Below are 53194 nucleotides of genomic sequence, written 5' to 3'. Positions count from 1 at the left end.
CAGATCCGTTTCCGCATCCGGCCCCCTGTTGGAGTGGGGTTCGGCCGCTTCGCTTTCGCTTTTCGGCCTTTCCGACTTTATCAGATCTTCGTTCGTTCCGGGCGGCTCCGGGAGGAGCTGCGGTCGGCTCGAATTTCGTTCCGATTCCCCGTCGGCGGGGTGATCACTACGTTAGCGGAATTCCTCGGTGACGCCTAATCAGACGCCCGGAATGAATTTCGACATGCGGAATTCAATCCCGTTGAGGAGTCGTGCAGTAGTGAGGTGCCGCGAAGCGGCGGGATGGCTGTACGGGACCTGTCGGCTCCGTGACAACTCGGAGAACACTACACGAGGGGGTGAGGTGGTTCAAACCCGTGCGGAGGAGAGGGGTGGGCCGGTACGTTGTGGGGCATGACCGCGCATGTGCTCGTACAGCAGTGGTGGCCCGCCTGACGGCGGCCGCCCAGCAGCGCATGCGATGACCACGGCCGCCGCCTCGGCGGCCGTTCGCGTATCTCCCTTCCGTAACCGGCCGGTTGCAGGCGGCGGTCCCGTTGAGAAGAGGGATGGATGAGCGAGATGGTCGAGCGGACGGGGATGACCGGCGGGACCGCGGCGCGGGTGTTCAGCGGGGTGAAGCCGACGGGGCACCTGACGTTGGGGAACTACCTCGGGGCGGTGCGGCGGTGGGTCTCCGAGGACCAATACCGGGCGGACGCGCTGTTCTGTGTGGTGGATCTGCATGCGCTGACGGTGGATCACGATCCGGCGCGGGTGCGTCGACTCAGTCGGCAGGCGGCGACGTTGTTGCTGGCGGCGGGGCTGGATCCGGAGCGGTGCACGGTGTTCGTGCAGAGCCACGTGGATGAGCACGCGCGGCTGGCGTATCTGATGGAGTGCACCGCGAGCGTCGGCGAGATGCGGCGGATGGTGCAGTTCAAGGAGAAGGCCGCGCGGGAGGAGACGGCCGGGGTGCGGCTGTCGCTGCTGACGTATCCGGCGCTGATGGCGGCGGACATCCTGGCGTACGGGACGGACGAGGTGCCCGTTGGCGAGGACCAGTCGCAGCACGTGGAGCTGACGCGGGATCTGGCGGCGCGGTTCAACCGGCGGTACGGACCGGTGTTCGTGGTGCCGCGGGCGACGCAGCCGCCGGTGGCGGCGCGGGTGATGGACCTTCAGGATCCCCGGTCGAAGATGGGCAAGGGGACCGTGGTGCGGGACGGCGGGGCCGGGGTGATTCATCTGCTGGACGAGCCGGACGTGGTGCGGCGGAAGGTGATGCGGGCCGTGACGGACGCCGGGGCGGACGTGGTGTACGACCGGGAGGCGCGGCCGGGGGTGGCGAATCTGCTGGATGTGCTGGCGGCGTGCCGGGGGGAGGCTGATCCGGCGCAGTTGGCGGCGGAGTACGCCTCGTACGGGGCGTTGAAGCGGGACGTCGCGGAGGCGGTGGTGGAGCTGTTGCGGCCGGTGCGGGAGCGACATGCGGAGTTGGCGGCCGATCCCGGGTACGTCGACAAGGTGTTGCGGGTGGGGGCCGGGCGGGCGCGGGACATGGCACGGCCGCGGGTGGATGCGGCGTATGAGGCGGTGGGGTTGCTGCCCGCGGGGGCGTAGCGGCCCGTAAGGGGGAGGGGAACGGATCCCGTAGGGGACGGGAGCGCCCCCTGCGGGGCCACAACGATGAGGGGTGGGGGTGGTATTCCCGCGGGGGCAGGCCCGGTCTGGCGGGGGGCCGGGCCTGGTCGGGCCGGTTGGCTGGGCGCCGTCGGTGGCCGGTTCGTGGTCGGCGCCCGGTGCGTAGCCGGCGGCGGCTGGTTCGCAGTTCGTGGACAGTCCGCAGCCGGCAGCCTTCCGCGGCGGCCGGGGGCCAGGGGCCGGAGGCCAGGTGGCAGCCGGAGGCCAGGGGCCGGAGGCCAGGTGGCAGCCGGAGGCCAGGTGGCAGCCGGGGGCCAGTCGGCTGCCAGCCGCCAACTGGCCTCCGGGGCTGGGGTCCATGCTGAGGGCCCGGTCGCCTGGGCTTCAGGTCGCCGTCCGGGCTCGGCCCCTCCCCCTTGCTCGGGGTCAGCCACCGTTGCCCGTGGCCAGTTCGCGGCTGCGGTCGCGGGCGGCTTCCAGGGCGGCGATCAGGGCGGCGCGGACGCCGTGGTTCTCCAGTTCGCGGATGGCGTTGATGGTGGTGCCCGCGGGGGAGGTGACGTTCTCGCGGAGTTTGACGGGGTGTTCGCCGCTGTCGCGGAGCATCACCGCGGCGCCGATGGCGGCCTGGACGATCAGGTCGTGGGCCTTGTCTCGGGGCAGGCCGAGCAGGATGCCGGCGTCGGTCATCGCCTCGACGAGGAAGTAGAAGTAGGCCGGGCCGGAGCCGGAGAGGGCGGTGGCGGCGTCCTGTTGGGACTCCGGGACGCGCAGGGTCTTGCCGACCGTCGCGAAGATCTCCTCGGCGAGGGTGAGGTGGGCGGCGGTGGCGTGGGTGCCGGCGGAGATGACCGACATCGCCTCGTCGACGAGGGCCGGGGTGTTCGTCATGACCCGGACGACCGGGGTGTCCGGGGCCAGCCGCTCCTCGAAGTAGGAGGTCGGGATGCCGGCGGCGCCGCTGATGACCAGGCGGTCGGCGGGCACGTGCGGGGCCAGCTCGGCGAGCAGGGTGCCCATGTCCTGGGGCTTGACGGTCAGGATCAGGGTGTCGGCGGCCTTGGCGGCCTCGGCGTTGCTGACCGCCTCGACGCCGTAGCGGGTCCGCAGTTGGTCCGCGCGCTCCTGGCGGCGGGCGGTGACCAGCAGGTCGGAGGGCGCCCAACCGCCGCGGATCATGCCGCTGAGCAGGGCTTCGCCGATTTTTCCGGTGCCGAGTACGGCGACCTTCTGGGTCATGCGTTCACCTCGCCGGTGGTGCGTGATCGGTACGGGGTCATCCTCGCACCGGTGGGTGGCGGTGCGCCGGGGGCGTCCACGGAGCGGGCAGGCGGGCAGACAGGTGGGCGGGCAGGCAGGCAGAGCGAGCAGCCCGGGCAGCCCCAAGCCCAGAACCAAGGCCCGCCCCCAGCCCGCCCCCGAGCCCGCACGGGCGAGCCAGTAGGGCGGAAATGACCGTAAGGTCGGGGAACTTGCGTTCGCCCGTCCGTCGTCGGCCCGAGGAGTGCCGTGAACCGCCGCCCCCACCGCAGATGCGGTGCCATAGCCGCGCTGTCTGTCGCCCTGCTGCTGTCCTCCTGCGCGCCCGGGGGCACGGCCGTCAAAGGGGCGGCGGGCGGCGGCGGGCTGGGCGACCCGCTCTTCCCTGCGCTGGGCAACGGCGGCTACCACGTCCGCCACTACGGGCTCGACCTCGACTACGACGTGGCCAGGCGGCACTTGGACGGCACCGCCACGATCACCGCGAAGGCGGGCAAGGACCTGCGGTCCTTCCAACTCGACCTGGCGGGGATGACGGTGACGGGCGTCCGGGTCGACGGCGCGGACGCCGGATTCAGTCGCAAGGGGCACAAGCTGGTGGTCCGGCCGACCAGCGGGATCGACAAGGGCGCGGAGTTCCGGACCACCGTCCGCTACCGCGGGACGCCGCAGGAGATGCGGGACGAGGACGGGGCGTCCGAGGGCTGGGTGAAGACCGCCGACGGCGCGTTCGTCGCCGGGGAGCCGGCCGGGTCGATGACGTGGTTCCCCGGCAACAACCACCCCAGCGACAAGGCCGCCTACGACTTCAAGATCACTGTCCCGCAGCGCTATACCGCGGTCGCCAACGGGGAGTTGCGCTCGAAGCGGACGGTCGACGGGCGGACCACCTACGAGTGGCACAACCCGGAGCTGATGGCCAGTTACCTCGCCACCGCGACGATCGGCACCTTCGACGTCCAGGAGTCCCGCACCCCGCAGGGGCTGCCGCTCTACGTCGCGGTGGACCCCAAGGAGGCCAAGGCCAGTCGGAAGGCGCTGGCCCGGTTGCCGGAGATCCTGGCGTGGGCGACGAAGCTCTTCGGCCCGTACCCGTTCTCGTCGGCCGGCGCGATCGTGGACCACACCCCGGACCGGATCGACTGGGTGGCGCTGGAGACCCAGACCAAGCCCGTCTACGCCGGCGCGCCGGACGCCGAGACCGTGGTGCACGAGACCGCCCACCAGTGGTTCGGCGACTCGGTGACGCCGAAGACCTGGCAGGACACCTGGCTCAACGAGGGGTTCGCGACCTACGCCGAGTGGCTGTGGGAGGAGCGCGAGGGCGGCCGGACCCCGCAGGAGCAGTTCGACGCGCTCTACGACTCCGATGAGGACCACGAGCGGTGGGAGTTCCCGCCGGGCAAGCCGGACGGCCCGGCGGAGGTGACCGGGACGCCGGTCTACGAGCGCGGCGCGATGGTCCTCCAGCAGCTGCGGAACGCCGTCGGCGACGAGGCGTTCTTCTCGATCCTCAAGGAGTGGCCGGCGAAGTACCGGCACGCCAGCGCCGACAGCGCCGACTTCATCGCGTTCTGCCAGGACCGCACCGACGAGGACCTGACCGAGCTGTTCGACGACTGGCTCTTCGGGGACGGGCAGCCGGAGTGGGAGTACGACGCGGCGGCGTGAGGCCGAAGCGGCGGCCGGCGTGAGGTCAAAGCAGCGGACGCCGCCCGCCCGCACGCTCACTCCTCGTCGAGGTCCAAGTGCCCAAGTTTGTCTGGGTTGATGACGGCGTCCACCTCCGTGATCAGCCCGTCGTGGACCGTGAAGGCGAAGACCCCGGACGGGTACGCCCCCGACGTGTCCGCGAAGACCACGCCCAGCGCGCCGTTGACCTCCCGGACCGCCAGCCGCATGCTGCCCGGCGCGAACTTGCGGGTGACCATGCCCCAGACGTAGCGGGCGACCTTCTCCCGGCCCAGCACCGGCCGGCGCGCGGCGCTCACCTTGCCGCCGCCGTCCGAGCGCCACACCACCTCGGGGTCGAGGACGGTCAGCAGCGCCTCGAAGTCGCCGCCCATGACGGCCGACAGGAACGCCTCGACGGTGCGCCGGTGTTCGGCCCGGTCGACGGTGCGGCGCGGCGCCTCGGCCCGCACCCGGCGGCGGGCCCGCGAGGCCAACTGCCGCACCGCCTCCGGGGTCCGCCCGACCGCCTCGGCGATCTCCGGGAACGGCACCGCGAAGACGTCGTGCAGGACGAAGGCGGTGCGCTCGGCCGGGGTGAGCCGCTCCAGGACGGTCATCAGGGCCATGCCCACCGACTCGTCGAGGGTCACCCGGTCCTCCGGGCCGTCCGGGACGCCGGTCGGTGCGCCGCCGGCGGCCCCGTCGAGCACCGGCTCCGGCAGCCACGGCCCCACGTACAGCTCGCGCCGGGCCCGGGCCGAGCCCAGCAGGTCGTAGCAGATCCGGCTCACCACGGTGGTGAGGAAGGCGCGCGGGCTCTCCACCGGCGGGTCCTCGGGGAGCGCCTGCCAGCGCAGCCACGCCTCCTGCACGGCGTCATCGGCGTCGCTGACCGTGCCCATGATCCGGTACGCCACGCCCCACAGCCGCCCCCGCTGCTCCTCGAACTGCGCCAGCCGCTCGGCCCGGACCGGCCCGCCCGCCGTCCCGTATTCCCGCTCCGCCATGGCCTGTTCCCGCCTCCCCGCTCACGGGCCGCGGTCGTGCACCGGCGGCCCCGCAACGAGGACGACGCTAGGCGGCGGAGTGTGACGGGCGCGCCCCGGGCCCGAACTCCTCGTACCGCTACCGCCCCTACCGCCGCTTCTTCCCCTTCGGCTTGCGGGCCGCCGGGTTCCCCGCGCGGCTCTCCCGGCGGCGGGCGTAGCGCTCCCGCGCCGCCTCGTACTCGGCGCGGCGGAGCTTCTCACCGGGCGCCTCGACGAGGCTGCGGCAGAAGTAGGCCAGCAGCGAGCCGAGGAAACCGATCAGCATCAGGCTCTGCAGGGACCGCTCGGCGGAGCTGTCGGCGGCCGGGCCCGGGCGGCGCACGAAGCCGTCCCAGGTGCGGCGGAACGCCAGCGCGCTACAGATCGCGAAGCCGACCACCACCAGCCCGTTGACGAACGTGCCGACGTCGGCGGTGGACAGGCCCTGGAAGCCGAACCGCAGCACCAGCGCGCCGACCGCGGCCAACACCAGCGAACCCACCGCGACCCCGGCCCGGCGCAGGCCGTATCCGCCGTCGTGCTCGACCCAGGTGGTGCCGAAGAACCGGATCTCCTCCGGTTCCGGGCCGCCCGGGGGCTCGGTCCGCTGCGCATCGCTCATGCCGTCGATTATCCCCGGGGGCCCGCCGACCCGGCCGTGCGGCCGGCGGCGCCCCCGGCCGCCGCGCCCCACCACCGGCTCACGCGCCGCGGCCGTCCCGCCCGCCCGCGCTCAGCTCATGCAGCCCGGCGCGACCATCCCGTTACTGCCGGTGTGCACATAGGCATCGGAGACGTACTGGTTGGGCCCGATGCTGTCCCAGAGGTTGGAGGTGCCGCACGGGCCGGTGACCCACTCGCCGCGCCGCTGGCAGCGGATGGTGATCTGGGAGCCGGCCGGCAGTTGGCGGACGACGGGGGTGTTGGTGCCGGGCCCCTGGCGGACGTTGACGCGGTAGCCGGCCGCGAGCGGGTAGCCGCCGCCCCCGGCGAACGCCATGGAGAGCGGCACCGGCGTCACCGCCGCGTCCGCCCCGCCGTCCTGCTGGAAATCCTGAGTGGTCATGCGCGTTGCCCCCCGTTGCTGGATGGCCGCCCGGCGGTGCCGGACGGTACGTTTCCGGCCGCCTGTTCGACGCCGTTGTCGCGCACGCTAGCAAGCCGACGCCGCCTGGGACGCGCCATCGACTAGGCTCCGCGCGTCGCACTTGCGACCGATTCGGCAGGGGAAGTCCAGGGGAAAGACACGGGGGTGGGACGATGCCGCCGCTGCGCGACTCCGGGCCCGGTTCGGAAGCGGAGCGTCCGGAATACGCCGGGCACTACCGCCTGGAGTCACGGCTGGGCTCCGGTGGCATGGGCGTGGTGCACCTGGCCCGGTCCTCCTCCGGGCTGCTGCTCGCGGTCAAGGTCATCCACGCCGATTTCGCCCAGGACCCGGAGTTCAGGGGCCGGTTCCGGCAGGAGGTGATGGCCGCCCGGCGGGTCAGCGGCGCCTTCACCGCCCCCGTCGTGGACGCCGACCCGGACGCCGAGCGCCCCTGGATGGCGACCCTCCACATCGCCGGCCCGACCCTCTCCGCACACGTCAAGCGGAACGGCCCGCTGGCCCCCACCGAGGTACGGCAGTTGGGCGCCGGCCTGGCCGAGGCGCTGCGCGACATCCACCGCGCGGGCGTGGTCCACCGCGACCTCAAGCCCGGCAACGTCCTGCTCTCCGCCGACGGGCCGAAAGTCATCGACTTCGGCATCTCCCGCCCGTCCGACAGCGAAATGCGCACCGAGACCGGGAAGTTGATCGGCACTCCGCCGTTCATGGCCCCCGAGCAGTTCCAGCGGCCGCGCGAGGTCGGCCCGGCGGCGGACGTCTTCGCCCTGGGGTCGGTGCTGGTGCACGCCGCCACCGGGCGCGGCCCGTTCGACTCGGACAGCCCCTACCTCGTCGCGTACCAGGTGGTGCACGACGAGGCGGACCTCTCCGGGGTGCCGGACGAGCTCGTCGGGCTCATCGAGGGCTGCCTGGCCAAGGACCCGGCCCGCCGCCCGACGCCGGACCGGCTGATGCAACTGCTGCGCACGGACGCGCCGATGACGGTGCCGGCCGACCTGACGCCCGGCGAGGACGCGATACCGGACACGGTCCCCGGCGACACCCGGGTCCCGGCCCAACGGCAGCCGCTGGACGCCGAGTCGACACCGTCCGCCGCCGCACCCGCCCCGTTCCGCGCCGAGCCCGCCCCCTCGCGCGCCGAGGCCACCCACGTCCGCGCCCGCACCCCGGACCCGGCCGAAAAGCCCATATCCGGCAAGCGCCGCCCCCACGCTCGCCGCCGCCTCCTCTGGGCGGCCGCCACCACCCTCGCCGTCCTCGCCGGCGCCGGCACCTGGGCCCTCACCGCCAACTCCGGCGAGGATTCCGCCCTCCAGACCCACGCCCCGTCCGCCCCGCGCGCCGCCTTCCACCCCTGGCGCACCACGATCGTCGAGCGCCCCGACGGTTCCGCCGCCGAGATGCCGTACTGCACGGCCGGCGCCGGCGCCGTCTTCTGCGGCCAGTCCGGCCTGCCCGCGGCCCGCCTCACCCCCGGCTCCGGCGAGGTGACCTGGCGTCACAAGGCGCCCCCCGCAGGCCCGGTGGCCAACGCCCCCACCGCCCCGGTCCTCTCCGGCGGCCACCTCTACGTCTTCGCCGACGGCGGCAAGCGCCTGCTGGCCCTCGACCCGTCCGCCACCGGCAACGGCGCGGTCCGCTGGAGCCTGGACGTCTCCGGCTACGCGGGCGGCGCGGCCGTCGTCGCCGACCGCATCCTCCTCACCTCCGGCGACGGCACGATCACCGCCCTCGACTCCGCCACCCACGCCCAACGCTGGCGCAAGCGCTTCCCCCACCACCGCTTCCCGCACTTCACCTCGTACGGCGACCCGCACACCGCCTACGCCGCCGAGACCCTCCCCACCGCCACCCCCACCACCCAACTCACCGCCATCGACCCGACCGATGGCACCCTCCGCTGGTCCCGCCCACTCCCCGGCCTCCTCACCCTGGCCGGCCCCGGCACCTCCGGCGCGCTCTACCTCACCGTCGGCGACCCGGTCTACGACGGCGTCACCTCCGCCGTCCTCCGCTACGACCCCACCACCCACCGGACCCGCCAACTCCCCCTGAACGCCCGGCTGCACAACGTCTCCGCCACCGTCCAGGGCGACACCGCCTACCTCCTGGCCGAGGGCGGCGCCCTGCGGGCCGTCGGCGCCCGCACCTGGGACACCGAAACCTCCGTCAGCCGCGGCTCCGCCCCCGTCGTCGCCGGCGAGCGCCTCTACTTCGCCGCCGCCGACGGCCGCCTGCTCGCCGTCGACACCACCACCGGCGCCCTCCTGGGCCAGACCCCGCCCCGCCTCACCGCCGCCCGCCACAACGGCTACCTCCAGGCCGTCCCCGCCCCCACCCTCGACACCGCCCACGACCGCATCTACGCCACCTCCCCGGACGGCACGGTCTTCGGCGTCGCGACGAAGGCCCCGGGACGGTGGTGAGGACGCGGCGCCGGGCGGTCAAACGACCCGCCCGCTCTTCCGATTGAGCTCCGCCACGTGCTCGCTCAGCGCGGCGGACACCGACACCGGTTCGACGTCCGCCGGATCCACGTCCCACTCCACCCCGCCGCCCAACGGCCGGAGTTGGAAACAGGCCCCCTCGCGGTCCATCACCCGCCCCACCCGCCCCCGTAACCGGTCCCGCACGATCTCGCCCTTCAGCGGGACGTACGCGTTCACGGCCGCGTCCGCCCGTTGCCGCCCCCGATGACGGCCGCCAGCCGCCGCGCGGTCTGCGGGTTGCAGCGCCCCAACTCGATGAGCGGACGCGGCGGTTGGCCGCTGTACGACAACGGGTCGACGGACAGCGACGGCAGCACGATCCCGCTCCGTTCGAGCGCGTCGGCCAACGCGTCCCGCGCCGCCTCGGCCTCGGCGATCTTGTCGCTCGTCATAAGGGCTGCTCCTTCTGCCGTTTCGATGCCTGACACTCCGGAACGCAACTACCGTGTGTATTCCGGCCATTACAAGAATGGACCTGGAATCGGGCACGAATGCCGCTCGTCGGGGCTACTTCCGTGCCCGGGCCGTTACTTCCACACCTTCCACGCAGGAGGTCGCCATGCCGCCGAGAAGGGTCGTTACCGGGCGGAGCCCGGACCCCCGCCGCCGCTTCGCGGAGGAACTGCGCTTACTGCGGGACCAGAAGGGCGACAGCCTTCGACGGCTCGCCGAGGTGCTCGGTTGGGACGCCTCCCTCTTCGGCAAGATGGAGAGCGGGAAGACCCTCGGCAGCCCGGAGGTCGTGGAGGCACTGGCCCAGCACTACGGAGTGGGCGATCTCCTGCTGACCCTCTGGGAGTTGGCCGTAGGCGACCCGAAGCAGTTCAAGGAGCAGTACCGGCGGTACATGGCCTTGGAGGCGGAGGCGGTGAGCCTGTGGCACTACGCGGTGAGTGCGCCTCCGGGCCTGCTACAGACCGCCGGCTACGCACGCGAGGCGCTCGCGGCCGGTGGCCTCTCCGGCCAGGCGTTGGACCAGCAGATCGAGGCCCGCATCGGACGGCAGATGCTGCTGGAGACTGACGACCCGCCACCGTTCCGAGCCATCCTTTCCGAAGCGGTACTTCGCAACTCTCTGCCCGATGCGCGCGCCTGGCGTGAACAGTTGGAGCACCTGGCAGCATCGGCGGACCGACCGAACATCACGATCCACGTACTCCCGTTTGGCAAAGGACCGCATGGCTTGATGAGCACCGCCACGATGTTCCTTCGTCTGCTCGACGGCCGTACCGTGGCCTACACAGAGAACGACATCCGCGGTGAACTCATCGAGGAGCACAGCAGGATCGAGCGCATGCAGCGCGCCTATGATGCGGTGCGCGATCTCGCCTTGCCCCCGGCCGAGTCGCGGAATTTCATCGCCAGGATGTTGGAGGGTGTGTCGTGCGAGCCATCGACCTGAGTCACGCGACGTGGCGCAAGTCCAGCTACAGCAACACAGACGGCGGCGAGTGCGTCGAGGTCTCTCAAAATCACCCCGCCCTCGTCCCCGTCCGCGACAGCAAGGCCCCCCACGGTCCCGCCCTCGTCTTCGAGGCGGGCGCCTGGGACTCGTTCCTCACGGCCGTCAAGGGCGGCAGTTGGGGCTGATCCCAGCAAGGATTGGAGGCAACGCCATGCGTTCAATCGATCTGAGCACCGTCACTTGGCGCAAGAGCTCGTACAGCAACCAGGACGGGGGAGAGTGCCTTGAGGTCTCCGACGACCTCCTGGCCGCCACCACCTGGCGCAAGTCGAGCTACAGCAACTCCGAGGGTGGCGCCTGCATCGAGATCTCCGACACCCACCCCGCCCTCGTCCCCGTCCGGGACAGCAAGCGCCCCCACGGCCCCGCCCTCGTCTTCGAGGCGGGCGCCTGGGACTCGTTCCTCACCGCCGTGAAGGGCGGGCAACTGTCCGGGAGTTGAGCGCCGGCAAGAAGCAGCACACTGGCCCCCGTCGTGCACAAGCACGACGGGGGCCAGTTCACGCGTAAAGGCGAGGCGTCAGCCGAGTCGGCTCACGTCCCGCACCGCGCCCTTGTCCGCGCTCGTCGCCATCGCCGCGTAGGCGCGCAGGGCCGCCGAGACCTTGCGCTCGCGCTGCTTCGGGGCGTAGACGCCACCCAGCGCGGCCCGACGGGCGGCCAACTCACCCTCGTCCACCAAGAGTTCGATCGAGCGGGCCGGGATGTCAATACGGATGCGGTCGCCGTCCTGGACGAGGGCGATGGTGCCGCCGGAGGCCGCCTCGGGAGAGGCGTGGCCGATGGAGAGGCCCGAAGTGCCGCCGGAGAAGCGGCCGTCGGTGACCAGGGCGCACGCCTTGCCCAGGCCGCGGCCCTTCAGGAACGAGGTCGGGTAGAGCATCTCCTGCATGCCGGGGCCGCCCTTGGGGCCCTCGTAGCGGATGACCACGACGTCACCCTCCTTGACCTGCTTGGTCAGGATCTTGTCGACGGCCTCCTCCTGCGACTCGCAGACCACGGCCGGACCTTCGAACGTCCAGATGGACTCGTCGACGCCGGCGGTCTTCACCACGCAGCCGTCCTCGGCGAGGTTCCCGCGGAGCACGGCCAGGCCGCCGTCCTTGGAGTAGGCGTGCGAGGCGTCGCGGATGCAGCCACCCGCGGCATCCGTGTCGAGCGTCTCCCAGCGCTCGGACTGGGAAAACGCGGTCGCCGACCGCTGGCAGCCGGGGGCGGCGTGCCACAGCTCGACCGCCTCCGCCGTCGCCGCGCCGCCGCGCACGTCCCAGGCGTCCAGCCACTCCTTGATGGAGGGGGCGTGGACGGTGTGCACGTCCTCGTTGAGCAGCCCGCCGCGGTACAGCTCGCCGAGGATCGCGGGGATGCCGCCGGCGCGGTGCACGTCCTCCATGTAGTACGTGCCGCCGGGGGCGACGTTCGGGGCGACCTTGGCCAGGCACGGGACGCGGCGCGAGACGGCGTCGATGTCGGTCAAGTCGTAGCCGACGCCGGCCTCTTGGGCGGCGGCCAGCAGGTGCAGGATCGTGTTGGTGGAGCCGCCCATCGCGATGTCCAGCGCCATCGCGTTCTCGAACGCGGCGTGGGTGGCGATGTTGCGCGGCAGCACGGACGCGTCGTCCTGCTCGTAGTAGCGCTTGGCCAGCTCGACGACGGTGGCGCCGGCCCGCTCGTAGAGGTCCTTGCGGGCGGTGTGGGTGGCGAGCACCGAGCCGTTGCCGGGCAGCGAGAGCCCGATCGCCTCCGTCAGGCAGTTCATCGAGTTGGCGGTGAACATGCCCGAACAGGAGCCGCAGGTGGGGCAGGCGTTCTCCTCGATGCGGAGGATGTCCTCGTCGGAGACGCTCTCGTTGGAGGCGTCCACCATGGCGTCGATCAGGTCCAGCTTGCGGACGGTGCCGTTGACGAGGGTGGCGCGGCCGGCCTCCATGGGGCCGCCGGAGACGAAGACCGTGGGGATGTTGAGGCGGAGCGCCGCCATCAGCATGCCGGGGGTGATCTTGTCGCAGTTGGAGATGCAGATCAGCGCGTCGGCGCAGTGCGCCTCGACCATGTACTCCACCGAGTCCGCGATCAGGTCGCGGGAGGGCAGCGAGTACAGCATGCCGCCGTGGCCCATGGCGATGCCGTCGTCGACGGCGATGGTGTTGAACTCCCGCGGCACCGCGCCCGCGGCCTTGATCGCCTCGGAGACGATCCGGCCGACCGGGGCGAGGTGGGTGTGCCCGGGCACGAACTCGGTGAAGGAGTTGGCGACCGCGACGATCGGCTTGCCGATGTCCTCGCTCGCTACGCCGGAGGCCCGCATAAGGGCGCGGGCGCCCGCCATGTTGCGGCCATGGGTAACGGTGCGGGACCTCAGCTCGGGCACGATGGTCACTCCCTCGGAAACGGGCGTACAGCCGGGATGCGGACGTACAGCGTCAGCGCCGTACGGCGGGCCATACAGCAACTGATCCCGAGATTACGCTGCCGATCCAAGATCTGGACACTGCCTCCGGAATATGAGACGCCCGACCGGAGTGCGGACAGCCCCACCGGGGGCCGGCGCCCGCCTACTTACCGGGAACCCCGGTCGGGGACCCCAGGTGAAGCCGGGTGAAGGCCAGCGCCTCGGCAAGGTCGGCCTCGCGTTCGGCGGCGGACATCGCCCGCCGGGTGTTGACCTCGACGACCACATGACCGTCGAACCCGCTGCCGGCCAGCCCCTCCAGCAGCTCCGCACAGGGCTGGCTGCCGCGCCCGGGCACCAGGTGCTCGTCCTTGGCGGAGCCGTTGCCGTCGGCGAGGTGGACGTGCGCCAGCCGGTCGCCCATCCGCCCCACCATCGCCAGGGCGTCGTGCCGCGCGGTGGCGGTGTGCGAGAGGTCGACGGTGAAGTGCCGGTAGTCGTCGTTGGTGGGGTCCCAGTCCGGCGCGTAGGCGAGCATCTCGCGGTCGCGGTACCGCCACGGGTACATGTTCTCCACCGCGAACCGGACGTCCGTCTCGCCCTCCATCCGCCAGATCCCGCGGACGAACTCCCGCGCGTAGCTGCGCTGCCAACGGAACGGCGGGTGCACCACCACCGTCGAGGCCCCCAGCTTCTCCGCCGCCGTACGGGCCCGCTGGAGCTTGACCCACGGATCGGTGGACCAGACCCGCTGGGTGATCAACAGACAGGGCGCGTGCACCGCCAGCACCGGCACGCCGTGGTAGTCCGAGAGCCGGCGCAGCGCCTCTATGTCCTGGCTGACCGGATCCGTCCAGACCATGACCTCGACGCCGTCGTAGCCAAGGCGCGCGGCGATCTCGAAGGCCGTCGCCGTCGACTCCGGATAGACCGAAGCCGTGGACAGCGCGACCTTCGCACCGGGAATCCGCACCACTGGCTCTGTCACGAGGGACAGCGTAAGGGCCACCCCCAACCACACGGCAGGACACCGGCCACGTCACGCCCCCTCCCCGCAACCCCTGTGACGAGGGGGAACCCGTACAACGCCTGGGACGCGACCACTCCCCCGCCACCGGATGTGATCTCCACCGCATTACCCACACCACAAGGAGCGCCCCACCAACCGGCCCCCACCGACCGGCACCCGGCGACGCTCCCCAAGGGGCGCACCCACCAGGCCGACGGAAACCGAGACGGCGGATCAGCCGCGAACGGCGCCGGGTCGGAGGGGATGTCCCGGGGTGCGCCCGCAGGATCTGGAGCAAAGCCCCGGGCATTCCTCAACTCACAAACCAGAGGCGCCCGCACCGAGGACGTACCCCGGGACAGCCCCTCCGGCCCCCACCCACCGGGCGTAGGCGAAGCGACGCCGGCCACAACGAACGGATCAGCCGACAACGCGGGGCGCCACCAAACAACACCCCGCCGCCACGGCGAGCAACCCCGACACCACCGGGCCCAGCGGAATCCCCAACTCACCCCAACCACAACGTGGGAAGCCCGCCACAAGGCAGCCTCACGGCAGAACCCTCACGGCAAGTGATCCAACCGCCGCAAAATCACCCCCTCCCGCAACGCCCAAGGACAGATCTCCAACGTCTCCACCCCGAACAGATCCATCGCCGCCTCCGCCACCAACGCCCCCGCCAGCAACTGCCGCGCCCGCCCCTCGGACACCCCCGGCAGCTCGGCCCGCTCCCGGGTGCTCATCTTGGCCAGCCGCGGCACCCACTCCTCCAACGTCTTGCGGGGCAGCTCCCGCTGGACGTACAGCCCCTCCGAGGACCGCGCCGCCCCCGCGATCCGCGCGAGCGCCTTGAACGTCTTGGACGTCCCGACGACCTGGTCCGGCGTCCCGTGGCGGGCGAAGTCGCTCACCACCTTGGCGATCCCGGCCCGCACCCGACGCCGCAGCGCCCGCACGTCCTCCGCCCCCGGCGGGTCCTCCCGCAGGTCCGACCCGGTCAGCCGCCCGGCCCCGTACGGCAGCGAGACCGCCACGTCCGGGTCCTCGTCCAGACCGTAGGCGACCTCCAGCGAGCCGCCGCCGATGTCCAACACCAGCAGCCGGCCGGCCGACCAGCCCAGCCAGCGGCGGGCGGCCAGGAAGGTCAGCCGCGCCTCGTCCTCGCCGGAGAGGACCTGGAGCATGACCCCGGTCTCGTCGGCGAGGCGGCGCAGCACCGCCTCGCCGTTGGTGGCCTCGCGGATCGCCGAGGTGGCGAACGGGAGCACGTCCTCGACGCCCTTGTCCTCGGCGACCTGCATCGCCTCCTGGATGGTGAGCACCAGGCGGTGCACGCCGTCGTCGCTTATGGCACCGTCCTCGTCGAGGAGTTCGGCCAGGCGCAGTTCCGCCTTGTGCGAGTAGGCGGGCAGCGGGCGCGCGCCGGGGTGTGCGTCCACCACCAGCAGGTGGACCGTGTTCGAACCCACATCGAGGACACCGAGTCTCATACGTGGAAACCTACTGCCGCGGCGGGAGACACTCGGCGCCGGCCGTACGCTGGACCCGTGGCAAAGACGAAACAGGCGAAGCACCAAAAAGCCGAAAAGGCCCTGAAGAAGGAAGAAAAGCGGCGCGCCAAGGACGCCGCCAAGGCCGCCGCGGCTGCCGACGCCGCCGCGGCCGCGCAGTCCGGCGACGGGGCCACGGCCGACGAGGTCGGCCTCGACTTCGCCCGCGCCTGGGTCACCTTCCCCGACCCCGGCGACGACGAGCAGCTCTTCCGCTGCGACCTGACCTGGCTGACCTCCCGCTGGACCTGCATCTTCGGCAGCGGCTGCCAGGGCATCCAGGCCGGCCGGGCGGACGACGGCTGCTGCACGCTCGGCGCGCACTTCTCCGACGAGGAGGACGAGGAACGGGTCGCCCAGCACGTGGCGCGGCTCACGCCCGACGTGTGGCAGTTCCACGACGTGGGCACCGACACCGGTTGGACCGAGGTGGACGAGGACGGCGAGCGGCAGACCCGCCGCTGGCAGGGCTCCTGCATCTTCCAGAACCGCCCCGGCTTCAAGGGCGGCGCCGGCTGCTCGCTGCACATCCTCGCGCTCCGCGAGGGCCGCGAGCCGCTGGAGACCAAGCCGGACGTCTGCTGGCAGCTCCCGGTCCGCCGCACCTACGACTGGATCGACCGGCCCGACGACAGCCAGATCCTCCAGGTCACCATCGGCGAGTACGACCGCCGCGGCTGGGGCCCGGGCGGCCACGACCTGCACTGGTGGTGCACCTCGGCGACCTCCGCGCACGGCGCCGGCGACCCGGTCTACGTCACGTACCGGCCGGAGCTGACCGAGCTGATGGGCGAGGCCGGTTACGCCAAGCTGGCCGAGCTGTGCGAGCAGCGGCTGGCGTCCGAGCTGCCGATGGCCCCGCACCCGGCCGACCCCAAGCCGCGGGCCGCCGGCGCGCAGTAACCACCGCGCCACGCCAACCGGGCCGCGGCACCGCCACCGGTGCCGCGGCCCAACTCCCGCCCACCGACGGCGAGTAGCCGCCCGCGGCCGCCCCTCGCCTCAGGTCGCCGGCCGCGTCGTCTGCCACGGCCCCGCCGGCGGAGTCGCCCGGTTACCCGCCCCGGCGCCCGTCCCCGTGCCCCCAGTGGTGCGCGCCGACGGACTCCCGGGCGCGGCCGACGGCGACGGCCGCGCGGCCCCACCCCCCGTGGACCGCGGCGTCGGATGAAACGACGGCGCAGGCGAAGGCGACGCCGACGAAGGCGAAGACGACACCGGCGACGGTGACGGCGACGGCCGCGTAGGCGCCGAACTGGGCGCCCCCGGCCCCGCCCCGGGCGCCGGCTCCGTCGCCCCGTGCCCCTCCAGCGTGATGATGGTGCCGCCGGGCTCGATGACGATCGCGGACCGCCAACTCCCCTCCGGCTCCCGGTCGTGGTCCACGTAGACCGTGATCCGCGCCTTCTGCCCCGGTTTCAACTCCCCGGCGGTATGGCTCATTTGCAACCATGGCGCGCCCGACGACGCCCGCCAGTGCACCGGGGTGCCGCCGGAGGCGCTGATCGTGATGACCGTGGTGCCGGCGTCCGGCTGCGCGGCGACCGTCAGCCGCCCCGGCCCGCGCTCCTCCCGTCCACTGGGCGGCGTCGGGCCGGCGCCCGCGCCCAGCACCGCGACGGAGACGTCGGACGCCCCCTCGCCGGCCCGGCGGTCGGGCCGCGGCGACGTCGACCGGGCGTTGCCCGCGTTCTCGTACGGGCGGCCGTCCAGCCGGTCGCCGGTCATCGCGCCCTCGACCTCGTTGGCCGCCACCGTCGTCGGCAGCGCTTCCGTCTCGCCGGTCTCCGGGGCGTTGCGGTAGGCCGCCCACAGCGCGAGCACCGGCGCGGCCAGTACGGTCGCCACGACGGTGGTGGTCAGCGCCCGGTGGCGCAGCCGCCGGCGGCGGGCGGTGCGGTCGGTGGGGGCGATGGGGAATCCCCGGCGGTCGTAGCGTGGAGAACCGTTTGCTCCACCGCTTCGGCCGCCCGGAGTCGGGCCGGCCCCGGGCACGCCCTCCGCCCGCCCCGAACGGGCCGCCCGGGCCGCCGCCAGCGCCGCACACACCGCCGAACGGTCCGCGGTGACCAGCGGCAACGCGCCCTGGGCGACCGGCGCGGTGCCCGGCCAGGGCCCGGCGGCGGTGGCCCGCTCGGCGGTCCGCCGGCACTCCGCGCAGTCGTCGACGTGCCGCACCAGCTCCCGGCGCAGCGTCGCGCCCAGCAGCATCTGACTGTCGCCGGCGAGCCGCGCGACGTCCGGGCACCGCCCGAACTCGACCACCGCCAGCGCCGCTCTGGTCCGCTCCACCTCGCAGGACGCGGCGGCCAGCAGCGTGCGGGTGGTGGTCGGGTCGGCGCCGGTCACCGCGGCGATGTCGTCCGGCGCCAGCCGGTGGCGCACCGACAGCTCCAACACCTCCCGCTGCTCGGGGGTGGTGCCGGCCGCCTCCGGCCAGGCCAGCGCGGCCAGTTCGCGCTGCCGCGCCGGGGTCCGCCCGGGATCGGCGGGGTCGGTGGCGCCCGGGCCGGCCTGTTCGGCGAGCCGTCGCAGGCACGCCCAACGGGCCAGGGCGTAGAGCCAGGGTCGGAAGAGGGTGGCGTCGTCGGGGCGCCGGCCGTGCTGGCGCTCGGCGAGCGCGAGCGTCTCGCCGAGTACGGCGGCCGCCGCGTCGTGCTCGCACAGCACGGACAGGCAGTAGGTGAACAGCCCGTCCAGATGGGGCTCGTAGCGGTCCTGGTGCTCGGGGCGGCGGGGCCGCCCGTCTGTCTGCGGCCGGTGCCGGCGCGGCTCGGCGGTGCGCGACCGGAGTGCGCCGGTGGTGTGCGTCGGGTGCTCGGGCCTGCTGCTCATCACCCCGGCGACGGTAGGCGGATGATGCAGCCACGCCCGCGCGGCAGGGTCACTTTTAACCCTTACGGGTGACCATCTCCCTCAAAAGAGGACACAGATCTGCTATTCGGCCGCGGCGCGCGCTCGGCGCACGCCACCCGGTCGGCGCACCTGCCGTCGGCACCCCCGCTGTCACACCCCGCCGCTACGGTTGGCGTCATGGCAACTCGTAAAGCGTCGGCCAAGGAGCGCCCCTCGTACCGCTGCACGGAGTGCGGCTGGACCACCGCCAAGTGGCTCGGCCGCTGTCCGGAGTGCCAAGCGTGGGGCACGGTCGAGGAGTTCGGCGGCACCCCTGCGGTGCGCACCACCGCGCCCGGCCGGGTCACCACCGCCGCGCTGCCCATCGGCCAGGTCGACGGCAAGCAGGCCACCGCCCGCTCGACGGGCGTGCCGGAGCTGGATCGCGTGCTGGGCGGCGGGCTGGTCCCCGGCGCGGTGGTGCTGCTGGCCGGCGAGCCCGGCGTCGGCAAGTCCACCCTCCTGCTGGACGTCGCCGCCAAGGCCGCCTCGGCCGAGCACCGCACCCTCTACGTCACCGGCGAGGAGTCCGCCAGCCAGGTCCGGCTGCGCGCCGACCGCATCGGCGCCCTTGACGAGGACCTCTATCTGGCCGCCGAGACCGACCTCTCCGCCGTCCTCGGCCACCTGGACAGCGTCAAGCCCTCACTGCTGATTCTGGACTCGGTGCAGACCGTCGCCTCCCCTGAGATCGACGGCGCCCCCGGCGGCATGGCCCAGGTCCGCGAGGTCGCCGGCGCGCTGATCCGGGCCTCCAAGGAGCGCGGCATGTCCACCCTCCTGGTCGGCCACGTCACCAAGGACGGTGCCATCGCCGGCCCCCGCCTCCTGGAGCACCTCGTCGACGTCGTGCTGCACTTCGAGGGCGACCGGCACGCCCGGCTCCGCCTCGTCCGCGGGGTGAAGAACCGCTACGGCACCACCGACGAGGTCGGCTGCTTCGAGCTGCACGACGAGGGCATCACCGGCCTCGCCGACCCCTCCGGCCTCTTCCTGACCCGCCGCGCCGAGCCGGTGCCCGGCACGTGCCTGACGGTCACCCTGGAGGGCCGCCGCCCCCTGGTCGCCGAGGTCCAGGCGCTCACCGTCGACTCCCAGATCCCCTCGCCCCGGCGCACCACCTCCGGCCTGGAGACCTCCCGGGTCTCGATGATGCTGGCCGTCCTGGAGCAGCGCGGCCGGATCAGCGCCCTGGGCAAGCGCGACATCTACAGCGCCACCGTCGGCGGCGTGAAGCTCAGCGAGCCGGCCGCCGACCTCGCCGTCGCCCTCGCCCTGGCCAGCGCCGCCAGCGACACCCCGCTGCCGAAGAACCTGGTCGCCATCGGCGAGGTCGGCCTGGCCGGCGAGGTCCGTCGGGTCACCGGCGTCCAGCGCCGCCTGGCCGAGGCCGCCCGGCTCGGTTTCACCCACGCCCTGGTCCCCAGCGACCCCGGCAAGATCCCCGCCGGCATGCGGGTCCTGGAGGTCGCCGACGTCGGCGAGGCGCTGACCGTGCTGCCCAAGCGGGTCCGCCGGGAGGCCCCGCGGGAGCAGGAGACGCGCCGGTAGACTTTGCCCCGGTCTCGCCCGTCACCGCCGTCCCACCGCCGGCTGCGTAGCCCCTGGGTACTCTCCTCGTGATACGCACCGCGGCACCGGCCGGGCGGCCCGGACCGACAGACCATGCGACGGAGGAGTGCAGTGGCAGCGAACGACCGGGCGTCGTCTCCCGGCAGGTCGGCAGGGACCGGCACCGAGAGCCTGATGCGCGCCACGCTGAGCGCCGTCGCGCCCGGTACGGCCCTGCGCGACGGCCTGGAGCGCATCCTCCGCGGCAACACGGGCGGCCTGCTCGTCCTGGGCTTCGACAAGACCGTCGAGTCGATGTGCACCGGCGGCTTCGTCCTCGACGTGGAGTTCACCGCCACCCGCCTGCGCGAGCTGTGCAAGCTGGACGGCGCCCTGGTCCTCGACAAGGACATCACCAAGATTCTGCGCGCCGGCGTCCAGTTGGTGCCGGACGCCTCCATCCCCACCGAGGAGACCGGCACCCGCCACCGCACCGCCCAACGGGTCTCCATCCAGACCAACTTCCCGGTGGTCTCGGTCAGCCAGTCCATGCGCCTGATCGCGCTCTACGTGGACGGCGAGCGCCGCGTGCTGGAGGAGTCCGCCGCGATCCTCTCCCGCGCCAACCAGGCGCTGGCCACCCTGGAGCGCTACAAGCTCCGCCTCGACGAGGTCGCCGGCACCCTCTCCGCCCTGGAGATCGAGGACCTGGTCACGGTCCGGGACGTCTCCGCGGTCGCCCAGCGGCTGGAGATGGTCCGCCGGATCGCCACCGAGATCGCCGAGTACGTCGTCGAACTGGGCACCGACGGCCGCCTGTTGGCCCTCCAGCTCGAAGAGCTGATCGCCGGCGTGGAGCCGGAGCGCGAGCTGGTCGCCCGGGACTACGTCCCCGAGCCCACCGCCAAGCGCTCCCGCACGGTCGCCGAGGCGCTGGCCGAGCTGGACGCGCTCACCCACACCGAGCTGCTCGAACTCCCCATCGTGGCCCGCGCGTTGGGCTACAGCGGCTCCCCCGAGACGCTGGACTCGGCGGTCTCGCCGCGCGGCTTCCGGCTGCTGGCGAAGGTCCCCCGCCTCCCCGGCGCGGTCATCGACCGCCTGGTGGACCACTTCGGCGGCCTCCAGAAGCTCCTCGCGGCCAGCGTCGACGACCTCCAGGCCGTCGAGGGCGTCGGCGAGACCCGCGCCCGCTCGGTCCGCGAGGGCCTCTCCCGCCTGGCGGAGTCGTCCATCCTGGAACGGTACGTCTAACGGAGCCCCGACGGGGCGGCGGGCGGGCCGGACCGCAACGCCTCGCTACGCATCGCCCGACGGCGCGGGGGCGGTTGCGCCCCGCGCCGTCGCGCCCGCGGAACGGGAATACCCTCCCCCCGCCCGCGCGTTGAGGGCCCCACAGGGGGCGCTCGCGTCCCCTACGGGATGCGTTCGGCACCCCCCTAAGGCCCACCCCACCCCACCCCGCCCTCCAGCCCCCGCCTACCCCAGCACCGCCGCCTCCTTCTCCGCCGGCAGCCCCACCGCCGGCTTGCCCGGCCGCTGCGGCGCCACCCCGCCGATGCTCCGCAGCCACTCCCAGGTGTCCGCCACCGTCTCGGCGACCGGCCGGCACCGCAGCCCGGCCGCCAGCGCCTTGCCGACATCGCCCCCGTAGAACGCCTCGCAGTCCGGCCCGCCCTGCGGCAGCCAGATCGGCAGCTCGGTCCAGGGCGCGATGCCCGCCGCGAGGACGTCCTCGGGCGCCGTCCAACGGAGTTCGGCCGACGAGCCGGTGGCCCGTACGCAGCTCTCCAGCAGTTCGCCCATCGTGGCGTGCCCCGGCTCGCTCACCAGGTTGTAGCCGCCGGACCGCCCGCCCCGTACGGCGTTGAGGATCCACTCCGCCAGGTCGCGGGCGTCGATGTACTGGAGCGCCAACTCGCGCGGGCCCGGCGCGAAGACCGGGCCGCCGCGGGCGATCCGGGTCAGCCACCACGGCAGCCGCCCGATGTTCTCGTACGGGCCGAGGATCAGCCCGGGGCGAACCAGCAGCGCCCGGTCCGAGAACGCCTCGATCGCGGCGAGTTCGCCGCCCCGCTTGGCCCGCGCATAGTCGTCGGCGTCGGCGTCGTCCGGGCAGCCCTCGACCAACGCGGCCGTCTCGCTCATCCGTTGGGCCAGCGGAGAGGCGTAGACCGAGATGCTGGAGACGTAGGTGTAGTGCCCGACCCGGCCGGCCAGCAGCCGGGCGGCGTCCCGGACCGCCACCGGCGCGGCGCTCCAGGTGTCCACGACGGCGTCCCACTCGCCGTCCTCCAGGGCGGCCAACCCGCCCGCCGCCAACCGGTCGCCGTGCCGCACGGCGACCCCCTCGGGCGCCGCGTGCCGCCCTCTGTTGAAGACCGTCACGTCCCAACCCCGGGCCAGCGCCGCCTCGGCGACCGCCCGCCCCACGAACTCCGTACCGCCCAGAATCAGTAGCCTCATGACGGCGACTGTGCCGCAGCGGGCCGGACGTCACCAGCGGCGCACGCTCTCAGCGAATCCCCTACGGGCGGAACTTCCGGAGGCGCCTCCTCCGGGACGGCCCGTCAACTCCCAACGGCAGCCCCGCTACAGCGGTCCGGAACGGCAGCCCGACCCCCGGCCCGACCGGCAGCCCGCGCCACCGCCGCCGGCCGTCAGCCCTTCGCCAGCTCGAACGACGTCTTGGCCGCCGTCAGCCCGGGAACCTTCGCCTCGATCAGGTACCTCCCGGCCGGCACCGCCGCCGCGCTCGGCGTCGCGCACTGGGGGCCGCTGGCCCGGCGGTCCCACTCGACGGTGCGGGTCACGGTGCCCTTGGCGGGCACCTGGACCAGCGCCGGGGAGCTGTTGGACGGGCAGTCGTCGGAGGCCCACACCCGGTCGTCGGCCGCGGCGTCGTTGATGGTGAGCACCGTCGCCTTGCGCCCGAGGTCCACCTTGCAGGCGGCGCCGCCGGAGTTGGTCACCTTCAGCTCGAACTTGGGCTTCTCGTCCGGCGGGTAGGAGTCCTTGAGGCTGCGCAGCGCCAATTCCACCGTTCCGGAGGTGCAGTTGGGGAGGGCCGCGCCCGCCGCGACGGGGGCGTCGCCGCCCGCCGGCTGACCGATCGGGATACCACCGGTGGCGGCGCCACCGGCCGCCGAACCGCCGCCGGAACCACCGCTTCCGCCACCGACCGCGCCGACACCGCCCGCGGTCCCGCCACCGGAACCACCGCCCGACCCGGACGCCCCGCCGGCGCCCGACTCATCGCGTCCGCCCGGCTTTTGACCGATCGCCGGCCCGCTCGGCGCGGGCCCCGGTGTGATGGAGGCGGCGGGCCCGGACCCCTGCGCGCCCTTGCCCTCGCTGGCCGTCTTCTCGTCGCCGCCGCCCCACGTGAGGATCCACACCACCAGGGCGATCAGGAGGACGGCGACGGCCAGCGCAACGGCCCTCCGCCGCCAGTAGATGGAGGACGGAAGCGGCCCGATCGGATTGCGCAGTGATCCCACGCGAAAACTCTACGAGAGATCCGGACCGGCACCGGCCAGTACCCGCCGCATCAGACTGCAACTTTTCCCATCATCAGCCCGGTGACCCTCCGCGGCGCCCCTCCCCAACGCCCGTGCGCCGCCCAACGGGACAGCGGCACGGCACAACGGGAGCGCACCGGCACGCCCCCGCGCCCACCGTCGCGCCGCACGCCTACGCCCACCACTCTTCCTTGTGGCCGAAACCCCGCGCGTTGTCGATCAACCGCAGCCAGTCCGGGCGCAGTTCCCACAGCGCGGTCCGCTCCAGGGCCGCGCGCAGCCGCTCGTCGGCCGCGACGAAGGGGAAACGGGCCGTGTAGACGCGCCACCCGGCCTCCCGCTCGTCCCCGCTCAACGGGCGGCAACCACCCCGCCCCTGAATCCCGGTCAGCCCGCTCCACTCCTGGCCGTCCCGCTGCACCGTGAACGCCACCCGCGCACCGGGCTCGCTCAGGGCCCGGCCGTGCCGGGTGCTCGTAGCGGTGACGAAGTACAGCGTCGGCGCCCCGTCGGCAGCCTCCCCGGCCGCGTAGAGCACCGCGCACGCCTGCGGTCCGTCCTCGTCCGCGTACGCCAGCGTCACGGTGGTGTGCCCGTCCAGTGCCCGCCGGATACCGTCCGGGCACGCCGCGCCCCCGGTGTCCCCGGCGCCCCGGGCCCCGCCCCTCTGCCCGTCGCTCGCCCGCTTCTCCACACTGCCGCCCGCGCCGCCCATGTCACTCACGCCACCCATCCTCGTACGCCCCCGCCGCCCCATGCGCACCGCCCGCCCCTTCCTGCGTGTGGGTGGGCGCGCGGCGGGGCGGGGCGGGTGCGTTTCTCGGGGGCGGGCGGGCGTGCCAGGATCGGCACTGCCATGACTTCCACGCCTGCCATTCCCAGTGCCATGACCGCCGCCGCCGAGAACGCCTCCGCCGCCGCATCGGCCGCGGAGGCCGCGGACGGGACCGGGCTGCACCGCCCCGTCACCGACTGGTTTGCCGAGCACGCACGCGACCTGCCCTGGCGCCGCCCCGAGGCGGGCGCGTGGGGTGTGATGGTGAGCGAGTTCATGCTCCAGCAAACGCCGGTCAGCCGCGTGCTGCCGGTCTACGAGCAGTGGCTGGCCCGCTGGCCGCGGCCCGCCGACCTCGCCGCGGAGCCGCCCGGCGAGGCGGTGCGCGCCTGGGGCCGGCTCGGCTACCCGCGGCGCGCGCTACGGCTACACGCCGCGGCCTCCGCCATACAGGAGCGCCACGGCGGCGACGTCCCCCGTGAGCACGCCCAACTGCTGGCGCTGCCCGGCGTCGGCGAGTACACCGCGGCGGCCGTCGCCTCCTTCGCCTACGGGCAGCGGCACGCGGTGCTGGACACCAATGTGCGGCGGGTCTTCGCCCGCGCGGTCACCGGCCGCCAGTACCCGCCGAACGCCACCACCGCCGCCGAGCGCAAGCTGGCCCGCGCCCTGCTCCCCGAGGACGAGGGCCTCGCGGCCCGTTGGGCGGCGGCCACCATGGAGCTGGGCGCGCTGGTGTGCACCGCCCGCGCCCCGGAGTGCCACCGCTGCCCGATCGCCGCGCAGTGCGCCTGGCGGCTGGCCGGGTCGCCGGCCCATGAGGGCCCGCCGCGCCGCACCCAGGCGTACGCCGGGACCGACCGGCAGGTGCGCGGCAAGCTGCTGGCCGTGCTGCGCGAGGCGGTCGCGCCGGTGCCGCAGGGCGTGCTGGACCAGGTGTGGGACGAGCCGGTGCAGCGGGCCCGGGCCCTGGACGGGCTGGTGTCGGACGGTCTGGTGGAGCCGCTGGGCGGCGGCCGCTACCGGCTGCCGCACTCCTGACCTGGCCGCGGCCATGGCCGAGGCGTCTGAAACACGGCGTCAGAGTCGCATATGTCACGGTCTCGTCATGTGACGTCCTCGTTGTTCTTCTCGTCTTCTCGGGCGCGGTCCCTCCCAGGGGCCGCGCCCGTCGCTCGTCCCCACCGGGACGGGAGGCGGCACGCACGCCCACCCCGCGACGGAAACCGCACGACGAGACCGCACGACGAGAACACAGAAGAGAAGCGGGACGGCCGCCCCACCGAAACCAAACCCCCGCCGAACTGGCCGGATTGCGCCCGAAGAAGGCGCGTTCCCTCGCCCGTCGGCCACCCCGGGCACACCCCGCCGCGCCCCGCAGGACCTTTGTCCCTCCAGGTGAGGGCCCGGCCTCCGTCGGGAGTATGACGCCGTCGTGGGCCCCGTCGGCCCCAGGTATGACCCCCGGCGCGCTGTTACACAACCGACGGTTTTCCGTGCACTCCCTGAGGGTCCGACGCACATTACGTCGCAACACCCCCTCCGTAGCGTCATTCCCGTGCTGGAGATGACCGCCAGCGCGGACAACGCGGGGAATCGCAAGCGGATCGGAGGCGTCGGAATGGCGACCAGCGGCGGCAAGGTACTGGACTTCGAAGAGTACGTGCGGACCCGGCAGGATGCCCTGCTGCGCAGCGCCCGGCGCCTGGTCCCGGATCCGGTCGACGCCCAGGACCTGCTCCAGACGGCACTGGTCCGCACCTACGGCCGCTGGGACGGCATCGCCGACAAGTCGCTGGCGGACGCCTACCTCCGCCGCGTCATGATCAACACCCGCACCGAGTGGTGGCGCGCCCGCAAGCTGGAAGAGGTGCCCACCGAGCAGCTCCCCGACGCCAGCGTCGACGACGGCACCGAACAGCGCGCCGACCGGGCCCTGTTGATGGACATCCTCGGCGTGCTCGCCCCGAAGCAGCGCAGCGTCGTCGTGCTGCGGCACTGGGAGCAGATGAGCACCGAGGAGACCGCGGCCGCGCTCGGCATGTCCACCGGCACCGTCAAGAGCACCCTGCACCGCGCCCTCGCCCGCCTCCGCCAGGAGCTGGAGAGCCGCGACATAGACGCCCGGGTACTGGAGCGCGGGCAGCAGGAGCAGGAGCGGTGCGCGGCCTGACCGGCGCCGACACAACGACCGACGCGCCCGGCACGGCCGGCGCGCGCGGCCCGAACGTCACCCCCGGCACGGCCGGCAACCCCGGCACGACCAGCGCGACCGGTGACGTGATCAAGCCCGACGTAACCAAGCCCACAGCCCGGCACACAGCTTGGCGCGGGACAATCTCCACAGGAGCAGCGGCCGGGCGCACGGCGACAGCGGGGTCGGCGGCTATGCGGGCGGCACGGTGAGCGGGAGCGGATTGTCCAGATACAGGCTGACCAGAAGCCTGACCAGAAGCGGTTTGACCAAGGGCGGCGCGGCCACGGCGGGCGTGGCCGCCGTCGGCCTTTTGCTGGCCGGGTGCAACCCCGGTGGCGAGGGCATACGCAAGGAAGGCGCCGCCAGCCACACCCCCGCGCCCCGGGGCGCGATGAGCGCGACCCCGGCGCCCAGCCCGAGCGCGCACTACAAGAAGGTCAACGCCGTCCAACTGCTCGCCGACGACCCCAAGGTCGGCCCGGACGTGAAGCGGGCCGTCGCCAAGCCCTGCGCCGCGCACGAGTACCCGATAGAGGTGACCTACGCCGCACTGACCGGCGGCAAGACCCCGGACGTGATCGTCAACGTGATGACCTGCGCGGACTCCGTCGGCATCGGCACGTACGTCTACCGCGCGAAGGCCGGCGCCACCGACGGGTATGACAACGTGTACGCGAACGAGCAGCCGTCGGTCTACGCCGGGGTGAGCAAGGGCGAGCTGGAGGTCTCCAAGCAGACCTACGGGCCGGGCGACAAGGTGTGCTGCCCCTCGGGGGAAGATGTGATGACGTACCGCTGGGCGAACGACCACTTCACCGAGTACGACCGGTACCACACCGACTACAGCAAGACCACCGTCGACGACACCCCGGACGGCGACGCCACCGGCGGCACCGGCGACGGCTCCACGGGATCGGAGGGCTGACACACCCCATGGCCGACACCCATGTCCTCTTCGTCGAGGACGACGACGTCATCCGCGAGGCCACGCAACTCGCGCTGGAGCGCGACGGTTTCGTGGTCACCGCCATGCCCGACGGGCTCTCGGGCCTGGAGGCGTTCCGCGCCAATCGTCCCGATATCGCCCTGCTCGATGTGATGGTCCCCGGGCTCGACGGCGTCAGCCTCTGCCGACGGATCCGCGACGAGTCCACCGTCCCCGTGATCATGCTGTCGGCGCGCGCCGACTCCATCGACGTGGTGCTCGGCCTGGAGGCCGGCGCCGACGACTACGTCACCAAGCCGTTCGACGGCGCGGTGCTGGTCGCCCGGATCCGCGCGGTGCTGCGCCGCTTCGGTCACGCCAGCGGGCCGGATCGCGCGGGCGCGGCGGCCGCGGAGGACGACGGCCTGACCGAGACCGTGCTGCGCTTCGGCGACCTGGAGGTCGACACCGAGGGCATGGAGGTCCGCAAGGGCGGCGAGACGGTGGCGCTGACGCCCACCGAGATGCGGCTGCTGCTGGAGTTCTCCACCGCGCCCAACACCGTCCTCTCCCGCGACCGGCTGCTGGAGCGGGTCTGGGACTACGGCTGGGGCGGCGACACCCGGGTCGTCGACGTCCACGTCCAGCGGCTGCGCGGCAAGATCGGCCAGGACCGGATCGAGACGGTCCGCGGCTTCGGATACAAGCTGAGAGGCTGACTCCGCAGGTGGTCAGGCTGGCCCTGCGAACGGGCCTGAGATGGAAACTCAGCGCCGCGATCGCGCTCGTGGGGGCGCTGGTCGCGGTGGCGTTGAGTCTTGTCGTGCACAACGCCGCGCGGGTCTCCATGCTCGACAACAGCCGCGATGTGCAGATCGAGCGGCTCAACTTCACGCAGAAGATCTACGAGTCCACCAACCGCCTCCAGTTCGGCGCGAAGATCGACGATCCGGCGCTGCCGAAGGCGCTCCGCAAGGAGGTCGCGGAGGGCGACCGGGCCACGTTCCTGGAGGACACCGGGCAGACCGCGCCCGAGGTGTGGGCCGCCTCGCCGCTCGGCAACGGGCGGGTGCTGTCGATCCACGACCGCTTCCCCGATCGTTTCCAGGTGCTGGACGACCTGGACCAGGCGCTGTTGATCGGCTCCACGGCGGTGGTCGTGGGCGGGTGTGCGCTGGGTGTGCTGGTCGGTGGGCGGCTGTCGAAGCGGCTGCGGAAGGCCGCGGCGGCGGCCGGGAAGCTGGCGGACGGGGACACCTCGGTGCGGATTCGCGACGAGGTGGGCGGGGGTCGGGTCCGCGACGAGACGGACGATCTGGCGTGGGCGGTGGACGCCATGTCCGACGCGCTCCAGCAGCGCATCGAGGCGGAGCGGCGGGTGACCGCGGACATCGCGCACGAGTTGCGGACGCCGGTGACGGGGCTGTTGACGGCGGCCGAACTGCTGCCGCCGGGGCGGCCGTCGGAGCTGGTGCGGGATCGGGCGCAGGCGATGCGGACGTTGGTCGAGGACGTGTTGGAAGTGGCGCGGCTCGACGGGCATGCCGAGCGGGCCGAGCTGCAGGACGTGCTGCTGGGCGAGTTCGTGTCGCGGCGGGTGCGGGCGCTGGATCCGGGGGTCGTGGTCGACGTCCTGCGCGATGCCGAGGTGTCGACGGATCCGCGGCGGCTGGAGCGCATCCTGGGGAACTTGATCGCCAATGCGACGCGGCACGGGAAGCCGCCGATCGAGGTCACGGTGGAGGGGCGGGTCATCCGCGTGCGCGATCACGGGGTCGGGTTCCCGGAAGCGTTGCTGCGGGAGGGGCCGAGTCGGTTCCGTACCGGGAGCAGCGATCGGGCCGGGGTCGGGCACGGGCTGGGGCTGACGATCGCGGTGGGGCAGGCTCGGGTGTTGGGGGCGCGGCTGACGTTCCGCAACGCGGATGAGTTGACGGATGGGTCCACGGGGGCGGTGTCGGTGCTGTGGCTGCCGGAGAACGCGCCTACGGCTACCGGGAGTTTCCCGGTGATCCAACTGCCGGATCGCTGAGCGGCTCGGTTCCGCTTGGTGGGGGCTGACGTGGCCTCGGCTTCTCGCCGTGGGTGGGGCCGGAGGGGCTGCCCCGGGGTACGTCCTCGGTGCGGGCGCCTCTGGTCAGTCAAGTGAGGAATACCCGGGGCTTTGCTCCAGATCCTGCGGGCGCACCCCGGGACATCCCCTCCGGCCTACGCCGTCGCCGACTTTCCCGCCGACTCTCCTGCCACTTCGCACCAGACCGTCTTGCTCGCCCCCTCCTGTCGTACGCCCCACCGCAGCGCTACGGCGTCCAACAGCGCTATCCCGCGCCCGTTTTCGTCGTCCACGGCCGCCTGGAGGAGGACGGGCAGGGCGCGCGGGTCCGGGTCGGTCACCTCGATCCGCACCCGCCCGTCGACGGTCTGCGTTACGTGGACGCTGACGGGCGTGCCCTCCCCCACGTGCCGGATCACGTTCCCGACCAACTCGCTGACGCAGAGCTCGACTTCGCACGATGCTGACGTACCGAGGTGCGCCCGCACGGCCCGCCGCAGCAACGGGACCTCCTTCGGTACGGCGAGCAGCCGGACGGTCATCACTCCCCGGCCGCCTTGTGCAGGGCTTCGGTGAGTTGGCGCGCGGTCGCCATGTTGCAGTTGCCGAGCGCGACGAGCGGAGGCGAGTACGTCCCCGCGAACGACGGCAGATCGACGCCCAACGACGGCAACGTGATCCCGTTTTCCCGCAACGCCGCCTTGAGCCCCTCGGTGCATTCGTGCACGTCATCCATGGGTGTTCACCTTTCTGTGCGCATCGTGACGAACTGCTCACAGCGTGGCGTCGGGCGTCGTACTTTGGAAGCGCATCGGCCTTGCAGGCCCAACGAGCAAGTGGTGGTGGTGGTGGTGAGTCATGTCCCCGCGGAAGGATCCCGACCCTTCTTCCAGCGTCCCGTGCTTCTACGGAGCCGAACTGCGCTTCCTGCGGGAAAGTGCTGGCCTCACGCAGGAGCAGTTAGTGGAGGGCAGTTTCCGCGGAGCCCCCCTCCTCAGCAAGATCGAACGCGGCGAGCTCGGCATGCCGATGGACCTGGCCATCCACATCGACAAGAAGCTCAACACGGGCGGCTTCTTCCAACGCCACTGCGAGAACGTCCAACAGGCCCGTCGCTCGGGCATCGCCGCGTACTTCGCGGACGTCGTCGAGATGGAGGAGCGCGCGACGACGATCGAAGAGTGGGCGCCCGGCGTCTTCCCCGGACTTCTGCAGACCGAGGCATACGTCCGGAAGCTCATCCGGATGGGCAAGCCCTGGATGAAATCCGCCGGGATCGAAGATCTCGTCCGCGGTCGTATCGCTCGCGCCAAATTCTGGAAGCACGACGACCGCGCCTACTACTGGGGCGTCCTCCACGAGTCGCTCATCCGCCGGCCGTCCCTTCCACCTGACCAAATGGCCACGCAGCTAGAGCACATCATCGCGATGACCCAGTCCTCCCGATGCGTCCTCCAACTCCTGCCTGAAGCCAAGGCAAGTGACCCCCTGATGATGGGCGACCTGCGGATCATGACCTTCCCGGACGCACCCCCCATCGCCTACACCGAGAACGTTCACAGCGGCCAAGTCATCGACTTTCCACCGCTCGTGACGGAGTACCGAAGGTCGTACGATCTGCTGAGGGCCGCCGCACTGCCGCCTGAGGCGTCCCTAGCCATGATCGAAGATGCGGCAAGGGGCTACCGAGATGAAGCGCAGCAACAGGATTGACCTGGGCACGGCCACCTGGCGCAAGAGCAGCTACAGCAACCCTGACGGCGGTAACTGCATCGAAGTCTCCGACGACTTCCTCACCGCCGCCACTTGGCGCAAGAGCACCCACAGCAACGCCGAAGGCGGCGAATGCATCGAGGTCTCCGACGACTTCCTCGCAACTGCTGCTTGGCGCAAGAGCACTTACAGCAACCCCGACGGGGCCAACTGCATCGAGGTATCGGACAGCCTCCCCAACCTCGTCCCCGTCCGGGACAGCAAAACCCCCCACGGGCCGGCGCTCGTGTTCCCCGCCGCCAACTGGTCCGCGTTCGTCGCGGCCGTCAAGAGCGGCCAACTGGCCGGCGCCTGAACGGAGAACGGCCCCTGGGGCGCGTAACAACACGCGCCCCAGGGGCCGTTCACGTATCTGCCGACGGGCGTCAGACGGCCACCGGCTCCGACTCCGCGGCCGCCGCCTTGGCGGCGTCAGGGGCCGGGCCGCTGCCCCGCAGCGGGACCTCCTTGAGGAACCACGCCGCGGCGAAGCCGATGACGCTGACCAACGCGCCCCAGAAGAAGACCTGGTGGGTGCCGGAGGACACCGCGTGGGCGTACGCGTCCTTCACGGCGGCCGGCAGGTGCGGGAGGGCCTTGGGGTCCATCTGGGCGCCGCCGGTGGTCATCTTCTCGCCGGCGACGGGGCCCAGCTTGTCGATCATCGTGGTCTTCACCTGGGTGGAGAAGACCGCGCCCATGATTGCGACGCCGAACGAGCCGCCGATGGTCCGGAACAGGGTGGCCGACGAGGAGCCGACGCCCATGTCCCGCATCTCGACGCTGTTCTGGGCGATCAGCATCGTGGTCTGCATCAGGAAGCCCATGCCGGCGCCGAGCACGGCCATGTAGAGGCCGGACGTGAAGCGCGTGGTGGTGGTGTCCATCAGGGACAGCAGCACCAGGCCCGCGGTGATCAGGCCGCCGCCGACCGTCACGAAGATCTTGTACTTGCCGGTCGTGGTGGTGATCCGGCCCGCGAAGAGCGAGACCGCCATCATCGACAGCAGCATCGGCAGCAGCAGGAGGCCGGAGTTGGTCGCCGAGGCGCCCTGGACGGACTGCTGGTACAGCGGCAGGAAGGTCATCGACCCGAACATCACGAAGCCGACCAGGAAGCCGATCACGGTGACGAGCGAGAAGTTGCCGTTGCGGAAGATGCGCAGCGGCACGACCGGGTCGCTGACCTTGCGCTCGACGAGGACGAAGGCGACCAGGGCGACGACGGCCAGGACGCCGAGGCCCACGATCTGCTTCGACAGCCAGTCGTACTGGGTGCCGCCCCAGGTGGTCAGCAGCACCAGCGAGGTGATGCCGATGGTCAGCAGGGCCGCGCCCGCGTAGTCGATGCGGGTCTGCGAGCGCTTCTTCGGCAGGTGCAGCACGGCGGTGACCATGACCAGGGCGATCGCGCCGAGCGGGAGGTTGATGTAGAAGCTCCAGCGCCAGCCGAGGTGGTCGGTGATGGTGCCGCCGACCAGCGGGCCACCGATCATCGCCACGGCCATGACGCCGGCCATCATGCCCTGGTACTTGCCGCGTTCCCGCGGCGGGATCAGGTCGCCGATGATCGCCATGACGCCGACCATCAGACCGCCCGCGCCCAGGCCCTGCACGGCGCGGAAGCCGATCAACTGGCCCATGTCCTGCGCCATGCCGGAGAGCGCCGAGCCGATCAGGAAGATCACGATGGACGTCAGGAAGACGCCCTTGCGGCCGTACATGTCGCCCAACTTGCCCCAGATCGGGGTGGAGGCGGCGGTGGCCAGGGTGTAGGCGGTGACGACCCACGACAGGTGGGACAGGCCGCCCAGTTCACCGACGATCGTCGGCATCGCGGTGCCGACGATCATGTTGTCCAGCATCGCGAGCAGCATCGCGATCATGAGCGCAAAGAGCACCACCCGGACACTGGCCGGCTTTCTGCCCGCCGCCTCGTCCGGTATTTCCCCCGTCGGGGTCGCTGTGCGCGACATCCCCATCACTTCCCCATCGTTCTTACTTACTTGCCGCCCGGCTAGTTTTGTACGGTGAGAAGGTAGAAGAGTCACTAGCCGGGCGTCAAGTAAGTTTTTTGCGCCGGGGGTGGGTAGGTCCCTGACCAGCAGGGCAGCAGATGATTGCGGGGGAAGCGGGCCGCGACCCGACCTGGCCCCGCACCGACAACGCCGTCACGCAGGAGAGCAGCATGAGCAGCGCAACACCGTCGCGCAGGGGGAACACCCGCCAGCGCATCCAGGACGTCGCCCTGGAGCTGTTCTCCGAACACGGTTATGAGAAGACCTCGTTGCGGGAGATCGCCGAGCGGCTGGACGTCACCAAGGCGGCGCTCTACTACCACTTCAAGACCAAAGAAGACATCGTCATCAGCCTCTTCGAGGACCTGTGCCGGCCCATCGACGAGCTGATCGTCTGGGCGGGGGAGCAGCCGCGCACGCTGGAGACCAAGCAGGAGGTCATCCGGCGCTACCACGAGTCGCTGCGGGCCTCCGAGGATCTTTTCCGTTTCATGCAGGAAAACCAGGCCGCGGTGCGGGAGTTGACGATCGGCCTGCGCTTCAAGGAGCAGATGCTGACCCTCTACGACCTGCTCAAGGAGAACGACGCGGAGCTGGTCGACCAAGTCCGCTGCCTCACGGCGCTGTTCACCATGCACGCGGGCATGTTCGCGATGCAGAACGTCGTGGGCGACCCCGAGGAGAAGCGCGAGGCCATCCTCAGGGTCGCCACGGAACTGGTCACGGCGGCAAACCCGCCGGGCCGCCGGCCAGCCTGACCGGACTCAGCTCAGACGGCGTCGCCGTGAGCCCGCAGGAATCCGGTCGGCTCGATGCCCGACCCGTAGTTGGGGCCGGTGCGGACCTCGAAGTGCAGGTGCGGGCCGGTGGAGTTGCCGGTGCTACCGGACAGACCGATCTGCTGGCCGGTCGAGACCTGCTGGCCGACGTGGACCTGGATCTGCGACAGGTGCGCGTACTGGGTGTACATCCCGTTGGGGTGCTTGATCACGATCGCGTTGCCGTAGGCGGGACCGTCGCCGCCGCCGTTCGGGCCGGCCTTGACGACCGTGCCCTTGTGGACGGCGTTGACCTTGGTGCCGGTCGGCACGACGAAGTCCTGACCGCTGTGCTTGTGCGACCAGTGGCTGCCGGCGATGCCGAACGGCTGGCCGATGGTGTAGTTCTCGACCGGCTTGACCCAGCCGTTGGCCTTCTTCGCGGCGTCTTCCTTGGCCTTCGCCGCGGCGGCCTTGGCGTCGGTGGCGGCCTTGGACTGCGCCTCGGCCTGGGCGGCGACGGTCTTGCCGGTGCCCGCGGAGAGGCTCAGCAGCCCACCGTCGGCGGCAGCGGCGACACCGGCGCCCAGCGCGGCGGTCAGACCGGCACCGGCGGCCACGACGGCCACCCGGTTACGCAGCGCGGACTTGGCGGTCTTCTTGGAATTGCGTATCGCGGCAAACTTCGACATGCGGGTTTTTCCTCCAGCGAGAAGTGAATGGGTTTTCCCGGCTGCGGACCGGGATCGCCATTCCTTGGTAACCCGCCTCAGCGCTGCCGCCAAGACCCGCTTTCTACTACCGGGGACGGTAGTGATCGGGACGCCCTCGGGGGGCCTCGCCGCCGGCGCGGGAGGACCCTAACACCTCATCCCACCTGCACTTTTATGCAGTGATGGGGTCTTCCGCCACCGCCCCACAATTCCCCTACTCCCGCTAGTAGGGGGTGAATTCCTGTGCCTCATGTCACGAGATTCGACCGCTTTTACGTGACCCGGGTTACACGTCACCCAAGGGCAATGTGACCCGCGTTACGGGAATTCGTGTGACCCGCGTTACCCAATTCGGCATGCCCCGCCGCCCGGAAATACGAAAACGCCTGACCGGGCCCCGCCGGCGCCTCTAACCTGATCCGGTCAACACCACAGTCAGCACCGGCCAGGGGGAGGGCGGTCAAGCTCATGGACCCGTCAGCACTGGGCGCCCGGCTCGCGTCCGGCGTCGTCGCACCGCTCGTCAAGAAGCTCTTCGTCCAGGAGGGGCCGGGCGCCGGCGTGGTGGACGCCCCGGTCCGCGTCTCCGCCCTCGTCTCCTTCAAGGGCGAGCGACGCACCCTCACCGAGCGGGACCTCCGCAAGGTGGCGGGCGAGCTGGTGCGGCGCGCCGTCCGCTCCGCCCCGCCCGGCGAGCGCCCGATCCCCGAGGACGACGAGCCCGTGGTGGCCGCCGCCCTGGCCACCACCCTCGCCGCGCTCGGCACCCTCACCATGGACGACGTCCAGGCCGTCCACCTGGGCCCCACCGCCCTCGCCGACCACCTGCGTAACGCGGCCCCTCAGGCGACCCTCGACCTCTCCCAGGACGCCGAACTCCTCCACCACACCCTCCTCACCACCGCCTGCCTGCACGTCATCCACTTCTTCACCCAGCGCTCCACGTTCATCGCCCGCACCCTCGTGCAACAGAGCCGCACCCTGGACACCCTGGTCACGAAGATCGACGACTTCCTCGACCGACACCCGTCCCCGCGCGCCGCCGACCTCGCCTTCGAGCGGACCTACCTCGCCCACCTCGCCCGCAAGCACGGCCGCCTCACCATCTACGGCATCGACCTGCACAACTCCCCGGACCGCTGGCCCCTGGACGCCGCCTACATGAGCCTGGCGGCCACCGGCCCGAGCCGCGAGGAACACCCCTTCGAGGACCTGCCGCCCCGCGCACCGCTCCCCGCCGACCAGGCCCTCGCCGGCCGCGACAAGGTCCTGCTGCGCGGCGTCGCCGGCTCCGGCAAGAGCACCCTCGTCCAGTGGCTGGCCGTCTCCTGCACCAAACCCCTCGCCGCGACCTCCCTCCCGCACCTCTACGGCCGCATCCCCTTCGTCCTCCCGTTACGCACCCTCACCCGCGCCGGCGCGCCCCTCCCCACCCCGGACCACTTCCTGCCCGCCGTCGGCTGCCCGGTCTCCGGCGCCCAACCCGACGGCTGGGCCCACCGCGTCCTCACCTCCGGCCGCGCCCTCCTCCTCGTCGACGGCCTCGACGAGGTCCCCGAACGCGACCGCGAGGCCACCCGCCGCTGGCTCCGCGACCTCCTCGACGCCTTCCCCACCGACAACCGCTGGCTGGTCACCACCCGCCCCTCCGCGGTCCGCGACGACTGGCTCACCCCCGACGGCTTCGCCGAACTGACCCTCTCCCCCATGAGCCGCGACGAGGTCGCCGCCTTCATCACCCGCTGGCACACCGCGGCCCGCTCCGACACCGAGGACCCTGAGGAGCTCGCCGCCTACGAGGAGTCCCTCCTCACCTCCGTCCGCACCAAACCCGACCTCGGCCGCCTCGCCACCAACCCCCTGATGTGCGGCCTGATTTGCGCCCTCCACCGCGACCGCCGCGGCTACCTCCCGCACGGCCGCAAGGAGCTCTACGACGCCGCCCTGAGCATGCTGCTCTCCCGCCGCGACCGGGAACGCGACATGCGCGGCCCGGACGGCATCGAACTCCCCGACGAGCCGCAGATCCAGCTCCTCCAACGCCTCGCCTACTGGCTGATCCGCAACGGCCGCACCGAACTCGACCGCGCCCGCGCCGAACAGATCCTCACCGACGCCCTCCCCGCCGTCCCCGCCGCCGCCTCCCAGGGCCCGGCCCCGGCCGTCTTCCGCCACCTCCTCCACCGCAGCGGCCTCCTGCGCGAACCCGCCCCGGACACCGTCGACTTCATCCACCGCACCTTCCAGGACTACCTGGGCGCCAAGGCGGCGGTGGAGGACGGCGACTTCGGCCTGCTCGTCCAGCACGCGGGGGACTCCCAGTGGGAGGACGTGATCCGGATGGCAGTGGCGCACGCCCGCCCCCGCGAACGCGCCGAACTCCTGCGGGAGTTGCTCGCCAGAAACGAACTCCGCACCGACCTCCTGGCCATGGCGTGCCTGGAACATGCGACGGAGATCGACCCGACGGTGCGCGAGGAGGTCACTGCGCGAGCAGGGGCGATCTTGCCACCACGCACCCGCGAGGAATCGGACCTACTCGCCGCCGCGGGCCCGCTCGTCCTGGAGCTGCTGCCCGGCCCCGACGGCCTCGAAGACGACGAAGCCCAGGAGGTGATCATCACCGCCGCAACCATCGGCACCGACGCCGCACTGGAATGCGTCAAGCGCTTCCGGAACCACCCCTCCGCCACCGCCCGCGCCCAACTCGGTTACCAGTGGGCGAAATTCGACACCGACCGCTATGCGGAAGAAGTCATCCAACACCTCGACATTGGCACGAGCATCTCCGTCTCCTCTCCCACCGAACTGCGTGCGCTCGCCTCCCTCGGTGGCCGTCCTCGCACGACCGTCAACGGGGCGTTCACCGTCGAGGAACTCCTCGACGGGCTGCACCCCCAGCAGGTCACCAGCCTCTCGCTGACCAACAACCCGGTTATCAGCGACCTGACGTTCCTTCGAGACTTCCCAGCCCTCAAATCGCTGTCGCTCCAGGGCTGCCCCGCCGTCGAATCCCTCGCCCCGCTCGCCGGCCTCCCCCTGCGCTCTCTCGGAGTCAGCGGAGCCGGTGCCCGTGGGGTACGCACCCCACAGGTGCCCGATCGCCTGGACCGGCTGGAAAGCCTGATGCTCTACGCCCCACTTCCGCCGGAGGGCCTCGATGCCCTACCTGCGGACGCCCCGCTGACCAATCTCGCCCTCGGCGAGCACATACCTACCGACCTCACCCGCCTCGCCGCCTGGCCACGCCTGAAATCGCTCCAGCTACGGCAGCTCCCAGGCGATATCGCGCCGGACCAGTGGCACACGCTCTCCCGCCTCGACAGCCTGGAGGACTTCTCCTTCGGCCTGGCCGAGGGCGCAGGCCCGCTTCGCATTCCCGAGGGACTCCGCCTCCCTCAAGTAACGACCCTCAGCCTCATCAACACGATGCAGAGCCCCCTCCCCGAATTCGGCGAACTGCTGCGCAGCGCTCTCCCTGCCTTCCCAGGCGTCCACGAACTCCAGCTCTACGGCCTGGTCGGCGGCACCCTCGACCTCTCACCCATCGAGTCCCTCCCCGCCCTCCGAGAGCTCTACCTCTCTCTCCTCACCCCGCCCCCCGACTACGCCCTCCCACCCCACATCAACCTCACCCTCCACCCCCGCCCCCGCACCTGACGCCCGCCCAACACAAAGCCGCCCCGGGACCGTTGAACGGTCCCGGGGCGGCCCGGTGTATCAGTGGACGACTACGCGTCCTTGCTCAGGTTGGGCCCGGACCCACCCGTCGCCGACTCCACCGGCGGAGCGCTCGGCACCGCCGACTTCTCCTCGCCGCGGAAGGTGAACGTGGCGGACTCGCCCTCGCCCTCCACGTCGACGACCACGATGTGGCCCGGACGCAGCTCGTTGAAGAGGATCTTCTCCGAGAGGGCGTCCTCGATCTCGCGCTGGATCGTGCGACGCAGCGGACGCGCGCCGAGCACCGGGTCGTAACCCCGCTTGGCCAGCAGCGACTTGGCCTCGCCACTGAGCTCGATGCCCATGTCGCGGTCCTTGAGCCGCTCGTCGACCTTGTTGATCATGAGGTCGACGATCTGGATGATGTCTTCCTCGGTCAGCTGGTGGAAGACCACCGTGTCGTCGACACGGTTGAGGAACTCGGGCCGGAAGTGCTGCTTGAGCTCCTCGTTGACCTTGGCCTTCATCCGCTCGTAGCCGGTCTTGACGTCGCCCTGGGCGGCGAAGCCCAGGTTGAAGCCCTTGGAGATGTCCCGGGTGCCGAGGTTGGTGGTCATGATGATGACCGTGTTCTTGAAGTCCACGACCCGGCCCTGGGAGTCGGTCAGCCGACCGTCCTCCAGGATCTGCAGCAGCGAGTTGAAGATGTCCGGGTGGGCCTTCTCGACCTCGTCGAAGAGGACGACCGAGAACGGCTTGCGGCGCACCTTCTCGGTGAGCTGGCCGCCCTCCTCGTAACCGACGTAGCCGGGGGGCGAACCGAACAGCCGCGAGACGGTGTGCTTCTCGCTGAACTCCGACATGTCGAGGGAGATCAGCGCGTCCTCGTCGCCGAACAGGAACTCCGCCAGCGTCTTGGAGAGCTCGGTCTTACCGACACCGGACGGACCGGCGAAGATGAACGAACCACCGGGACGCTTCGGGTCCTTCAGGCCGGCACGCGTACGACGGATCGCCTGCGAGAGCGCCTTGATGGCGTCCTTCTGGCCGATGACGCGCTTGTGCAGCTCGTCTTCCATCCGCAGGAGCCGGCTGGACTCCTCCTCGGTGAGCTTGAAGACCGGGATGCCCGTCGCCGTGGCCAGGACCTCGGCGATCAGCTCCTCGTCGACCTCGGCGACGACGTCCATGTCGCCGGCCTTCCACTCCTTCTCCCGCTTCGCCTTCGCGGCCAGGAGCTGCTTCTCCTTGTCGCGCAGGCCGGCGGCCATCTCGAAGTCCTGCGAGTCGATCGCGGACTCCTTCTCGCGGCGAACGTCGGCGATCTTCTCGTCGAACTCGCGCAGGTCCGGCGGCGCGGTCATCCGGCGGATCCGCATCCGGGAACCGGCCTCGTCGATCAGGTCGATCGCCTTGTCCGGCAGGAAGCGGTCGGAGATGTAGCGGTCGGCCAGGGTGGCCGCGGCGACCAGCGCGGCGTCCGTGATGGACACCCGGTGGTGCGCCTCGTAGCGGTCCCGCAGGCCCTTGAGGATCTCGATGGTGTGCGGCAGCGACGGCTCCGCGACCTGGATCGGCTGGAAACGGCGCTCCAGGGCCGCGTCCTTCTCCAGGTGCTTGCGGTACTCGTCCAGCGTCGTCGCACCGATGGTCTGCAGCTCGCCGCGCGCCAGCATCGGCTTGAGGATGCTGGCCGCATCGATCGCGCCCTCGGCGGCGCCCGCGCCGACCAGGGTGTGCAGCTCGTCGATGAACAGGATGATGTCGCCGCGGGTGCGGATCTCCTTGAGCACCTTCTTCAGGCGCTCCTCGAAGTCACCGCGGTACCGGGAACCGGCGACCAGCGCGCCCAGGTCGAGGGTGTAGAGGTGCTTGTCCTTGAGGGTCTCGGGCACCTCGCCCTTGACGATGGCCTGCGCCAGGCCCTCGACGACCGCCGTCTTGCCGACGCCGGGCTCGCCAATGAGGACCGGGTTGTTCTTGGTACGGCGGGACAGCACCTGCATGACCCGCTCGATTTCCTTCTCACGCCCGATGACCGGGTCGAGCTTGGTCTCCCGGGCGGCCTGCGTGAGGTTGCGGCCGAACTGGTCCAGGACGAGGGAGGTCGAGGGCGTGCCCTCGGCGGGACCGCCCGCGGTGGCGGCCTCCTTGCCCTGGTAGCCGGAGAGCAGCTGGATGACCTGCTGCCGCACCCGGTTCAGGTCGGCGCCCAGCTTCACGAGGACCTGGGCGGCGACGCCCTCGCCCTCGCGGATCAGGCCGAGCAGGATGTGCTCGGTGCCGATGTAGTTGTGGCCGAGCTGGAGGGCCTCGCGGAGCGACAGCTCCAGGACCTTCTTGGCACGGGGAGTGAAGGGGATGTGGCCGGACGGGGCCTGCTGGCCCTGGCCGATGATCTCCTCCACCTGCTGGCGGACCGCCTCGAGCGAAATGCCGAGGCTCTCCAGGGCCTTAGCGGCGACACCCTCACCCTCGTGGATCAGACCCAGGAGGATGTGTTCGGTGCCGATGTAGTTGTGGTTGAGCATCCGGGCTTCTTCCTGAGCCAGGACGACAACCCGCCGCGCACGGTCGGTGAACCTCTCGAACATCGTTAATCGCTCCTCAGAGCGGTCAGGCAGTAAGGGGTCGGTCCCCTCCCTGTCCTTCCGCATGCTAGTCCCGCAGGGCGGGACAGCTCATTCCAACTGCCGACACCCGTCCGGATCACCCCGCTCCGACGGGGAAATTTACTGCCGAACAGCTGACACCTGCTCCAACTCGATGGTGCGAGACGATGTTCCCGCAGGCCAGGCATATACGCATGCCGCCACTACGCCCGTGGCGAACGCGCCCCCAGCCGGCACACCATCCACCGCCACCCAAAGTTGGCGTCGAACTGCTCGCAGCGCCGGTCACAGCGTCTCTACCCACCGAGACTTTCTTACCCTCCGGCACTGACACTCCATGCGGCGCGGCCCTTTTCCCTCCGCTACGGGCGAACACCCCCACACCCCGGAACGCACCCGCACTCCCGCCCGTAATACACGGAATGCATCACTCCGCACACCGAACGTAACCTTCCGCGCGGCCGGGAGTTGCACCGGGCATGGCCCGCGCGCTCCCGCGACCCCGCTGCCCCCTCGCCACCGTACGCCGGTGGTACGAGGAACAACTGGGCTGGCCGACCACCGGAACCGAGCCGGTGGAGCTGCTCACGGGGCTGCGCTTCGACGTCCTGGAGATGCCCGCCGACGCGGGGCACGCCGTACTGCGACGGATGCCGCACACCGGCCCGGTCGCACTGCTGCGGCCCGAACGGGGCGGGAAGCAGGCGGAGGATCGGCCGAAACTGCTCATGCTCATCGCGGCCGGCGGCGCGGAGGAACTCCCGGGAATCCTGGAGTGGCTGGAGTGGGGCACGCTCGCGGCGGACCTCACAGCACGCGGGATTGGGGGGCGGATGCCCGCGCCGGCGCTCCCCTCCAAGGGCCGCGCCTCAGGCGGCTGCGGCACTCGGGAGGCCGCGGGGTGGGTGCGGCCTCCCCAGCCTGGATACGAGGCGGAGAATTCCCTGCCCACCACGGGGATCGGGACAGGAATCGGGGACGGTGGGGGCGCCCCCGACCTCGTACGGCTCGTGAGCGCGGCGGCAACGGAGTGCCACCGGGCCCGGTTGGTACGTGCTCGTAATGGCCAATCGGATCGCGCGTGCGGCGCTCAGCCGTTGGCCTTCTCGAATGCCTCGCGAATGTCGGCGGGGACACGGCCACGGTCATTGACGTTGTAGCCGTTCTCCTTCGCCCAGGCGCGGATCTTCGCGGTGTCCGGGGAGCCGGCGGAAGCCGCCCGGGCCTTGCCCCGCCCGGAGGAACGGCCACCGGTCTTGCGCCCGGCCTTCACGAAGTCGGCCAGCGACTCGCGCAGCTTGTCCGCGTTGGCGTCGGAGAGGTCGATCTCGTAGGACTTACCGTCGAGAGCGAACGTCACGGTCTCGTTGGCCTCGCCACCGTCGAGGTCGTCGACAAGAAGAACCTGAACCTTCTGTGCCACCAGGTTTCCCTTTCATCGAATGCGGATTACGACGGAAAGCAAACCGCTTTTCCGGGGAAAACACAAACCCTTGGGTAGGGTTCACTTGCCCACAGAGCGGGGAACGCATGCTTCCGTAGCCATGAGATAGGGGAGCGATTCGGACATAGAACACTGATCACAGGTGCAGAAGCATGCGACTGTTGCCCAGGGTGTTGGGCTTCACTCGTTCGAGACCCAGGAACTCCGCTACGCCCTCGTCATAGGAACGCAGCAGTTCGCTGTACACATCCCCGTCTACGGGAGTCTCGCCGATCTCCACGAAGCCGTGCTTGGCGAAGAAGTCGACTTCGAAGGTGAGGCAAAAAATTCGCCGCACTCCGAGCCACCGCGCGGTGGCCACCAACTTGGCCAGGACCTGATGTCCGACCCCGGAACCGCGCAGCGCCGGGTCCACCGCCAGGGTCCGGACCTCCGCGAGGTCTTCCCACATGACGTGCAGTGCGCCGCAGCCGACTACTTCGGCGTCTTCGTCCCGCTCGGCCACCCAGAACTCCTGGATGTCCTCGTAAAGCGTGACCGTGGCTTTGTCGAGCAGGATCCCGTCGCGCGAGTAGGCGTCGATGAGGCGACGCACGGTGGGTACATCGCTGGTCCGGGCACGACGGACGGTGAGCCCTTTTGAATGCGCTGGCATGCCCGGACGCTATCGCCCCTTGCCGCCGGCGCCCGCTCCGGGTTCATCTCCTTCGCCGGCCGGCGCTTCATCCGCGGCTTGTGGCTGTTCTTCCTCGGCCTGTTCCCCGGCACCTTCCCGGGCCGTCGCCTGTTCTTCCGCCGCTTCGGCCGGATCATCGACCTGCACCATCCGTACGGCATCGCGGAGGGCTTGCCGTTGTTCCGGCGACATCATGCCGAAGAAGGCCACTAGTGCGGCCGCGGGGTTGTCACTGGCGGACCATGCTTCGTTCATCAGTGCGGCCGAGTAGGCGGCGCGAGTGGAGACCGCCTCATATCGATAGGCGCGACCTTCCGCTTCGCGGCGGACCCAGCCCTTCTGATGGAGGTTGTCCAATACGGTCATGACCGTCGTGTAGGCGATCGACCGTTCCTTCTGGAGATCCTCCAGAACTTCTCGAACGGTGACCGGTCGGTTCCACTCCCAGACCCGCGTCATGACCGCGTCTTCCAGATCACCCAAGCGTCTCGGCACACAAGAAGAATAGTGGGAGATGTCGCGAATGCCGGTTGATCTCGTTGCGTTTGGTCCGGAAAAAGGAAGTACGGCCCGGGACGCTCAATCCCGGGCCGTACTGAGCGGGCGGGCCGCCCGAAAAGGCGGCGGTTCAGGCTCCGGACGCCTTGGGCTCCTGCCCGGCGGCCTCCGCGCGGGCGTACGCCGCGTCGACGGCCGCGTCCTCCTTCGACTTGTTCTGACCACCCTGACTCTTCACGATCGTGACGATCAGGCAGGTGAAGGCGACTGCCATCACTACGGGCGGGAGCAGCGCGGCGACGTAATCCATGGCATGGGCCTCCTTATAAGGCGTAAGCCCGCGACAGTACCCAGCCAGGGTACGCAGCGCTCAGGCGGTGCGGGTCTCCGGGGGCGGCGCGGGCTTCCGACGGGGCGGGAACACCTCACCGGGCGTCGGGATGGGCCGGTCGGGGCGCGGCGCCTTGGGGTGCGGCGCCGGCTTCGGCGGCTCCCTGCGGGGCTCCCGGCGTGGTTCCTGTTGAGGGTCCCGCTTGGGGTCCGCCCCGGCGTCCGATCCGGCATCCGATCCGCTTGCCGGTGCGGCGCCGGCGGGGCGCGGACGCCCGCCGGTTCGACCGCCCGGCAGGGCGTCCGGGGAGCCGTCTGAGCGCCCGCCTGGCAGCGCGCGCAGGCGCGTCCGTACGGATTGTTCGGCCAGCCGCTCGCAGTGCCGCAGCAGGGCGCTGCGGCGCTTGCGCTCGGTCTCGGCGGCGGGCCGGGCGAGCAGCGAGCGCAGCGCGGCGAGGTCGTCGGGGCCGGGGACGTGGCCGGCGCCGAGCGCCTCCCGGAGCCGCGTGAGATAGCCGGCGGCGGCGCCGGGCAGGGCGTCGCGGTAGCGGGCGAGGTCGGCGAGCAGGAAGGCGCGCAGGCGGGCGCCTTCGCGGACCGCCTCGTCCACCGCCTCGGCCAGCCGTAGGTATTCCTGGACGTCCTGCGAGCGGTCCGCGCCGAGGGGGCCCAAGGGCACGGCGGGGGAGCTCGTCTGGAGGGCATGGGCGAGGGCGCGACGGAGCACACGCAACTCATCGGCGCCGAAGGCCATGCCGCCGCGGGATCCGTATGGCATTGGCATGGGGCGACTTTACGACCGAATCGGACAAAAGCCGCTTAATTCACGTGCGGTGGCGCGGCCGCGGGGCGCGCGTCACACGGGCGCGCCAGTACGGAACCGGAGCCGCCCCTTTTCCGCTTCGCCCGGTTACAGCCGCCCGACGTTGCGCTCGTAGACCAGCCGCAGGCCGATGAGGGTCAGCCAGGGCTCGTGCTCGTCGATCACCGAGGACTCGCCGAGCACCATCGGGGCCAGGCCACCGGTGGCGATCACCGTGACGTCGTCCGGGTCGTCGGCCAGCTCCCGGGCCATCCGCTGGACCACGCCGTCCACCTGGCCGGCGAAGCCGTAGAGGATGCCGGACTGCATCGCCTCGACGGTGTTCTTCCCGATGACGCTGCGCGGGCGGGCCAGTTCGATCTTGCGGAGCTGGGCGCCCTTGACGCCCAGCGCGTCCACGGAGATCTCGATGCCCGGGGCGATCACCCCGCCCACGTACTCCCCGCGGGCGCTCACCGCGTCGAAGGTGGTCGCGGTGCCGAAGTCGACGACGACGGCCGGGCCGCCGTACAGCTCGACGGCGGCCAGCGCGTTGATGATCCGGTCCGCGCCGACCTCCTTGGGGTTGTCCATGAGGATCGGCACGCCCGTCTTGACGCCCGGTTCCACCAGGACGGCCGGCACGTCCCCGTAATAGCGGCGGGTCACCTCGCGCAGTTCGTGGAGCACCGAGGGGACCGTGGAGCAGATGGAGATGCCCTCGATGTTGTCGCCCAGGTCTTCCCCGAGCAACGGGTGCATGCCCATCAACCCCTGGAGGAGCACGGCCAGTTCGTCGGCGGTGCGGCGGGCGTCGGTGGAGATCCGCCAGTGCTCGACGATCTCGTCGCCGTCGAACAGGCCAAGAACGGTATGGGTGTTGCCCACATCGATGGTCAGCAGCATGGCGATCAGCGGCCTTCGTCGTCGTGCGCGGCGGCGTCCGGGGCGCCGGTCAGGTCGTCGCCCTCGCGCAGGTCCAGGCCGATGTCGAGGACCTTGGCGGAGTGGGTGAGCGCCCCCACGGCCAGGTAGTCGACGCCGGTCTCCGCATAGGCGCGGGCGTTGTCCAGGGTGAGGCGGCCGGAGGACTCCAGGGCCGCGCGGCCGGCGACCAACTCCACGGCCTGACGGGTCTGTTCCGGGGTGAAGTTGTCCAGCAGGATCAGGTCGGCGCCCTCGGCCAGGATCGGCGGGATCTGGTCGAGCCGGTCGACCTCCACCTCGATGGGCACCCCGGGGAACTCGCTGCGCACGGCCGTGAACGCCTCCGCGACGCCGCCGGCCGCCACCACGTGGTTGTCCTTGATGAGCGCCGCGTCGGACAGCGACATCCGGTGGTTGACGCCCCCGCCGCAGCGCACCGCGTACTTCTCCAGGGCGCGCAGGCCCGGCGTCGTCTTACGGGTGTCGCGGACCCTGGCCTTGGTGCCTTCGAGGGCATCCGCCCAGGAGCGGGTCAGGGTGGCGATGCCGGACAGCCGGCCCAGGAGGTTGAGCGCGCTGCGCTCGGCGGTGAGCAGGTCGCGGGTCCGGGTGGTGACGGACAGCAGCTTCTGTCCGGGCACGACCCGCTCGCCGTCCTCCACGTGCCGTTCGACCGCGAACTCCTCGGTGCAGACGATGGACAGCACCGCCTCGGCGACCCGCAGGCCGGCGACCGTGCCGTCCTGCCGCGCCGTGAAGTCCCCGGTGGCGACGGCGTCTTCGGGGACGGTCGCCACGGTGGTGACGTCCACGCCCTGGTCGAGGTCCTCCTCGATGGCCAGGTGCGCGATGCCCTCCACCTGAACGGGGTCCAGGCCGCCGGCTACCAGGAGCGCGGCCAGGTCGGGGTCGAGCCCACAGGTCAGCGGGTCCAGCTCGTAGGCGTCGTCGTCGCCGGCGGCGCACCCGCAGGCGTCGCCGCAGCCCCCGGTGGGGACGGCATCGGGCCGGCCGATCTGGAGGAGGGGGAGGTCGTCGGGGGTGCTGCTCACGGGGTGCGCTCCGTATCGGGGAGGGGTTCGGGCTTAGGGGGCGGGTCAAACGGTCGGCGGGAAACCGGCGGTCTCGGTCGTTTGGAGGCTGAGGGTGCGGTCGGTACCGAGGACGATGCGGAAGTGCCGGCGCCAGGAGGCATCGTCGCGGTCCGGGTGGTCCTCGCGCCAATGGCAGCCGCGGGTCTCCTCCCGGAGCCGTGCGGCGGCGACCAGGACGCGGGCGACGCACAGCAGGTTGGTGGCCTCCCACGCCTCCACGCCCGGCTCGGGGGCCTTGGCGGCGGACACCGGGTCGGCGGCGGCCTCGGCGGCCTCCCGGCTGAGGCGGTCCAGGCCGTCGGCCGCCGTGGCGAGGCTGGTGGCACTGCGCAGCACACCGGCGCCGGCGGTCATGATCCGTTGGATGGCGGGACGGGCCTCGGGCACCAGGAGGGGCAGCGGGGCGCGGGTCTCCACGGGGGCGGGCGCCGGGGCCGCCGTCCCGTTGGCGACGATGTCCGCGGCGATCCGCTCCGCGAACACCAGCCCCTCCAAAAGGGAGTTGGAGGCCAGCCGGTTCGCGCCGTGCACGCCCGTGCAGGCCACCTCGCCGCACGCGTACAGGCCGGGGACGGTGGTCCGGCCGTGCAGGTCGGTGCGGATGCCGCCGGACGCGTAATGGGCCGCGGGGGCGACCGGGATCGGCTCGGTGACCGGGTCGATGCCGTGTCCGCGGCAGGCGGCCAGGATGGTCGGGAAGCGGTGCTCCCACATGTCCGCGCCGAAGTGCCGCGCGTCCAGGTACATGTGCTCGACGCCCTGCTCCTGGGAGCGGCGCATGATCGCCTTGGCCACGATGTCGCGCGGGGCCAGCTCGGCGAGTTCGTGCTGCCCGACCATGAAGCGGGTGCCGTCCGCGTCCACCAGGTGGGCGCCCTCGCCCCGTACGGCCTCGGAGATCAGCGGCTGTTGGCCCTCCGCCTCCGGCCCCAGGTAGAGCACGGTCGGGTGGAACTGCACGAACTCCAGGTCCGACACCTCGGCGCCGGCGCGCAGCGCCAGGGCCACCCCGTCCCCCGTGGAGACCGCCGGGTTGGTAGTCGCGGAGAACACCTGGCCCATGCCCCCGGTGGCGAGCACCACCGCCGGGGCGTGCACGGCACCGACGCCGTCGTGCTGGCCCTCCCCCATGACGTGCAGGGTGACGCCGGCCGTGCGGCCCTCGGCGTCCGTGAGCAGGTCCAGGACCAGCGCGTTCTCGATGGTGCGCAGGCCCGCCCACTGCTCACCCCCGCCCTCGGCCGAGAGCGCCTCGCGCTCGCCCCGCCCGTCCGCGCGCACCGCGGACACCAGCGCGCGGGAGATCTCCGCGCCGGTCGCGTCGCCGCCGGCGTGCGCGATCCGACGGCGGTGGTGGCCGCCCTCCCTGGTGAGCGCGATCTCCTCGCTCCCGGGGGCGGTGTCGAAACGGGCGCCCGCTTCGATGAGCCGGTGGACGGCGTCCGGGCCCTCGGTCACCAGGGCCCGCACGGCCTCCTCGTCGCACAGGCCGGCGCCCGCGACGAGGGTGTCGGCCAGGTGCTGCTCGGGGCTGTCGCCGTCCCCCAGGGCCGCGGCGATCCCGCCCTGCGCCCAACGGGTCGAGCCGTCGTCCAGCCGGGCCTTGGTGACGACGACGGTCCGGCGGCCGGCGGCGGCGCAGCGCAGCGCGGCGGTCAGCCCGGCGACCCCGGAGCCCACGACGACGACGTCCGCCGTGATGGACCATCCGGGGGCGGGGGCGGTGAGGCGTATGCCGGCGGGGCCGGCGGCGGTTCCGGTAGCGGTCATCGGGTCGCTCCGAGGGGGCCTGGGGGTGGGGTGGACTTCCTGGACTTCCGGGAGGGTTCCCGCGCCGTCCCAGGTGCGGGCTTCCCCTGGGAGCCGGTGTGCCGCCCCTGGGCGGTGGCCGGATGCGGGGCCCCGCTGGCGGGGAACACGAGCCGGATGTTGTCGATGAGCCGGGTGGTGCCCACCTTGGCGGCCACCGCGAGGATCGCCTCGCCCTCGAACCCGTCCGGGACCTCGGTGAAGTCCCGGGGGTCGACCAGCGCCAGGTAGTCCAGGTGGAGCGGCGGGTCCAGTTGGGCGGCGTCCTCCAGGACCGCATGGGCCGCGGCGCGGGCCACGGACGGGCCGTGCGGCGGCCCCGCGGCGGCGTAGGCGACGGCGTGCGCGTCGGCGGCCGCCCGGTCCTCTCCGAGGGCCGCCAGCGCCGCGGAGCGGTCCTGGACGGGGTGCCCGGCGGAGGCGGCGCGGGCGCGCAGCGCCTCTTCCGCGGTGAGCCGGTCGCGGGCCGCGAAGAGCGCCGCGGACAGCGCGAGCGCGGTGTGCCGCTCGGGCCCGGACAGATACCGGTTACGGCTGGAACGGGCCAGCCCGTCGGCCTCCCGGACCGTGGGGACGCCGACGATCTCGACGGGGAAATTCAGGTCCGCGGCCATCCGTCTGATCACGGCCAGCTGCTGCGCGTCCTTCTCGCCGAAGAACGCCAGGTCCGGCGCGGTCAGATGGAGCAGCTTGGCGACGACGGTGAGCACCCCGTCGAAGTGCCCGGGACGACTGGCGCCCTCCAGGACGGTGCCCATGGGGCCGGCGGAAATACGGACCTGCGGTTCGCCGCCCGGATAGACCTCGTCGGCAGATGGCGCGAAGACGGCGTCGGCGCCCGCCCGAGAGGCCAGCACCACGTCCTCGTCCAGGGTGCGCGGATAGCGGTCGAGGTCCTCACCCGCCCCGAACTGGAGCGGGTTGACGAACACCGTGACCACGACCTGACCCTGCGGGCCGACCCGTTCCCGGGCCGCCCGAACCAGGGCGGCGTGCCCGTCGTGCAGCGCGCCCATGGTCATGACGACGGCCCGTGCACCGTCGTGGCGGGGCAGCGCGCGCAGTTCCGCGGCGATGCGCACGAGTTGGGGGCCCGGCGTCGGGCTGACGGGCGAGGAGGTCATGAGTCGCCTCTGGGGGAACCGGGGTCGGGGGTCTCGGAATCGGGAGGAGTGGGGCGGGCCGAACCGGGGGCGCTGGTGGGCCCGTTGGGGGGTGTGGGCTGGTCGTCGTCCCGGTTGCCGCGACGGTTGCCGTCCCGCTCCTCGGCTCGGTCGTCGTCACGGTGCTCGCCGGAGCCCTCGTCGCGGTCGTCCTCGCGGTCGACATCGCGGTCGACATCATCGCGGTCGACGCCTGAGCCGGCCGGCGAGGTTCGCTCCTTCTTCGAGGGCGCTTCCGCCCCCGGGGACGCGTCCGGTCCGGTGGCCCCGTCCGGGGCCGGGCCCGCGAGCGCGTCCAGCAGCTCGGCGGCGAGCTCCGGCTTGAGCAGGCCGTGCGACAGCGCCCGGTCGGCCGTCATACGGGCCATGGCCAGATAGCCGGCGACGGCCTGTGGTGCGTGTTGCCGAAGTTCCGCCACATGGGCCGCCACGGTCCCGGCGTCCCCACGGGCTACCGGGCCCGTCAGCGCCGCATCACCGGACCGCAGCGCGTTGTCCAGGGCCGCGCCGAGCAGCGGGCCGAGCATCCGGTCCGGGGCCCGCACGCCGGCCTTCGTCAGCAGCTCCATGGCCTGCGTCGCCAGCGTGACCAGGTAGTTCGCGCCGATGGCGAGTGCTGCGTGGTACAGCGGACGGGCGGATTCCGCGATCCACTCGGGCTCCCCGCCCATCTCGATGACCAGCGCCTCGGCGGCCATCCGCAGTTCCTCGGGGGCGGTCACCCCGAACGGGCAGCCGGCCAGCCGCTGCACGTCCACGGACGTCCCGGTGAACGTCATGGCCGGGTGCAGCGCCAAGGGCAGTGCCCCGGCCCGGGTCGCCGGGTCCAACACCGCCGTCCCGTAGCGCCCGGAGGTGTGCACCAGCAACTGGCCGGGCCGCACGGCACCGGTCTCGGCGAGACCTCTCACCAGGTCGGCCAGGGCGTCATCGGGGACGGTCAACAACACGAGGTCCGCACGGGCGAGCACCTCGGCCGGGGCGACCAACGGGACGCCGGGCAACAGCTCGGCGGCGCGCCGCACGGAGGCGTCGGAGACCCCCGAGACGGCGACCGGACGATGCCCGGCGAGCTGGAGCGACGCGGCGAGCGCGGGCCCGACTCGGCCTGCTCCGACGACTCCGACGGTGAGTCGAGCGGGCCGGTCCTGGGCCTCTGGGGACGGGTTTGGGTTCACGTGGCGATGGCCTTCCGTTCCAGTCCGCGAGGGGTACCGGACGATTCGTCGCCATGCTACGCGAGTGCTTCCCGCCGCCCTGAGAGTCGTACGGAGGGTGAGACGAGGGTCTCGGAGGGCGTGTGCGCGCGAGCCTCGACACCGAACCGGAACGTCCTGCTCCGCGCCGGTTCGCGTTCCGCTCCGCGACGGTTCGCGCCGGTTCGCAGAGTTATCCACAGCCCTCGCGGCGGCGCGGGCGGCTGCGCAATGATCGATCCGAGACCAGCGCGCAGGGCGCGGGACGAAGCGGAGGCGGGGGCCATGAGCGAGAGCGGGAAGCACACGACCGAGGACGAGAAGCACACGACCGAGGGAAGCGGGCCGGAGGCTGCCGAGGGCGGCGGCCGCTCGGGAGACGGGAGGGACAGCCGGGAGCGGCGGTTCGCCGCGTACCGCGGCTCGGCGCGGACGCTGTCCGGCGCCCGCCCACCCGAGACGCTCGGCGAGCGCCTGGCCCGCCTGACGGCCGACGCCCCTTCCGTCTACGACCTCGACGACTGGATCGACTTCTACGGCAACGACGACGGCATCGTGGGCGAACTGGAGCGTCGCACCGCCGACGCCCTGGGCACCGAGGCCGCCGCGTTCTTCCCGACCGGCACCATGGCGCAGCAGGTGGCGCTGCGCTGCTGGGCGGGCCGCACGGGCAATGCGACGGTCGCCGGCCATCCGCTGTCCCACATGGAGGTGCACGAGCGCGACGCCTACGCGGTGGTCAGCGGCTTGCGCATGGTGCATCCGACGAACGCCCCGCGCCTGCCGACGGCCGCCGAGATCTACGACCTCCAGGAGCCGTTCGGCACCCTCGCCCTCGAACTCCCGCTGCGCGACGCCGGATACGTCCTCCCCAGCTGGGAGGAGCTGACGTCCACGGTGTCCGCCGCGCGGGACCGGGATGCGGTGGTGCACTTCGACGGCGCCCGCCTGTGGGAGTGCGGCCCGCACCTCGGCAGATCGCTACCGGAGATCGCCGCCCTCGCGGACAGCGTCTATGTCTCCTTCTACAAGTCGCTGGGCGGCATAGCGGGCGCCGCCCTGGCTGGCACCGAGGAGTTCGTCGAGGAGGCCCGCGCCTGGCGGCACCGCTACGGCGGCCAGCAGTTCCAGCAGTGGCCGACCGTGCTCGCCGCCCTGGCCGGGCTGGACCACGAACTGCCCCGGCTGCCCTCGTACGTGGCCCACGCCAAGCTGGTCGCCCGGGCACTGCGGGAGGGGCTGGCGGAGGCCGGCGTGCCGTGGTTCCGGGTGCACCCCGAGGAGCCGCACACCCACGAGTTCCAGGTGTGGCTGCCCCACCCTCCGGAGGCCCTGGACGAGGCCGCCATCCGGCAGGCGGAGGAGACCCGGACCACCCTGTTCCGCAAGTGGTTCGAGCCGGGCGCGAGCGCCCCGCCGGGTATGGCGATGACGGAGGTGACGGTTGCCTCCCCCGCCCTGGAGTGGACCGCAGAGGAAATACGCACGGCGGTGGGCGAGTTCGTCCGGCGCATCGACGGGTGACGGCGGCGGGGGCGGCGACGGCCGGGTGGCAGTGACGGCCGGGCCCGGCTACCCCACGGCCGGCCGCTGCCCGACGGGCTCCCGCACGGCGCCCGCCTTCGCGGCCAGCTACTGCGCGTCCGCCTCCTGCACAGTGCACGCCCTCACGGCCCTCGGTCGCAGCACGAGGTCCGGTGAGTTCGACACGAGGTCATGCGAGTTCGCCACCAGGTCCGGTGAGTTCGACGCCACGTCACGCGAGTTCGGCACCAGGTCCGGTGAATTCGGTACGGGTTCGGGCGAGTTCGGTACGGGGCCAGGCGGGGTCGGCACGGGGCCAGGCGGGGTCGGCACAGGGCCGGGCCGCCAAGTCGGGGCGGGACCGCGGGCGTTCAAGGAGTCGGAGGGGCGGGCCAGCAGTGCGGTGACGTGGCGCATGAGGCGGCCGTTACGCCCCCACCAGCGTTCCGCGGGATCGGTGACCACGGCCTGGAAGCGGCGCCACAGCCGGATTTCCCGGGCGGTGCGGACGGCGGCCGCATCCGGTGCGGGCGGGGCGCCCTCGCCCCGCTGAGCGGCGCGGTAACTGTCGAGGAGGTGCTGCTGCATGACGTCCATGGCCTCACTGAGCTTCTTCAGCGGTGCTGCTCCAGGGTGAGGACCGCTTTGGTCATTGACGTCAGTCGGTTGGGGCTGCAGCGGGCTCGGCGGAAGAGCC

At 71.9% G+C, this 53194-nt stretch carries 48 protein-coding genes; 20 read left to right on the top strand and 28 right to left on the bottom strand.

Going from position 1 to position 53194, the window contains the following annotated elements; translation table 11 throughout:
* Positions 1-552: 552 nt before the first annotated feature.
* A complete protein-coding gene (gene trpS, locus ACFVFQ_RS33730; protein ID WP_383423478.1) occupies positions 553-1602 on the top strand; it encodes a tryptophan--tRNA ligase in 1050 nt (349 codons plus the stop codon).
* A 447-nt stretch (positions 1603-2049) separates the two neighbouring features.
* Here the strand turns inward: trpS and proC are convergent, their stop codons facing one another.
* Positions 2050-2862 (bottom strand): pyrroline-5-carboxylate reductase, encoded by an 813-nt coding sequence (proC, locus tag ACFVFQ_RS33725; RefSeq protein WP_383423476.1) that lies wholly within the window; start codon positions 2860-2862, stop codon positions 2050-2052.
* Positions 2863-3132: 270 nt separating this feature from the next.
* Between proC and ACFVFQ_RS33720 the strand changes: the two genes are divergently transcribed.
* Entirely contained in the window at positions 3133-4554 is a 1422-nt protein-coding gene (locus tag ACFVFQ_RS33720; RefSeq protein ID WP_383423474.1) for a M1 family metallopeptidase, read from the top strand.
* 56 nt (positions 4555-4610) lie between these two features.
* Here the strand turns inward: ACFVFQ_RS33720 and sigJ are convergent, their stop codons facing one another.
* The 3 genes from sigJ to ACFVFQ_RS33705 form a co-directional block, all read right to left on the bottom strand.
* Positions 4611-5564 (bottom strand): RNA polymerase sigma factor SigJ, encoded by a 954-nt coding sequence (sigJ, locus tag ACFVFQ_RS33715; protein WP_383423472.1) that lies wholly within the window; start codon positions 5562-5564, stop codon positions 4611-4613.
* A gap of 127 nt (positions 5565-5691) precedes the next feature.
* On the bottom strand, positions 5692-6207 hold the full coding sequence (locus ACFVFQ_RS33710; RefSeq protein ID WP_383423470.1) for a hypothetical protein: 516 nt from the start codon (positions 6205-6207) through the stop codon (positions 5692-5694).
* A 111-nt stretch (positions 6208-6318) separates the two neighbouring features.
* Positions 6319-6651: an SH3 domain-containing protein gene (locus tag ACFVFQ_RS33705; RefSeq protein ID WP_383423468.1), complete on the bottom strand. Its 333-nt coding sequence runs from the start codon at positions 6649-6651 to the stop codon at positions 6319-6321.
* 194 nt (positions 6652-6845) lie between these two features.
* On the opposite strand from ACFVFQ_RS33705, the gene ACFVFQ_RS33700 reads away from it, so the two are divergent.
* Complete coding sequence (locus tag ACFVFQ_RS33700; RefSeq protein WP_383423466.1) at positions 6846-9122, top strand: PQQ-binding-like beta-propeller repeat protein; 2277 nt, start codon at positions 6846-6848, stop codon at positions 9120-9122.
* A gap of 18 nt (positions 9123-9140) precedes the next feature.
* Here the strand turns inward: ACFVFQ_RS33700 and ACFVFQ_RS33695 are convergent, their stop codons facing one another.
* Both ACFVFQ_RS33695 and ACFVFQ_RS33690 read right to left on the bottom strand, forming a co-directional pair.
* Complete coding sequence (locus tag ACFVFQ_RS33695) at positions 9141-9362, bottom strand: hypothetical protein (protein WP_383423461.1); 222 nt, start codon at positions 9360-9362, stop codon at positions 9141-9143.
* A complete protein-coding gene (locus ACFVFQ_RS33690; RefSeq protein ID WP_383423458.1) occupies positions 9359-9577 on the bottom strand; it encodes a hypothetical protein in 219 nt (72 codons plus the stop codon). The genes ACFVFQ_RS33695 and ACFVFQ_RS33690 overlap by 4 nt, the downstream gene beginning before the upstream one ends.
* A gap of 167 nt (positions 9578-9744) precedes the next feature.
* Between ACFVFQ_RS33690 and ACFVFQ_RS33685 the strand changes: the two genes are divergently transcribed.
* From ACFVFQ_RS33685 to ACFVFQ_RS33675, 3 genes are read left to right on the top strand one after another with little or no spacing between them, the layout of a single operon-like run.
* Positions 9745-10587 carry a helix-turn-helix domain-containing protein gene (locus tag ACFVFQ_RS33685; protein ID WP_383423488.1) on the top strand — a complete coding sequence of 281 codons (843 nt, stop codon included), beginning with the start codon at positions 9745-9747 and terminating at the stop codon, positions 10585-10587.
* Positions 10569-10775 (top strand): DUF397 domain-containing protein, encoded by a 207-nt coding sequence (locus tag ACFVFQ_RS33680; protein WP_383423454.1) that lies wholly within the window; start codon positions 10569-10571, stop codon positions 10773-10775. Before ACFVFQ_RS33685 ends, ACFVFQ_RS33680 begins: the two co-directional genes overlap by 19 nt.
* 26 nt (positions 10776-10801) lie before the next feature.
* Entirely contained in the window at positions 10802-11092 is a 291-nt protein-coding gene (locus ACFVFQ_RS33675; RefSeq protein ID WP_383423452.1) for a DUF397 domain-containing protein, read from the top strand.
* A 78-nt stretch (positions 11093-11170) separates the two neighbouring features.
* Here the strand turns inward: ACFVFQ_RS33675 and ilvD are convergent, their stop codons facing one another.
* From ilvD to ACFVFQ_RS33660, 3 genes are all read right to left on the bottom strand, one after another.
* On the bottom strand, positions 11171-13021 hold the full coding sequence (gene ilvD, locus ACFVFQ_RS33670; protein ID WP_383423450.1) for a dihydroxy-acid dehydratase: 1851 nt from the start codon (positions 13019-13021) through the stop codon (positions 11171-11173).
* Between the two features lie 184 nt (positions 13022-13205).
* Positions 13206-14030, bottom strand: coding sequence for a sugar phosphate isomerase/epimerase family protein (locus ACFVFQ_RS33665; protein WP_383423448.1), 825 nt, complete (start codon positions 14028-14030; stop codon positions 13206-13208).
* Positions 14031-14614: 584 nt separating this feature from the next.
* Positions 14615-15541 (bottom strand): Ppx/GppA family phosphatase, encoded by a 927-nt coding sequence (locus tag ACFVFQ_RS33660; protein ID WP_383423446.1) that lies wholly within the window; start codon positions 15539-15541, stop codon positions 14615-14617.
* Between the two features lie 57 nt (positions 15542-15598).
* Between ACFVFQ_RS33660 and ACFVFQ_RS33655 the strand changes: the two genes are divergently transcribed.
* Entirely contained in the window at positions 15599-16504 is a 906-nt protein-coding gene (locus tag ACFVFQ_RS33655; protein ID WP_383423444.1) for a hypothetical protein, read from the top strand.
* Between the two features lie 99 nt (positions 16505-16603).
* Here ACFVFQ_RS33655 and ACFVFQ_RS33650 read toward each other — a convergent pair whose 3' ends face one another.
* Positions 16604-18436, bottom strand: a complete 1833-nt coding sequence (locus ACFVFQ_RS33650; RefSeq protein ID WP_383423442.1) for a sigma-70 family RNA polymerase sigma factor — start codon at positions 18434-18436, stop codon at positions 16604-16606.
* Positions 18437-18634: 198 nt separating this feature from the next.
* Here ACFVFQ_RS33650 and radA point away from each other — a divergent pair, with 198 nt between their 5' ends.
* Positions 18635-20047 carry a DNA repair protein RadA gene (radA, locus tag ACFVFQ_RS33645; RefSeq protein ID WP_383423440.1) on the top strand — a complete coding sequence of 471 codons (1413 nt, stop codon included), beginning with the start codon at positions 18635-18637 and terminating at the stop codon, positions 20045-20047.
* Between the two features lie 132 nt (positions 20048-20179).
* Positions 20180-21301 (top strand): DNA integrity scanning diadenylate cyclase DisA, encoded by a 1122-nt coding sequence (gene disA, locus ACFVFQ_RS33640; protein ID WP_383423438.1) that lies wholly within the window; start codon positions 20180-20182, stop codon positions 21299-21301.
* 225 nt (positions 21302-21526) lie between these two features.
* Here the strand turns inward: disA and ACFVFQ_RS33635 are convergent, their stop codons facing one another.
* From ACFVFQ_RS33635 to ACFVFQ_RS33625, 3 genes are all read right to left on the bottom strand, one after another.
* Positions 21527-22513, bottom strand: coding sequence for an NAD-dependent epimerase/dehydratase family protein (locus tag ACFVFQ_RS33635; RefSeq protein ID WP_383423436.1), 987 nt, complete (start codon positions 22511-22513; stop codon positions 21527-21529).
* 194 nt (positions 22514-22707) lie between these two features.
* Positions 22708-23547: a hypothetical protein gene (locus ACFVFQ_RS33630; protein ID WP_383423435.1), complete on the bottom strand. Its 840-nt coding sequence runs from the start codon at positions 23545-23547 to the stop codon at positions 22708-22710.
* A gap of 193 nt (positions 23548-23740) precedes the next feature.
* Complete coding sequence (locus ACFVFQ_RS33625; protein ID WP_383423486.1) at positions 23741-24283, bottom strand: pyridoxamine 5'-phosphate oxidase family protein; 543 nt, start codon at positions 24281-24283, stop codon at positions 23741-23743.
* A 141-nt stretch (positions 24284-24424) separates the two neighbouring features.
* Between ACFVFQ_RS33625 and ACFVFQ_RS33620 the strand changes: the two genes are divergently transcribed.
* The 5 genes from ACFVFQ_RS33620 (at position 24425) to cseC (ending at position 29497) form a co-directional block, all read left to right on the top strand.
* Positions 24425-25384, top strand: coding sequence for an A/G-specific adenine glycosylase (locus ACFVFQ_RS33620; protein ID WP_383423431.1), 960 nt, complete (start codon positions 24425-24427; stop codon positions 25382-25384).
* A gap of 580 nt (positions 25385-25964) precedes the next feature.
* Positions 25965-26516, top strand: coding sequence for a SigE family RNA polymerase sigma factor (locus ACFVFQ_RS33615; protein WP_383423484.1), 552 nt, complete (start codon positions 25965-25967; stop codon positions 26514-26516).
* Positions 26517-26802: 286 nt separating this feature from the next.
* Positions 26803-27465, top strand: coding sequence for a hypothetical protein (locus ACFVFQ_RS33610; protein ID WP_383423429.1), 663 nt, complete (start codon positions 26803-26805; stop codon positions 27463-27465).
* 8 nt (positions 27466-27473) lie between these two features.
* Positions 27474-28184, top strand: coding sequence for a two-component system response regulator CseB (cseB, locus tag ACFVFQ_RS33605; RefSeq protein ID WP_383423427.1), 711 nt, complete (start codon positions 27474-27476; stop codon positions 28182-28184).
* A gap of 8 nt (positions 28185-28192) precedes the next feature.
* Positions 28193-29497, top strand: coding sequence for a two-component system sensor histidine kinase CseC (cseC, locus tag ACFVFQ_RS33600; protein ID WP_383423425.1), 1305 nt, complete (start codon positions 28193-28195; stop codon positions 29495-29497).
* Positions 29498-29673: 176 nt separating this feature from the next.
* Here cseC and ACFVFQ_RS33595 read toward each other — a convergent pair whose 3' ends face one another.
* A complete protein-coding gene (locus ACFVFQ_RS33595) occupies positions 29674-30060 on the bottom strand; it encodes an ATP-binding protein (RefSeq protein ID WP_383423423.1) in 387 nt (128 codons plus the stop codon).
* Positions 30060-30254 carry a hypothetical protein gene (locus tag ACFVFQ_RS33590; RefSeq protein ID WP_383423421.1) on the bottom strand — a complete coding sequence of 65 codons (195 nt, stop codon included), beginning with the start codon at positions 30252-30254 and terminating at the stop codon, positions 30060-30062. The genes ACFVFQ_RS33595 and ACFVFQ_RS33590 overlap by 1 nt, the downstream gene beginning before the upstream one ends.
* A gap of 122 nt (positions 30255-30376) precedes the next feature.
* Here ACFVFQ_RS33590 and ACFVFQ_RS33585 point away from each other — a divergent pair, with 122 nt between their 5' ends.
* Positions 30377-31231, top strand: coding sequence for a helix-turn-helix domain-containing protein (locus ACFVFQ_RS33585; protein WP_383423419.1), 855 nt, complete (start codon positions 30377-30379; stop codon positions 31229-31231).
* Complete coding sequence (locus ACFVFQ_RS33580) at positions 31209-31586, top strand: DUF397 domain-containing protein (protein WP_383423418.1); 378 nt, start codon at positions 31209-31211, stop codon at positions 31584-31586. The genes ACFVFQ_RS33585 and ACFVFQ_RS33580 overlap by 23 nt, the downstream gene beginning before the upstream one ends.
* 70 nt (positions 31587-31656) lie before the next feature.
* Here ACFVFQ_RS33580 and ACFVFQ_RS33575 read toward each other — a convergent pair whose 3' ends face one another.
* Positions 31657-33252, bottom strand: a complete 1596-nt coding sequence (locus ACFVFQ_RS33575; protein WP_383423416.1) for an MDR family MFS transporter — start codon at positions 33250-33252, stop codon at positions 31657-31659.
* A gap of 206 nt (positions 33253-33458) precedes the next feature.
* On the opposite strand from ACFVFQ_RS33575, the gene ACFVFQ_RS33570 reads away from it, so the two are divergent.
* A complete protein-coding gene (locus ACFVFQ_RS33570; protein WP_383423413.1) occupies positions 33459-34046 on the top strand; it encodes a TetR/AcrR family transcriptional regulator in 588 nt (195 codons plus the stop codon).
* Between the two features lie 11 nt (positions 34047-34057).
* Here ACFVFQ_RS33570 and ACFVFQ_RS33565 read toward each other — a convergent pair whose 3' ends face one another.
* Positions 34058-34738: a M23 family metallopeptidase gene (locus tag ACFVFQ_RS33565; RefSeq protein ID WP_383423409.1), complete on the bottom strand. Its 681-nt coding sequence runs from the start codon at positions 34736-34738 to the stop codon at positions 34058-34060.
* Between the two features lie 489 nt (positions 34739-35227).
* Between ACFVFQ_RS33565 and ACFVFQ_RS33560 the strand changes: the two genes are divergently transcribed.
* Positions 35228-38419 carry an NACHT domain-containing protein gene (locus ACFVFQ_RS33560; protein WP_383423407.1) on the top strand — a complete coding sequence of 1064 codons (3192 nt, stop codon included), beginning with the start codon at positions 35228-35230 and terminating at the stop codon, positions 38417-38419.
* A 71-nt stretch (positions 38420-38490) separates the two neighbouring features.
* Here ACFVFQ_RS33560 and ACFVFQ_RS33555 read toward each other — a convergent pair whose 3' ends face one another.
* On the bottom strand, positions 38491-41016 hold the full coding sequence (locus ACFVFQ_RS33555; RefSeq protein WP_383423405.1) for an ATP-dependent Clp protease ATP-binding subunit: 2526 nt from the start codon (positions 41014-41016) through the stop codon (positions 38491-38493).
* A 497-nt stretch (positions 41017-41513) separates the two neighbouring features.
* On the opposite strand from ACFVFQ_RS33555, the gene ACFVFQ_RS33550 reads away from it, so the two are divergent.
* Positions 41514-42194 carry an SCO3374 family protein gene (locus ACFVFQ_RS33550; RefSeq protein WP_383423403.1) on the top strand — a complete coding sequence of 227 codons (681 nt, stop codon included), beginning with the start codon at positions 41514-41516 and terminating at the stop codon, positions 42192-42194.
* Here ACFVFQ_RS33550 and ACFVFQ_RS33545 read toward each other — a convergent pair.
* The 10 genes from ACFVFQ_RS33545 to ACFVFQ_RS33500 form a co-directional block, all read right to left on the bottom strand.
* On the bottom strand, positions 42125-42457 hold the full coding sequence (locus ACFVFQ_RS33545; protein ID WP_383423401.1) for an Lsr2 family protein: 333 nt from the start codon (positions 42455-42457) through the stop codon (positions 42125-42127). The two genes, ACFVFQ_RS33550 and ACFVFQ_RS33545, sit on opposite strands and share 70 nt — an antisense overlap.
* A 157-nt stretch (positions 42458-42614) precedes the next feature.
* The gene (locus tag ACFVFQ_RS33540; protein ID WP_383423399.1) at positions 42615-43133 is read right to left on the bottom strand and encodes an amino-acid N-acetyltransferase; all 519 of its coding nucleotides are present in this window, start codon (positions 43131-43133) and stop codon (positions 42615-42617) included.
* A gap of 9 nt (positions 43134-43142) precedes the next feature.
* The gene (locus tag ACFVFQ_RS33535; RefSeq protein ID WP_383423482.1) at positions 43143-43613 is read right to left on the bottom strand and encodes a BlaI/MecI/CopY family transcriptional regulator; all 471 of its coding nucleotides are present in this window, start codon (positions 43611-43613) and stop codon (positions 43143-43145) included.
* Between the two features lie 169 nt (positions 43614-43782).
* Complete coding sequence (locus tag ACFVFQ_RS33530; RefSeq protein WP_383423398.1) at positions 43783-43962, bottom strand: hypothetical protein; 180 nt, start codon at positions 43960-43962, stop codon at positions 43783-43785.
* Between the two features lie 60 nt (positions 43963-44022).
* Positions 44023-44736, bottom strand: coding sequence for a hypothetical protein (locus ACFVFQ_RS33525; RefSeq protein WP_383423480.1), 714 nt, complete (start codon positions 44734-44736; stop codon positions 44023-44025).
* Between the two features lie 156 nt (positions 44737-44892).
* Positions 44893-45690 (bottom strand): type III pantothenate kinase, encoded by a 798-nt coding sequence (locus ACFVFQ_RS33520; protein WP_039634126.1) that lies wholly within the window; start codon positions 45688-45690, stop codon positions 44893-44895.
* 5 nt (positions 45691-45695) lie between these two features.
* Entirely contained in the window at positions 45696-46763 is a 1068-nt protein-coding gene (gene nadC / locus ACFVFQ_RS33515; RefSeq protein WP_383423394.1) for a carboxylating nicotinate-nucleotide diphosphorylase, read from the bottom strand.
* Positions 46764-46808: 45 nt separating this feature from the next.
* Positions 46809-48575, bottom strand: coding sequence for an L-aspartate oxidase (locus tag ACFVFQ_RS33510; protein WP_383423390.1), 1767 nt, complete (start codon positions 48573-48575; stop codon positions 46809-46811).
* On the bottom strand, positions 48572-49738 hold the full coding sequence (gene panC, locus ACFVFQ_RS33505) for a pantoate--beta-alanine ligase (RefSeq protein ID WP_383423387.1): 1167 nt from the start codon (positions 49736-49738) through the stop codon (positions 48572-48574). The genes ACFVFQ_RS33510 and panC overlap by 4 nt, the downstream gene beginning before the upstream one ends.
* Entirely contained in the window at positions 49735-50955 is a 1221-nt protein-coding gene (locus ACFVFQ_RS33500) for a DUF2520 domain-containing protein (RefSeq protein ID WP_383423385.1), read from the bottom strand. The genes panC and ACFVFQ_RS33500 overlap by 4 nt, the downstream gene beginning before the upstream one ends.
* A 303-nt stretch (positions 50956-51258) precedes the next feature.
* Here ACFVFQ_RS33500 and ACFVFQ_RS33495 point away from each other — a divergent pair, with 303 nt between their 5' ends.
* Positions 51259-52497, top strand: a complete 1239-nt coding sequence (locus ACFVFQ_RS33495; protein ID WP_383423383.1) for a threonine aldolase family protein — start codon at positions 51259-51261, stop codon at positions 52495-52497.
* Positions 52498-53194 lie beyond the last annotated feature (697 nt).

The organism is Streptomyces sp. NPDC057743, from assembly GCF_042798755.1.
Lineage (GTDB): Bacteria > Actinomycetota > Actinomycetes > Streptomycetales > Streptomycetaceae > Streptomyces.
This window is presented reverse-complemented; position numbering and strand designations above follow the sequence as displayed.

Excerpts from the sequence above, each read along its gene's own strand:
- trpS (WP_383423478.1), top strand. The coding sequence starts at position 553 with ATGAGCGAGATGGTCGAGCGGACGGGGATGACCGGCGGGACCGCGGCG.
- proC (WP_383423476.1), bottom strand. The coding sequence starts at position 2,862 with ATGACCCAGAAGGTCGCCGTACTCGGCACCGGAAAAATCGGCGAAGCC.
- sigJ (WP_383423472.1), bottom strand. The coding sequence starts at position 5,564 with ATGGCGGAGCGGGAATACGGGACGGCGGGCGGGCCGGTCCGGGCCGAG.
- ACFVFQ_RS33710 (WP_383423470.1), bottom strand. The coding sequence starts at position 6,207 with ATGAGCGATGCGCAGCGGACCGAGCCCCCGGGCGGCCCGGAACCGGAG.
- ACFVFQ_RS33705 (WP_383423468.1), bottom strand. The coding sequence starts at position 6,651 with ATGACCACTCAGGATTTCCAGCAGGACGGCGGGGCGGACGCGGCGGTG.
- ACFVFQ_RS33700 (WP_383423466.1), top strand. The coding sequence starts at position 6,846 with ATGCCGCCGCTGCGCGACTCCGGGCCCGGTTCGGAAGCGGAGCGTCCG.
- ACFVFQ_RS33690 (WP_383423458.1), bottom strand. The coding sequence starts at position 9,577 with ATGACGAGCGACAAGATCGCCGAGGCCGAGGCGGCGCGGGACGCGTTG.
- ACFVFQ_RS33685 (WP_383423488.1), top strand. The coding sequence starts at position 9,745 with ATGCCGCCGAGAAGGGTCGTTACCGGGCGGAGCCCGGACCCCCGCCGC.
- ACFVFQ_RS33675 (WP_383423452.1), top strand. The coding sequence starts at position 10,802 with ATGCGTTCAATCGATCTGAGCACCGTCACTTGGCGCAAGAGCTCGTAC.
- ACFVFQ_RS33660 (WP_383423446.1), bottom strand. The coding sequence starts at position 15,541 with ATGAGACTCGGTGTCCTCGATGTGGGTTCGAACACGGTCCACCTGCTG.
- ACFVFQ_RS33650 (WP_383423442.1), bottom strand. The coding sequence starts at position 18,436 with ATGAGCAGCAGGCCCGAGCACCCGACGCACACCACCGGCGCACTCCGG.
- radA (WP_383423440.1), top strand. The coding sequence starts at position 18,635 with ATGGCAACTCGTAAAGCGTCGGCCAAGGAGCGCCCCTCGTACCGCTGC.
- ACFVFQ_RS33635 (WP_383423436.1), bottom strand. The coding sequence starts at position 22,513 with ATGAGGCTACTGATTCTGGGCGGTACGGAGTTCGTGGGGCGGGCGGTC.
- ACFVFQ_RS33625 (WP_383423486.1), bottom strand. The coding sequence starts at position 24,283 with ATGGGCGGCGCGGGCGGCAGTGTGGAGAAGCGGGCGAGCGACGGGCAG.
- ACFVFQ_RS33620 (WP_383423431.1), top strand. The coding sequence starts at position 24,425 with ATGACTTCCACGCCTGCCATTCCCAGTGCCATGACCGCCGCCGCCGAG.
- ACFVFQ_RS33615 (WP_383423484.1), top strand. The coding sequence starts at position 25,965 with ATGGCGACCAGCGGCGGCAAGGTACTGGACTTCGAAGAGTACGTGCGG.
- cseB (WP_383423427.1), top strand. The coding sequence starts at position 27,474 with ATGGCCGACACCCATGTCCTCTTCGTCGAGGACGACGACGTCATCCGC.
- ACFVFQ_RS33595 (WP_383423423.1), bottom strand. The coding sequence starts at position 30,060 with ATGACCGTCCGGCTGCTCGCCGTACCGAAGGAGGTCCCGTTGCTGCGG.
- ACFVFQ_RS33590 (WP_383423421.1), bottom strand. The coding sequence starts at position 30,254 with ATGGATGACGTGCACGAATGCACCGAGGGGCTCAAGGCGGCGTTGCGG.
- ACFVFQ_RS33585 (WP_383423419.1), top strand. The coding sequence starts at position 30,377 with ATGTCCCCGCGGAAGGATCCCGACCCTTCTTCCAGCGTCCCGTGCTTC.
- ACFVFQ_RS33580 (WP_383423418.1), top strand. The coding sequence starts at position 31,209 with ATGAAGCGCAGCAACAGGATTGACCTGGGCACGGCCACCTGGCGCAAG.
- ACFVFQ_RS33575 (WP_383423416.1), bottom strand. The coding sequence starts at position 33,252 with ATGGGGATGTCGCGCACAGCGACCCCGACGGGGGAAATACCGGACGAG.
- ACFVFQ_RS33570 (WP_383423413.1), top strand. The coding sequence starts at position 33,459 with ATGAGCAGCGCAACACCGTCGCGCAGGGGGAACACCCGCCAGCGCATC.
- ACFVFQ_RS33565 (WP_383423409.1), bottom strand. The coding sequence starts at position 34,738 with ATGTCGAAGTTTGCCGCGATACGCAATTCCAAGAAGACCGCCAAGTCC.
- ACFVFQ_RS33560 (WP_383423407.1), top strand. The coding sequence starts at position 35,228 with ATGGACCCGTCAGCACTGGGCGCCCGGCTCGCGTCCGGCGTCGTCGCA.
- ACFVFQ_RS33555 (WP_383423405.1), bottom strand. The coding sequence starts at position 41,016 with ATGTTCGAGAGGTTCACCGACCGTGCGCGGCGGGTTGTCGTCCTGGCT.
- ACFVFQ_RS33550 (WP_383423403.1), top strand. The coding sequence starts at position 41,514 with ATGGCCCGCGCGCTCCCGCGACCCCGCTGCCCCCTCGCCACCGTACGC.
- ACFVFQ_RS33540 (WP_383423399.1), bottom strand. The coding sequence starts at position 43,133 with ATGCCAGCGCATTCAAAAGGGCTCACCGTCCGTCGTGCCCGGACCAGC.
- ACFVFQ_RS33535 (WP_383423482.1), bottom strand. The coding sequence starts at position 43,613 with ATGACGCGGGTCTGGGAGTGGAACCGACCGGTCACCGTTCGAGAAGTT.
- ACFVFQ_RS33530 (WP_383423398.1), bottom strand. The coding sequence starts at position 43,962 with ATGGATTACGTCGCCGCGCTGCTCCCGCCCGTAGTGATGGCAGTCGCC.
- ACFVFQ_RS33525 (WP_383423480.1), bottom strand. The coding sequence starts at position 44,736 with ATGGCCTTCGGCGCCGATGAGTTGCGTGTGCTCCGTCGCGCCCTCGCC.
- ACFVFQ_RS33520 (WP_039634126.1), bottom strand. The coding sequence starts at position 45,690 with ATGCTGCTGACCATCGATGTGGGCAACACCCATACCGTTCTTGGCCTG.
- ACFVFQ_RS33510 (WP_383423390.1), bottom strand. The coding sequence starts at position 48,575 with ATGACCGCTACCGGAACCGCCGCCGGCCCCGCCGGCATACGCCTCACC.
- panC (WP_383423387.1), bottom strand. The coding sequence starts at position 49,738 with ATGACCTCCTCGCCCGTCAGCCCGACGCCGGGCCCCCAACTCGTGCGC.
- ACFVFQ_RS33495 (WP_383423383.1), top strand. The coding sequence starts at position 51,259 with ATGAGCGAGAGCGGGAAGCACACGACCGAGGACGAGAAGCACACGACC.